Source organism: Pigmentiphaga litoralis (assembly GCF_013408655.1).
GTDB classification, from domain to species: domain Bacteria; phylum Pseudomonadota; class Gammaproteobacteria; order Burkholderiales; family Burkholderiaceae_B; genus Pigmentiphaga; species Pigmentiphaga litoralis_A.
Genome location: NZ_JACCBP010000001.1, coordinates 1429242 through 1486695, shown reverse-complemented (window position 1 = coordinate 1486695; position 57454 = coordinate 1429242). Strand labels below are relative to the sequence as shown.

General features: G+C 66.8%; 47 protein-coding genes (2 of these 47 only partly in view). 20 read left to right on the top strand and 27 right to left on the bottom strand.

The features are described 5' to 3' along the window. From HD883_RS06560 to HD883_RS06540, 5 genes are all read left to right on the top strand, one after another. Positions 1–698 carry the 3' portion of a branched-chain amino acid ABC transporter permease gene (locus tag HD883_RS06560; RefSeq protein WP_179587146.1) on the top strand. 196 nt of this gene lie to the left of the window's left edge, so the window shows 698 of its 894 coding nt (coding positions 197–894); its start codon lies off the left edge, out of view; its stop codon occupies positions 696–698. Then, positions 691–1653, top strand: a complete 963-nt coding sequence (locus HD883_RS06555) for a branched-chain amino acid ABC transporter permease (RefSeq protein WP_179587148.1) — start codon at positions 691–693, stop codon at positions 1651–1653. The genes HD883_RS06560 and HD883_RS06555 overlap by 8 nt, the downstream gene beginning before the upstream one ends. Further along, positions 1650–2450, top strand: a complete 801-nt coding sequence (locus HD883_RS06550; RefSeq protein ID WP_179587150.1) for an ABC transporter ATP-binding protein — start codon at positions 1650–1652, stop codon at positions 2448–2450. Before HD883_RS06555 ends, HD883_RS06550 begins: the two co-directional genes overlap by 4 nt. Further along, positions 2443–3150 carry an ABC transporter ATP-binding protein gene (locus HD883_RS06545; protein ID WP_179587152.1) on the top strand — a complete coding sequence of 236 codons (708 nt, stop codon included), beginning with the start codon at positions 2443–2445 and terminating at the stop codon, positions 3148–3150. Before HD883_RS06550 ends, HD883_RS06545 begins: the two co-directional genes overlap by 8 nt. Before the next feature lie 184 nt (positions 3151–3334). Next, a complete protein-coding gene (locus tag HD883_RS06540; protein ID WP_179587154.1) occupies positions 3335–4891 on the top strand; it encodes a sensor histidine kinase in 1557 nt (518 codons plus the stop codon). Between the two features lie 13 nt (positions 4892–4904). Here the strand turns inward: HD883_RS06540 and paaG are convergent, their stop codons facing one another. Genes paaG through HD883_RS06525 form a run of 3 tightly spaced genes read right to left on the bottom strand, consistent with a single transcriptional unit; the run spans position 4905 to position 8072 of the window. Further along, a complete protein-coding gene (gene paaG / locus HD883_RS06535; RefSeq protein ID WP_179587156.1) occupies positions 4905–5711 on the bottom strand; it encodes a 2-(1,2-epoxy-1,2-dihydrophenyl)acetyl-CoA isomerase PaaG in 807 nt (268 codons plus the stop codon). Then, positions 5708–6853, bottom strand: coding sequence for an acyl-CoA dehydrogenase family protein (locus HD883_RS06530; RefSeq protein WP_179587158.1), 1146 nt, complete (start codon positions 6851–6853; stop codon positions 5708–5710). The genes paaG and HD883_RS06530 overlap by 4 nt, the downstream gene beginning before the upstream one ends. Before the next feature lie 28 nt (positions 6854–6881). Then, the gene (locus HD883_RS06525) at positions 6882–8072 is read right to left on the bottom strand and encodes an acyl-CoA dehydrogenase family protein (protein WP_179587160.1); all 1191 of its coding nucleotides are present in this window, start codon (positions 8070–8072) and stop codon (positions 6882–6884) included. A gap of 184 nt (positions 8073–8256) precedes the next feature. Here HD883_RS06525 and HD883_RS06520 point away from each other — a divergent pair, with 184 nt between their 5' ends. The 5 genes from HD883_RS06520 (at position 8257) to HD883_RS06500 (ending at position 13672) form a co-directional block, all read left to right on the top strand. After that, entirely contained in the window at positions 8257–8706 is a 450-nt protein-coding gene (locus HD883_RS06520) for a Zn-ribbon domain-containing OB-fold protein (protein WP_179587162.1), read from the top strand. A 17-nt stretch (positions 8707–8723) separates the two neighbouring features. Then, positions 8724–9896 (top strand): thiolase, encoded by a 1173-nt coding sequence (locus HD883_RS06515; protein ID WP_179588701.1) that lies wholly within the window; start codon positions 8724–8726, stop codon positions 9894–9896. A gap of 124 nt (positions 9897–10020) precedes the next feature. After that, entirely contained in the window at positions 10021–11598 is a 1578-nt protein-coding gene (locus HD883_RS06510) for a class I adenylate-forming enzyme family protein (RefSeq protein WP_179587164.1), read from the top strand. Between the two features lie 113 nt (positions 11599–11711). Continuing rightward, on the top strand, positions 11712–12689 hold the full coding sequence (locus HD883_RS06505) for a Bug family tripartite tricarboxylate transporter substrate binding protein (RefSeq protein WP_179587166.1): 978 nt from the start codon (positions 11712–11714) through the stop codon (positions 12687–12689). Between the two features lie 2 nt (positions 12690–12691). After that, a complete protein-coding gene (locus HD883_RS06500; protein ID WP_179587168.1) occupies positions 12692–13672 on the top strand; it encodes an NAD(P)H-dependent flavin oxidoreductase in 981 nt (326 codons plus the stop codon). A gap of 56 nt (positions 13673–13728) precedes the next feature. Here HD883_RS06500 and HD883_RS06495 read toward each other — a convergent pair whose 3' ends face one another. Both HD883_RS06495 and HD883_RS06490 read right to left on the bottom strand, forming a co-directional pair. After that, positions 13729–14730, bottom strand: a complete 1002-nt coding sequence (locus tag HD883_RS06495; RefSeq protein ID WP_179587170.1) for a Bug family tripartite tricarboxylate transporter substrate binding protein — start codon at positions 14728–14730, stop codon at positions 13729–13731. 197 nt (positions 14731–14927) lie between these two features. Further along, the gene (locus HD883_RS06490) at positions 14928–15839 is read right to left on the bottom strand and encodes a LysR family transcriptional regulator (RefSeq protein WP_179587172.1); all 912 of its coding nucleotides are present in this window, start codon (positions 15837–15839) and stop codon (positions 14928–14930) included. 102 nt (positions 15840–15941) lie between these two features. On the opposite strand from HD883_RS06490, the gene HD883_RS06485 reads away from it, so the two are divergent. Genes HD883_RS06485 through HD883_RS06475 form a run of 3 tightly spaced genes read left to right on the top strand, consistent with a single transcriptional unit; the run spans position 15942 to position 18977 of the window. Beyond that, positions 15942–16856 (top strand): SDR family NAD(P)-dependent oxidoreductase, encoded by a 915-nt coding sequence (locus HD883_RS06485; protein ID WP_179587174.1) that lies wholly within the window; start codon positions 15942–15944, stop codon positions 16854–16856. 7 nt (positions 16857–16863) lie between these two features. Further along, entirely contained in the window at positions 16864–17757 is an 894-nt protein-coding gene (locus tag HD883_RS06480; RefSeq protein ID WP_179587176.1) for a MaoC family dehydratase, read from the top strand. Next, positions 17754–18977 carry a CaiB/BaiF CoA transferase family protein gene (locus HD883_RS06475; RefSeq protein WP_179587178.1) on the top strand — a complete coding sequence of 408 codons (1224 nt, stop codon included), beginning with the start codon at positions 17754–17756 and terminating at the stop codon, positions 18975–18977. Before HD883_RS06480 ends, HD883_RS06475 begins: the two co-directional genes overlap by 4 nt. Before the next feature lie 68 nt (positions 18978–19045). Here HD883_RS06475 and HD883_RS06470 read toward each other — a convergent pair whose 3' ends face one another. From HD883_RS06470 to HD883_RS06455, 4 genes are read right to left on the bottom strand one after another with little or no spacing between them, the layout of a single operon-like run. Further along, positions 19046–19972, bottom strand: coding sequence for an ABC transporter permease (locus tag HD883_RS06470; RefSeq protein ID WP_179587180.1), 927 nt, complete (start codon positions 19970–19972; stop codon positions 19046–19048). Continuing rightward, positions 19972–21048: an ABC transporter permease gene (locus HD883_RS06465; protein ID WP_179587181.1), complete on the bottom strand. Its 1077-nt coding sequence runs from the start codon at positions 21046–21048 to the stop codon at positions 19972–19974. The genes HD883_RS06470 and HD883_RS06465 overlap by 1 nt, the downstream gene beginning before the upstream one ends. After that, on the bottom strand, positions 21045–22562 hold the full coding sequence (locus HD883_RS06460; RefSeq protein ID WP_179587182.1) for an ABC transporter ATP-binding protein: 1518 nt from the start codon (positions 22560–22562) through the stop codon (positions 21045–21047). Before HD883_RS06460 ends, HD883_RS06465 begins: the two co-directional genes overlap by 4 nt. A 49-nt stretch (positions 22563–22611) precedes the next feature. Next, positions 22612–23685: a BMP family protein gene (locus HD883_RS06455; RefSeq protein WP_179587183.1), complete on the bottom strand. Its 1074-nt coding sequence runs from the start codon at positions 23683–23685 to the stop codon at positions 22612–22614. 459 nt (positions 23686–24144) lie between these two features. Between HD883_RS06455 and HD883_RS06450 the strand changes: the two genes are divergently transcribed. Next, positions 24145–24780, top strand: a complete 636-nt coding sequence (locus tag HD883_RS06450) for a TetR/AcrR family transcriptional regulator (RefSeq protein ID WP_179587184.1) — start codon at positions 24145–24147, stop codon at positions 24778–24780. Positions 24781–24816: 36 nt separating this feature from the next. Here the strand turns inward: HD883_RS06450 and HD883_RS06445 are convergent, their stop codons facing one another. From HD883_RS06445 to HD883_RS06400, 10 genes are all read right to left on the bottom strand, one after another. After that, positions 24817–25932, bottom strand: a complete 1116-nt coding sequence (locus tag HD883_RS06445) for an alginate O-acetyltransferase AlgX-related protein (RefSeq protein WP_179587186.1) — start codon at positions 25930–25932, stop codon at positions 24817–24819. A 13-nt stretch (positions 25933–25945) separates the two neighbouring features. Continuing rightward, positions 25946–27352: an MBOAT family O-acyltransferase gene (locus HD883_RS06440; RefSeq protein ID WP_179587188.1), complete on the bottom strand. Its 1407-nt coding sequence runs from the start codon at positions 27350–27352 to the stop codon at positions 25946–25948. Positions 27353–27377: 25 nt separating this feature from the next. Further along, a complete protein-coding gene (locus HD883_RS06435; protein ID WP_179587190.1) occupies positions 27378–28133 on the bottom strand; it encodes a cell division protein FtsQ in 756 nt (251 codons plus the stop codon). Next, positions 28133–28777, bottom strand: a complete 645-nt coding sequence (locus HD883_RS06430) for an SGNH/GDSL hydrolase family protein (protein ID WP_179587192.1) — start codon at positions 28775–28777, stop codon at positions 28133–28135. Before HD883_RS06430 ends, HD883_RS06435 begins: the two co-directional genes overlap by 1 nt. Positions 28778–28816: 39 nt before the next feature. Further along, the gene (locus HD883_RS06425; protein WP_179587194.1) at positions 28817–32893 is read right to left on the bottom strand and encodes a cellulose biosynthesis protein BcsC; all 4077 of its coding nucleotides are present in this window, start codon (positions 32891–32893) and stop codon (positions 28817–28819) included. Position 32894: 1 nt separating this feature from the next. Further along, positions 32895–35129 carry a cellulose biosynthesis cyclic di-GMP-binding regulatory protein BcsB gene (bcsB, locus tag HD883_RS06420; protein ID WP_179587196.1) on the bottom strand — a complete coding sequence of 745 codons (2235 nt, stop codon included), beginning with the start codon at positions 35127–35129 and terminating at the stop codon, positions 32895–32897. 109 nt (positions 35130–35238) lie between these two features. Beyond that, on the bottom strand, positions 35239–37458 hold the full coding sequence (gene bcsA / locus HD883_RS06415; RefSeq protein ID WP_179587198.1) for a UDP-forming cellulose synthase catalytic subunit: 2220 nt from the start codon (positions 37456–37458) through the stop codon (positions 35239–35241). Then, a complete protein-coding gene (gene bcsR, locus HD883_RS06410; protein WP_179587200.1) occupies positions 37455–37841 on the bottom strand; it encodes a BcsR/BcsP family cellulose biosynthesis protein in 387 nt (128 codons plus the stop codon). Before bcsR ends, bcsA begins: the two co-directional genes overlap by 4 nt. 537 nt (positions 37842–38378) lie before the next feature. Beyond that, positions 38379–40715, bottom strand: coding sequence for a bifunctional diguanylate cyclase/phosphodiesterase (locus tag HD883_RS06405; RefSeq protein WP_179587202.1), 2337 nt, complete (start codon positions 40713–40715; stop codon positions 38379–38381). Between the two features lie 118 nt (positions 40716–40833). After that, positions 40834–43377, bottom strand: a complete 2544-nt coding sequence (locus tag HD883_RS06400; protein ID WP_179587204.1) for a response regulator — start codon at positions 43375–43377, stop codon at positions 40834–40836. A 300-nt stretch (positions 43378–43677) separates the two neighbouring features. On the opposite strand from HD883_RS06400, the gene HD883_RS06395 reads away from it, so the two are divergent. Then, positions 43678–44604 (top strand): NUDIX hydrolase, encoded by a 927-nt coding sequence (locus HD883_RS06395; protein WP_179588702.1) that lies wholly within the window; start codon positions 43678–43680, stop codon positions 44602–44604. Positions 44605–44811: 207 nt separating this feature from the next. Continuing rightward, positions 44812–45708: a carboxylating nicotinate-nucleotide diphosphorylase gene (nadC, locus tag HD883_RS06390; protein WP_179587206.1), complete on the top strand. Its 897-nt coding sequence runs from the start codon at positions 44812–44814 to the stop codon at positions 45706–45708. A 57-nt stretch (positions 45709–45765) separates the two neighbouring features. Here nadC and HD883_RS06385 read toward each other — a convergent pair whose 3' ends face one another. After that, positions 45766–45969 (bottom strand): hypothetical protein, encoded by a 204-nt coding sequence (locus tag HD883_RS06385; RefSeq protein WP_179587208.1) that lies wholly within the window; start codon positions 45967–45969, stop codon positions 45766–45768. 95 nt (positions 45970–46064) lie between these two features. Here HD883_RS06385 and HD883_RS06380 point away from each other — a divergent pair, with 95 nt between their 5' ends. Next, positions 46065–46988 carry a bestrophin family protein gene (locus HD883_RS06380; protein WP_179587210.1) on the top strand — a complete coding sequence of 308 codons (924 nt, stop codon included), beginning with the start codon at positions 46065–46067 and terminating at the stop codon, positions 46986–46988. 19 nt (positions 46989–47007) lie between these two features. Here HD883_RS06380 and HD883_RS06375 read toward each other — a convergent pair whose 3' ends face one another. Beyond that, positions 47008–48204 (bottom strand): esterase-like activity of phytase family protein, encoded by a 1197-nt coding sequence (locus HD883_RS06375; RefSeq protein WP_179587213.1) that lies wholly within the window; start codon positions 48202–48204, stop codon positions 47008–47010. A gap of 246 nt (positions 48205–48450) precedes the next feature. Between HD883_RS06375 and HD883_RS06370 the strand changes: the two genes are divergently transcribed. Next, entirely contained in the window at positions 48451–49968 is a 1518-nt protein-coding gene (locus tag HD883_RS06370; protein WP_179588703.1) for an MFS transporter, read from the top strand. Positions 49969–50074: 106 nt separating this feature from the next. Here HD883_RS06370 and HD883_RS06365 read toward each other — a convergent pair whose 3' ends face one another. Then, positions 50075–51229 (bottom strand): MFS transporter, encoded by a 1155-nt coding sequence (locus HD883_RS06365; protein ID WP_179587215.1) that lies wholly within the window; start codon positions 51227–51229, stop codon positions 50075–50077. A gap of 76 nt (positions 51230–51305) precedes the next feature. Between HD883_RS06365 and HD883_RS06360 the strand changes: the two genes are divergently transcribed. Next, entirely contained in the window at positions 51306–52202 is an 897-nt protein-coding gene (locus HD883_RS06360; protein WP_179587217.1) for a LysR substrate-binding domain-containing protein, read from the top strand. A gap of 132 nt (positions 52203–52334) precedes the next feature. Further along, positions 52335–53579, top strand: a complete 1245-nt coding sequence (locus tag HD883_RS06355) for a hypothetical protein (protein WP_179587219.1) — start codon at positions 52335–52337, stop codon at positions 53577–53579. Positions 53580–53648: 69 nt separating this feature from the next. On the opposite strand, the gene HD883_RS06350 is transcribed toward HD883_RS06355, so the two are convergent. From HD883_RS06350 to HD883_RS06330, 5 genes are all read right to left on the bottom strand, one after another. After that, positions 53649–54815, bottom strand: a complete 1167-nt coding sequence (locus HD883_RS06350; protein WP_179587222.1) for an alpha-hydroxy acid oxidase — start codon at positions 54813–54815, stop codon at positions 53649–53651. Positions 54816–54876: 61 nt separating this feature from the next. Then, a complete protein-coding gene (locus HD883_RS06345; RefSeq protein ID WP_179588704.1) occupies positions 54877–55995 on the bottom strand; it encodes a Fic family protein in 1119 nt (372 codons plus the stop codon). Between the two features lie 69 nt (positions 55996–56064). Continuing rightward, the gene (locus HD883_RS06340; RefSeq protein WP_179587224.1) at positions 56065–56478 is read right to left on the bottom strand and encodes a type II toxin-antitoxin system VapC family toxin; all 414 of its coding nucleotides are present in this window, start codon (positions 56476–56478) and stop codon (positions 56065–56067) included. Then, positions 56475–56726, bottom strand: coding sequence for a type II toxin-antitoxin system Phd/YefM family antitoxin (locus HD883_RS06335; protein ID WP_179587227.1), 252 nt, complete (start codon positions 56724–56726; stop codon positions 56475–56477). The genes HD883_RS06340 and HD883_RS06335 overlap by 4 nt, the downstream gene beginning before the upstream one ends. 132 nt (positions 56727–56858) lie before the next feature. After that, positions 56859–57454, bottom strand: the 3' portion of a protein-coding gene (locus HD883_RS06330; RefSeq protein WP_179587230.1) for a YicC/YloC family endoribonuclease. It continues 322 nt past the right edge of the window; the window shows 596 of its 918 coding nt (coding positions 323–918); the start codon falls outside the window, past its right edge; it ends in the stop codon at positions 56859–56861.

The following is a 57454-nucleotide window of genomic DNA, read 5'->3' as shown; positions in this document are numbered from 1 at the left end:
TGAGCTTCTGGATCGTGCTGGTCCTGGTGCCGCTGGTGATGCTGCCGGTGGGATACGCGACCGAACGCCTGCTGATCCAGCGGGTGTTCCATCACAAGGATCGGCACATCCTGACCTTGCTGCTGACCTTCGGCATGGCGATCGTGCTGGAAGACGTGTTCAAGCTGATCTACGGCCCGAACCCGCTCAAGCCTGAATCGCCCATCCAGGGCGCCACCGAACTGCTGGGCATGATGTTCCCGACCTACCGCCTGTTCCTGATGGCGGTGGGCCTGGTGATCGTGGCCGGCGTGTGGTGGGTGGTGTATCGGACCCGGCTGGGCGCCATCGTGCGCGCCGCGGCGTATGACCGGCACATGTCGGCGTCGCTGGGCGTTCCGGTGCTGCGGGTGTATGCCGGCACGTTTGCGTTCGGCGTGGCCCTGGCCGGCTTGGCCGGGGTGCTGCTGGCGCCGGTGTATTCGGTGTTTCCGACCATGGGCAAGGACTTCATCCTGATGGCGTTTTCGGTGGTGATCGTGGGGGGCCTGGGCAGCATCAAGGGCGCCATCGTGGCGGGCCTGCTGCTGACGCAGGTGCAGGCCTTGTCCAGCCTGTATATCTCGCCGGTGTGGTCCGACCCGCTGGTGTTCGGGATCATGGTGCTGGTGCTGATGTTCCGTCCGCAAGGCTTGTTCGGGAGGCTCGGTCATGGTTGATCCAACGATTCCTGCGCCGCGACGGCGCGCGGGGCTGGCCACCGCCTTTGTCGTGCTCGCGCTGCTGGCGGCATTGGCCGCCTGGTGGACGGGTGACACCTTCTATCTGCGCCTGGCGACCGAAGCCCTGATCTTTGGCGGGCTGGCCATGGCGGTGGACCTGCTGCTGGGCATTGCCGGTCTGTTGTCGCTGGGCCAGGCCTTGTTCTTCGGTTTCGGTGCGTACCTGTCGGGCTTGTTGCTGCGCGATGCGGGGCTGTCGTTCTGGAGCGTGCTTGCCATTGCCACGGTGGCGGGCGCCGCCGTGGGGCTGGTATCGGGCGTGATCGCCATCCGGGCCCGCGGCGTGTACTTTGCGCTGATCATGTTCGGGCTGGCGCAGATCGCCGCCAAGGCGGTCTACAACGTGCAGGCACTGGGCGCGTCCGACGGCTTGATGGGTGTGCCGGTGGTGCGCATCGGCGTGGGGCCGTATTCGGTGTCGGCGTCCGATCCGCTCAGCTTCTTTCTGGTGGTGCTGGTCGTGATCATGCTGATGTACGCCTTGCTGGCCTACCTGCTCGACACCCCCTTCGGACGCAACATGCAGGCGCTGCGGGCGAACCCCTTGCGCCTGTCCTTCCTCGGCTTCGACCCCTGGCGCTACAAGCTGGCGGCCTTCGTGCTGGCGGCGACCATTGCGTCAGTCGCCGGTGCGCTGTACCCCATGCTGCGCGGCTTTGCGTCGCCCGAACTGCTGTACTTCCAGACCTCGGGCAATGCCGTCATTACCGTGGTGCTGGGTGGCGTCGGCACACTGATCGGCGCCCTGTATGGCAGCGTGATCCTGTTTGGCCTCAAGTCGGTGGTGGGCACGTATACCGAACATCATTTGATTGTGATCGGTCTGCTGTTCATGGCCGCCGTCATCTTTTTCCCATCGGGGCTGGTGGGCGCGTTAAGGAAGAAAAAATGACCCTGAGCCCAACGGCGGCGTCGTCCCAACCTCTGCTGGATGTGCGCGGACTGAGCGTCCGGTTTGGCGCATTGCGGGCGGTGGACGACGTCAGCATGCAGGTGGTCCGCGGCGGCATCACATCGCTTATCGGACCCAACGGCGCCGGCAAGAGCACGCTGTTCAACCTGATCAGCGGCGCCTTGCGTCCCACTGCGGGCACGGTGCTGTTCGATGGTGTCGACGTGACCGGCTGGAGTCCGCACAAGCTGCTGCGCGCGGGCCTGGCGCGGTCCTTCCAGATCACCAATCTGTTCGTGGATCTGACCGTGCGTGAAAACTTGCGGCTGGCGGCGCAGGTGCTGGAAAGCGGCTGGCTGGCCTTGCGTCCGCTGGCGGCGTCCCATCTCGCCCTGGCCCGGGCCGATGAACTGCTGGAAGAATTCGCATTGCAGGCCAGGGCCAATGACCTGGCCGGGGCCCTGTCCCACGGCGAGCAGCGGCGGCTTGAAATCGCGGTCGCGCTGGCCTGCCGGCCGCGCCTGTTGCTGCTGGACGAGCCCACGCAGGGCATGTCGCATGCCGATACGGCCGACACCGCGGCCCTGATCAAGCGGCTGGCCGGCGGCGTGTCCATCGTGCTGGTCGAGCACGACGTGGGGCTGGTCATGGACGTGTCCGACCATGTGGTAGTGCTGACCCAGGGCCGGAAACTGGCCGAGGGCCCGCCGCGCACGGTGCGCGCCGACCCCCGCGTGCAGGCCGCGTATTTTGGCGAAGCCGCCACGACCCCAACTGCGGAGGCGACCCATGCTTGAATTGAACGACGTGCACGTGCATTACGGCCTGGGTCATGTGCTGCAAGGCCTGAGCATCCGGGTGGGGCCGGGCGAAGTGGTCGGCCTGTTCGGCCGCAACGGGGTGGGCAAGACAACCACCATCAAGGCGGTGGCCGGATGGCTGCCACTGACCGGGGGCGATATCCAGTTCGACGGCCAGCGCCTGTCCGGCCTGTCGGCCGACAAGGTGTGCCGGCTAGGCGTCGGCCTGGTGCCCGAAGACCGGCGGATCTTTCCCGGCCTCAGCACCCAGGAAAACCTGGAGATGGGCTTCATGCAGGGCCCCCGGCTCAAGCGCGCCGAGGAACAGTCGCGTCTGAACGACATCTACGCCCGTTTTCCCAGGCTGGCCGAACGGCGGGCGCAGGCCGGCACCACGCTGTCGGGGGGCGAACAGCAAATGCTGGCGGTGGCCCGCGTGCTGCTGGGCAAGCCGCGCCTGCTGCTGATCGACGAACCCACCGAAGGCCTGGCGCCCATGGTGGTCGACGAGCTGTTTTCGGTCATGCGCCAAGTCAAGGAACAGGGCCAGTCGATTCTGCTGGTCGAACAGAACGTGTCGCGTGCGCTGACCCTGTGCGACCGCTTCTACGCCCTGGAACGGGGCAGGGTGGTGGCCGAAGGACGCACGTCCGTCCCGGGCGATGTGGACGCCCTGATGCGGGCGATCGCGGTGTAGCGGGCGGTTCAGAAAGCCGGAACAGGGGATTCAGCCTGGTGTCAGCAGGCCGTGCGTCGCGCAAATCCGTGTCGATTTCGCCGCAACGCACGGCCTGCTGCGCTTAAGCGGGCGTCCTCGCGGTTATGATTCCGAACTGTTCCGGATGCCCCTACCTCTAGCGGCGACGGTATCGAGGTAGTGAATGTCCCAGCAGCCCCCCCAGGAAGTCGCCGCCGCGGCCCTCAGCAACTCCAGCGTACGGTTGAAGCGGCAGCACGAACTCGCCGTCGACTTCGCGATCGGGGCGCTGAAAACCCGGGACATCCGGCGGGTGATCGACGAGGCCTGCCGCGTCGTCGCCCTGGGCCTGAACGCGCGCTTCGTCAAGGTGCTGCGCTACCGCCACGACACTGGCACCTTGCTGCTGGAAGCGGGCACCGGCTGGGCCCAGGATGAAATCGGCACGGCAGTGCTGTCCGCCGACGACGCCAGTCCCGCCGGGCACGCGTATGTCAGCGGCCGCCCCGTCATTTCGAACCATCTGGGCGGCGAACACCGCTTCCGCACCCCCGAATTGCTGGCCCGCTACGGCATCAAACGCGCCGTCAACGTGCCGATCCGCGGCGTGCCCGAATCGTACGGCGTGCTGGAAGCCGACAGTCCCGACGACGAGGATTTCTCGGAAACCGATCTGGTTTTCCTGGAAGCCGTGGCGAACGTCATCTCCATGACACGCGAGCGTGTCGTGGCCGAAGCGGACGAAAAACACCGCTACGACCATTTTTCCGAGACGGTCCTGAACGCCAGCACGGACTGCATCATGGTGGCGACCGCCGACGGTGCCCTGGAATTCATGAACCGGTACGGCGTGACGCAGCTTGAAATCGCCGATTTCGAGGCGGTCAAGGGCCGTTCCTACCTGTCGTTCTGGGACGCCGACGACGTAGAAAAGGCGCAGGCCGCCTTCCACCAGGCACTGGAAGGCGTCGCCAGCCGCTTCGAGGGCATGTGCCCGACCGAAACCGGGGTGGCCAAGTGGTGGGATGTGTCCATTTCGCCCATTCGCGATGACCATGACGCCATTGCGCGGGTCGTGTCGGTGGCGCGGGACGTGACGGAACGGCATGCGCACGAAGAACAGCTGAACGCGCTGGTCTCGATGCAGGAAAACAAGCTGTACAGCTCTGAACTGATGATGAAGGAAGTGCATCATCGGGTGCGCAACAGCCTGCAGCTGGTGCAGACCCTGCTGGCGCTGCAGGGTGACCTGAGCGGTGACGCGACCGTGTCGGCCCACTTGCAGGTGGCGGCGACCCGGGTCATGACCGTGGGGTCGGTGCACCAGCGGCTGTACGAAGAAAGCGGTGTGGAGGCGACCAACGCGGGCGCCTACCTGAGCGGGCTGATCGGCGATCTGCAGGTGCTGTCGTCCGACCGTCAGATCGTGTTCGCCTCGCCCACCATTACCGTGCCGGCGCGGCGGCTGGCGCCGCTGGGGCTGGTCACCGCCGAACTCGTCACCAACGCCCTGAAATACGGCAAGGGCGAAGTGCGGGTCTTCCTGGAAGAAAGCGGCGACGGCCTGAAGCTGACGGTGGAAGACGACGGCGCGGGATTCCCGGACGCCTTCCCCAAGCCACAGGGTACGGGGCTGGGAATGCGGCTGGTCAACACCTATGCGGGCCGCGGCAAGAACGCGATCACGGTGGACCGGACGGTGCCGTTCAGCCGGATCGTGGTGCTGTTCAAGACGACCTGAGCCGTCTTGACGCTCAGTTGCCCGCGAAGACCGGCTTGCGTTTCTGCGCGAACGCCGTAATCCCCTCCAGATAGTCCGCGGAATACCCCAGTTCCCGTTGCAGGTCGCGTTCCAGGTCGAATTGCTGGCCGAGCGTCTGGTCGGACGAGGCCAGCAAGGCGCGTTTGGCTGCGGCATGGGCGCGGGTCGGGCCGGCGGCTAGCCGCGCGGCGGTGGATGCCAGTGTGTCTTCCAGCAGCGCATCGGGAATGCACTGCCAGATCAGCCCCCAGTGTTCGGCTTTCTGCGCAGACAGCGCCTCGCCCGATAGCGTCCACCCCATGGCCCGGCCCTGGCCAATCAAGCGGGGCAGGAACCAGGTGGCGCCTGCATCGGGCATCAGGCCGATCTTCTCGAAGGCCTGGATGAAGCGGGCCGATTCGACGGCGATCACCACATCGCAAGCCAGGGCCAGGCTGAGCCCGGCGCCCGCCGCGACACCGTTGACCACACACACCACCGGCACGGGCAGCGCGCGCAGCCGCAGGATCAACGGCCGGTAATTCTGGTCCAGGCCGATGCCCAGGTCGCGGCGCTGGCCATCGGGCAAGGGCGGGCGTTCCTGCTGGTCCTGGCCGGCGCAAAAGCCCCGGCCCGCCCCGGTCAGTACGACGCCGCGCAGGTCGGATCGGGCTTCCAGGTAGGTGAGGACCGCAGCCAGGTCCGCAAACATCTGCGTGGTCAGGCTGTTGAGGCGGTCGGGCCGGTTCAAGGTGATGCGGGCGACGCCTGCGGTGTAGGTGACCTGCAAGGTGTCGACGGAGGGCAATGTCGTCGTCATGCCGCGCGCTCCAGGTCCGACACATTCAGGGGCAGGGCGGCCATCTGCGCATAGTGGTAGGCGGTATCGCCCAGCACCACGTCCACGGCCGTCAGCCGCTTGAAATAGTCGCCCACCTCCAGTTCGTCTGTCATGCCCATGCCGCCATGCAGTTGCACGGCCAGTTGCCCGACCAGCCTGCCTGCGCGGGCGGCCTCGATCTTGGCGGGGGAAATGCGGCGGCGGCGCTCGGCGGCGTCGGGCTCGGTCAGGGCGGCCACGGCCACATAGGCCATCGACAGGGCCAATTCCTTGGCGATCGCCATGTCGGCCAGCTTGTGCTGCAGGGCCTGGAAGGCGGCCAGTGGCTGGTTGAACTGCTTGCGGGTGCGAAGGTAGTCCACCGTCATGGCCAGCAATTGCTCCATGGCGCCGGCGGCCTGGGCGCACAGGGCCGCGATGCCCCAGTGCAGGCCGGCTTCGATCGCCGCATCGGCGGCGTCACCCCGGGCAAGCACGGCGCTGTCGTCCAGCTGTACGCCGGTGAACGTCAGGCGGGCTGCGCGGGTGGCGTCCAGGGTAGGCGTATCCAGTACCGTCACCCCGGCGGCGTCGCGCGGGACCATCAGCAGCAGGGTAGCGCCCGCTTCATCGGCCGCCGACACGATCCAGGCCGTGGCCGCGCCGCCATGCCAGACCGCCGATTTTTCGCCGTCGAGCACCCAGCCCGAGGCACCTCGGGTGGCCTGCGTGCTGGCCGGCCGCACGGCGTAGCGGCGGCCGGGCTCCAGGTAGGCCAGGGTCAGGATGGCTTCCCCGCTGGCAATCGCGGGCAGCCACTGCGCCTGCGCATCCTCGTTGCCCGACCGGGCCAGCACCGTGGCGGCGATGACCGCGCTTGGGATGACGGGTTCGGCCACCAGGCCGCGGCCCAGTTCCACATGCACCGGCAACAGGCTGGCGGGGTCTTCGCCAAAGCCGTCGTGATCCGGGGAAATCGTCAGGCCCAGCACGCCCAGGTCCGCCAGCGCGGACCAGGCGCTGGCGTCCAGGGCGGCGTCGGTGCGGGCACGCCGGCGACGCGACAGCGTCCAGAATTCGCCCACGCGGCGGCGCAGGCTGTCGGCCAGCATGCGTTGTTCTTCGCTCAGTACAAAGTCCATGATTGTTCTGTCCGGTTCGTGAAGGGGATCAGCCGCCCAGCAGCATGCGGGCGATGATGTTCTTCTGCACCTCGGTCGTGCCGCCGTAGATGGACGTCTTGCGCATGTCCACATAGGCCGCGCTGGTCCGGGCGGCGCCATCGGGTCCGGGCACATCGGCATCGGTGTCCGCTTCGAGCCACGACGGGTCGTAGGGCCAGGCGTCGGGGCCTGCCAGTTCCATCCGCAGCATGGCCAGATCCTGCTGGATCTCCGATCCGCGGATCTTGAGCATGGACGTTTCCGGACCGGGCATGCCCTCGTTTTCAGCCGCCACGCGCAGCAACAGCATCTCCAGCGCCAGGATATCGATCTCCAGACGCGACACGCGATCGCGCCAGCGCGGATCCTGGGCCAGGGGCGCGCCGTCGTCCGTGCCGCCCGCCAGCAGCGCCTTGATCGCGTCGAGCTCGCGGCGGCAGTGGCCCAGGCCTGCAATGCCGGTGCGTTCGTGGCCCAGCAGATACTTGGCGTAGGTCCAGCCCGCGTTCTCTTCGCCGACCAGGTTGCCGACCGGCACCCGCACGTTGTCCAGCCAGACCTCGTTCACATCATGCCCGCCATCCAGCGTGCGGATCGGGCGCACCGTCACGCCGGGGGATCGCATGTCGATCAACAGCACCGAAATGCCGCGCTGCGGTTTGGCCTCGGGATCCGTGCGGACCAGGCAGAAGATCCAGTCGGCATAGTGGGCCAGGGTGGTCCAGGTCTTCTGCCCATTGACGACATAGTGGTCGCCGTCCCGGACGGCCTTGGTGCTGAGCGACGCCAGGTCCGACCCCGATCCCGGTTCGGAATATCCCTGGCACCACCAGTCGTCGAGCCGGACGATGCGGGGCAGCAAACGGGCCTGCTGCTCGGCGCTGCCAAATTTCATCAGCACGGGGCCGAGCATGGTCAGGCCGAAGGGCAGCAGGCGCGGCGCGCCGGCCCGGAATGATTCCACCTCGAAGATCAGGCGTTGCAGCGGGTTCCAGCCGGTGCCGCCGTGTTCCTTGGGCCAGGTGGGGGCGCCCCAGCCGTGGTCGTTCAGGATGTGATGCCAGCGCAGGTAATCGTCTTTCTCGAGCCGCTGCTGGCGCAGCGACTTGTCGCGAATGTCGGTGGGCAGGTGGGTCTGTACGAAGGTGCGCACCTCGTCACGGAAGCGCCTTTCGTCGTCGGTCCAGGTCAGGTTCATGGTCGTGTCTCCTCACCGATAACCATACCGCGCCTTGGCCTGCGTGCGCGCTTCATGGCATTGGAACCCCTTGTTCGGGAATGAAGAATGGTCAGCCGTACGGGCGCGCGGCCACACTGCATCCCAACGTAAGCCACACAGAACGATAAGCGACACACAACGCTACACGACACAAGGAGACAGCATGGCGCCCCCTTTGCCTGACGAGTCCGGCACGCCGTCCGCCGACGCGGTCGGTGCGGACCTGCACTATCGCCGTGCGCTGGACCAGGGACAGTTCCTGATCCAGCGCTGCGGCGCCTGCGACCGATCGGTGTTCTACCCGCGCATGGTCTGCCCGCATTGCGGCAGCGACCGGCTGGACTGGTTTGCGCCGTCAGGGGCGGCCACGGTCTATTCCACGACAGTGGTGCGCGGCCGCCCGCAAGACGGCGGCGACCGCAACGTGGCCTTGCTGGACCTGGCCGAAGGCGTGCGCATGATGTCGCGGGTCGATGGCATCGCGCCAGCCGACGTCAAGATAGGCATGGCGGTGCAGGCCAGGGTGCTGATGGCGGAAGACGGCGGTAAGGTGGTATTCGTGCCGGCGGACGTGGCGCAGGCCATCCCGTCCGGCGATGGGGTGGCGGCATGACGACGCAGGGAACGACGATGAGCCTGGAGGCCTTGCGCGGCGCGGTGGCGGTAGTGGGCGTGGGCCACGCCGGCCTGGGCCAGGCCACCGGCTTTACCGAAATGGAAATCCTGATGCAGGCGGCGCACCGCGCGGTCAGCGATGCAGGGCTGACGCTGCAGGACATCGACGGTATCTGCACCGCGAGCGTGACCGCGCCGATGTGGGTCATGCCGGTGATCGAACACCTGGGCATCCGGCCCACGTTCATCGACAGCACCATGCTGGGCGGGTCGAGCTTCGTCGCCCATCTGCTGCCGGCCATGCATGCCTTGGCCACGGGCCAGTGCAATGCGGTGCTGGTGTGCTATGGCAGCACGCAGCGCACGTCCAGCCTCAACCGCGCCGAGATCGCGCGGGTGCGCAAGTCCTTCGATCCGCAGCCCTACGAGGCGCCGTACGAGCCGCTCAATCCGCTCAGTTCCTACGCCCTGGCGGCCGCGCGGCACATGCATCAGTACGGCACCCGGCGCGAGGACCTGGCCGAGGTGGCCCTGGCCGCCAATAAGTGGGCGCAGCTCAACCCCGAAGCGCAGCAACGCACGCCGACCACGCTGGACGAGATCCTGTCGGCGCGCATGATTTCCGATCCGCTTAGCGTGCGCGATTGCTGCCTGGTGACCGATGGCGCGGGCGCGTTTGTTCTGACGCGCGCCGACCGCGCAAGGGATCTGGCCCGACCGCCGGTCTATGTGCTTGGCAACGCCACGGCCGTGTGGAACCGCCAGATCTCGTCCATGGAAGACCTGACGGTGACGGCCGCCACGCAGTCCGGCGCCGCGGCATTCCGGATGGCGGGCATGTCCGCCGCCGATGTGGACGTGGCCGAAATGTACGACGCCTTCACGATCAACACGCTGCTGTTCCTGGAAGACCTGGGATTCTGCAAGAAGGGCGAGGCCGGCGAGTTCGTTCGCGGCGGCGCCATCGGGCCGGGCGGACGCCTGCCCGTCAACACCAACGGCGGGGGCCTGTGCTGCATCCACCCGGGCATGTATGGCGTCTTCATCATGATCGAGGCGGTGCGCCAGCTGCGCGGCGAGTGCGGTGCGCGGCAGGTCGACGGCGCCGAGGTGGCGCTGGTGCACGGCAACGGCGGAACGCTGTCCAGCCAGTCCACCGCGATTCTTGGGACAGCGGCCGCGCTGTAGCAGCTGGCAGCCAGCCTCGTGACGGCGTGTCGCGATGCATGCGCTGCGCTCCCCTTGCTCATTTTTGACGACGCTCGATTTTGAACGACGCGCACGTCTCATCTTTTTTTTCGGTTGTCTGCCCATGTCTTCTGCGTTGACCTTTCACTGCATTCACGACGTGCTGTCGCACCAGGCCCATGAACGCCCCGAGGCGATCGCGCTATATGAGGAGGGGGGCGGTGCACTGACCTATGGCGGGCTGTGGCAGCGCGCGCAGGCAGCGGCGACGTGGCTGCAAGCGCAGGGTGTCGGCGCGGGCGATCGCGTCATGGTGGTGGGTGAAAACTGCAGCGACATGGTGGTCGCGTTGTTTGCGTGCAGTGTCATCCATGCCTGGCCCGTCAGTGTGAATGCACGACTGAGCCCGCGCGAACTGGGCGCGATACGTGAGCACGCCAGTCCGGTGCTGGTGCTGTACACCACGCAGGTGTCCGCAGCGGCGGCGGGGCACGCGGATGCGGACGAGGCAAGGGCGGCGGATCCGGCGGTGTGGTCCGCGGGATGCCGCGTCGGTGTGACCGGCGCAGAAGCGGCGGCGCACGGGCAGGCGGTTGCGGCTCCCCCCGCTGGCACGAGCCAGGCAGGCGGCGACATTCCCGCCGACCGTGTCGCCTGCATCATCTACACGTCCGGCACCACCGGCGCGCCCAAGGGCGTGATGGTGCCGCATGAAGGGCTGATCCACTTCGGCCGCATCTCCAGTGCGTCGCGCCGGCTGACGCCCGACGACATCGGTTACGCGGCGCTGCCGTTCTCGCACATCTTCGGCATCGCCACCGTGTTGATGGCGTCGGTCTATGCCGGCGCGAGCCTGGTCGTGCGCAGCCGCTTCGACGCGGCGGACGTCTTTGCGGCATTGGTCCACCCTGGCATCTCCATCTTGCAGGGCGTGCCCACGATGTTCTCGCGCCTGATGGCCGTGGCGCCGCCGGGCAAGATCGAAGCGCCCAAGCTGCGCTACCTGTACACGGGCGGCGCCGCACTGGACCCGACCCTGAAGGTCAGGGTGCAGGACGCCTTTGGCCTGCCCATGCATCACGGCTATGGCATCACCGAATACGCCGGGTCGATGTGCATCACCGATATCGACGCACCGCGCGATGACGCGTCAGCCGGCCACCCGGTCGAAGGCGTGACCGTGCACATCGGCCCGCTGGACGAGCCGTCGCGCAAGGGTGGCGTGACCGGCGACATCTTCATCCACGGGCCCGGCGTCATGCTGGGCTACTACCGCAATCCCGGACTGACCGCGGCCACCTTGCACCCGGGCGGCTGGCTCGACACCGGCGACGTCGGCTACATCGACGACAGTGGCGCGCTGTTCATCGCAGGCCGGACCAAGGACCTGATCATCCGGTCGGGCTTCAATGTCTATCCGCTGGAAGTGGAAAGCGTCATCAACGCCTTTCCGGGCGTGCGGGCGTCGGCCGTGATCGGCGTCGAAGAGGCTGACCGCAACGAAGAAGTGGTGGCCTTTATCGAAGCCTTGCCAGGTGCGGAGGTCGACCTGCCCAGCCTGCGCGACTTCTTGCGCGACCGGCTGGCGCCCTACAAACGGCCCGCGCGCCTGATCGCCATCGACACACTGCCCACCACGGTCAGCGGCAAGATCCTGAAGCAGCCGCTGCGCGAACGTGTTCCGGCGCGAACGCCGGCGTGACCTGCCTGACTGCTTCAGTTGTCGCTTCTCTTGTCCGCTTCTGTTTTCCGCATTGATTTCCCGCGCGACCACAACGTCATCACGACGACCATAACAACGACGGAGACTCCCTAATGACCCCACTTTTCCGGACCCGGTTCGGCCTGGCCGCAGCCGTGCTGCTGGCGACCGTACCTGCCGCGCATGCCAACACCTACCCCGATCGCCCGATCCGTCTGCTGGTGGGCTACGCCCCGGGCGGCCCCGTGGATACGACCGCGCGCGTGTTCGCCAAGTACCTGGGCGACCGGCTGGGCCAGACGGTGGTGGTGGAAAACCGCGCGGGCGCCAGCGGCATGATCGCGTCCGACGCCACGGCCAAGACCGCCCCCGATGGCTATGTGCTGGGCTTTGCCGCCAGCCCGACGCTGACGATCTCGCCTCAGGTCCAGCGCAGCAAGCTGTTCGATCCCCGCACCGATTTTTCCTTGATCGGACTGGTGGTCGATTACACCAACGTGTTGATGGTGGGGCCGGATGTGCCGGTCAAAAGCGTGCAGGAACTGGTCGCCTATTCCAAGCAGTACCCCGACAAGGTTTCCTTCGGGTCGGCGGGGGTGGGCGCGTCCAATCACCTGTCGGCGGAACTGCTGAAGAAAGAAACGCGCGCGCCGATGCTGCACGTCCCGTATCGCGGCAATGCCCCGGCCATGCTGGACATGGTGGGCGGCAAGATCACCTTCATGTTCGACATCACCAGCACCGCCATTCCGTACATTCAGAGCGGCAAGGCGCGGCCCCTGGCGGTCACGTCACGCACTCGAAACGCGGGCATGCCGGACATGCCCACCATGATCGAAGCGGGCGTGCCCGACTACGAGGTGACAGGCTGGTACGCACTGGTCGGCCCCACGAAGTTGCCGGCCGCGGTGGAAGACCGGCTCAAGACGGCGCTGAAGGAAGTCGGCCAGGACCCGGCGTTTCGCAAGTCGATGATCGACGGCGGGTACACCTTGAACGTCGGGGATTCGGCGGAGCTCAAACGCCGCATCGATCGCGAATACGCCTTGTGGGGTGACGTGATCAAGGCGGCAAACATTCAGGCGGAATGACGATGACGGCATCCACGTTTGGCACGGGGGCGTCGTCCCCCTTCCCGGGCATCCTGCGGCTGCCGGTGATCGCTGCGCCCATGTTCCTCGTATCGGGACCCGACCTGGTCATTGCTCAGTGCACTGCGGGTATCGTCGGGACCTTCCCGTCATTGAACGCCCGCCCGCAGCCCGTGCTGGAAGACTGGCTGACCCGGATCGAAGCGGGCCTGGCCGCGTATCGCGACGCGCATCCCGGGGCGGTGGTCGCGCCCTATGGCGTGAACCTGATCGTGCATCCATCCAATCCGCGATGGGAAGGTGACCTGGAGATCCTGGCGCGCCGCCAGGTGCCGCTGGTGATCACGTCCCTGCATGCCCCCGATGCCGTGGTCAGGGCGGTGCATGCCTACGGCGGCAAGGTCTTTCACGACGTCACGCAGGTGCGCCATGCGCGCCGCGCGCTGGCGGCCGGGGCCGATGGATTGATCCTGGTGGCGGCCGGCGCGGGCGGCCATGCGGGGCGGCTGAATCCGGTTGCGTTCGTCAACGAAGTGCGGGCCTTCCATGACGGGCCGATCGCGTTGTCGGGGTGCTTGAGCCACGGCAAGGACGTGCTGGCCGCGCAGGTGCTGGGCTGCGACTATGCCTATGTCGGCACACCCTTCATCGCGACGAATGAGTCGCTGGCGTCCGATGCGTATCGCGACATGGTGCTGGGCGCGCAGGCGGCCGACGTGGTCAATACCGCCTACTTTTCGGGTGTGCCGGCCAACTACCTGCTGCCCAGCATCGTCGCGGCGGGCATCGACCCGGCGGCGCTGGAAGCCGGTGCCGCCGCGCCCGTCAATCTCGACAAGGACGCCCGGCCCAAGGCCTGGCGCGATGTGTGGAGCGCGGGGCAGGGCGTGGGCGCGGCGCAGGAAGTGTTGCCGGTGGAAGCGCTGGTCGCGCAGTGGTGTCGCGAATATGACGAGGCAAGGGCGCGCGTGCGCGACAGGTAGAAGGGGCGGGCACCCGCTCGCGCGCGGTGTGCGCAGCTGCGGGGCCGCCCGCGTTGTCAGTCCAGCGTGATGTTGGCTTCGCGGATCACCTTCTGCCACTTGGTGATCTCGGTCTGAATGAAGGTCCTGAACGCTTCCGGCGATCCGGGCTTGGGTTCCGCGCCCGCCGCCAGCATGGCTTTGGCGGTGGCCGGATCCGTCAGCACACTGACCAGATCGGCGTTGACCCGCGCCACGATCGCGGCCGGCGTGCGCGCGGGCGCGACCAGGCCACTCCAGGAATACGCTTCGTAGCCGGGCAAGCCGGATTCGGCAATGGTCGGCACGTCGGGCGCCAGCGCCGAACGTTCCGGATTGCCCACGCCCAGCGCGCGGATCTTGCCCGCCTTGATGTGCGGCACGGCCGACGGGCCATCGGCAAACATGATCTGCACCTGTCCACCCAGCAAGTCCTGCATGGCCGGCGCACTGCCGCGGTAGGGAATGTGCTGCAGCTTGGCGCCCGTCATGCTGTTGAACAATTCCCCGGCCAGATGCGTGCCGCCGCCATTGCCCGACGACCCATACGACAGCTTGCCGGGATTGGCCTTGGCATAGGCAATCAGTTCGGCCACCGACTTGATTGGCAGTGACGGATGCACGACCAGCACGATGGGGAACACCGCCGCCATGCCGACGGGTACGAAATCCTTGACGTAGTCGTAGCCGGGCGTGTTGGCCGACGTGGGCCGGACGGCATGGTGAATGGACGAAAAGAAGAAGGTGTGACCATCGGGTTCTGCCCGGGCCGCCAATTGCGCGCCAACGATCCCGCCCGCGCCAGCGCGGTTGTCCACGATGGCCGGCACGCCCCATTTGACCCCCAGCGGCTGCGCGGTAAAACGCGCGGTGACGTCGACCGGACCGCCTGGCGGGAAGGGCACGATGAAGGTGACCGGGCGTCCGGGCCAGGCGTCGCTGGCCGCGTGGGCCATGCCTGGCAGCATGCCGCCTCCCATCGCTGCGCCAAGTGTGGCGCCCAAGCCTGCGACGAAACGGCGCCGTTCCCGATGGACCATGTGGTGTCTCCTGATGTCGTTGTTATGGTGGCTGCGGCGCACGATCCCGTGCGTCGGCCTGGGCCATTATTTACGAATCAGGCGCGGGGGGCGGATTCACATCTGCCGAAGCCCCTCGTCGTTTGCGGCCAACCCCGCGTCATCCCGCAGCGGGAAGACCCTAGGTGCACCGAGCGATTTTTCGCGCGGCTGGCGGCTCAGAGTGGCGACGGATCGTCCTGGGTCGCCCGCATGATGTGCTGGATGAAATCTTCGGCAAAGCGGGGCAGGTCGCGGCCGCGCTGGCGGCACAGCAGGCGGTCGCGCAGGGCCCATTCGTCGGCAAGCGGCACCACCTTCAGGGCCTGCGGGCGGCTGTAGCGCGCGGCGCACGCGCGGGGCACGATGGCAATGCCAGCGCCGGCTTCGACCATGCGGCATACGGCTTCGAAGCTGCCCACGTGCACCCGCTGATTCACGCGTTTGCCCAGCCCCGACGCAATGTCTTCCAGGAAGGTCTGGATGGCGCTGTCCGGATGGATGCCGACGAACTGATAGTGATCGAGCAGATCCGCAAACTGCACGCGGGGTTCCGATGCCAAGGGATGCGTGAGTGAGGTCACCACGGCCAGTTCATCGCGGAACAGCGGGTACACATCCAGCCCGTCGCTGCTGATGGTGCCCGACACGATGCCCAGGTCCCCGGCGCCCGCGCGCAATGCCAGCACGATGTCGACCGACGATTTTTCGGTCAGCTCGATATCGACATCCGGGTGTTCCGGCAGGAAGGTGGACAGCGCGTCGGCCAGGAAGGAATTGGTCGCGGTGGTGTTGGCCAGCAGGCGCAGCCGGCCCTTCACGCCCCGCGTGTAGGGCTGCAGGTCGGCGTTCAGGCATTCCAGCTGGCTGAAAATGGCGCGGGCGTGGTGCAGCAGCACTTCGCCGGCGGGCGTCAGCGACACCCCCGTGGCAAGCCGCACCAGCAAGCGCGCCTTGAAGCCTTCTTCCATGTTCTTGATCCGGGCGCTGGCGGCGGGCAGCGACAGGAAGGTGCGCTCGGCGGCGCGCGTCAGATTCCGGGTTTCGCCGACGTTCACAAACAGCCGCAGGTCGGTCAGGTCATGTCTCATGTTCCACCACGCAAAAGGGGGGCATTCTTATTCTTGAATGCTTGAATGTCTGCCGTTGAATCTACCATGCGTCAAAACGTGGTCAGACAGGAGACGCAGTCCATGAGCGATATCGTTGCAGGAAAAGTGGTGGTGGTGACGGGGGCGGGCGGTGGCATCGGCCGCAGTGTGGCGCTGGCGATGGCGGCATCGGGTGCGCGGGTCATCGTCAACGACATCGGCGTATCGCTGGCAGGAGAAGGCGGCGGTGACGGCCCCGCGCAACAGGTGGTGGCCGAGATCCGCGCGTCCGGCGGCGAGGCGGTCGCCAACACCGACAGCGTGGCCTCGTCGCAAGGCGCCAACCAGATCGTGCAGACCGCCATCGACCACTTCGGGCGGATCGATGCGATCGTCAACAATGCGGGCAACCTGCGGGACCGCGTCTTCCACAAGATGAATGAAGAAGAATGGCGTCAGGTGATCGACGTGCACCTGCATGGCGCCTTCTTTGTCAGCCGGGCCGCCGCACCGTTCTTTCGCGAGCAGGAGTCGGGCGCCTTCGTGCACATGACGTCCACGTCGGGGCTGATCGGCAACCTTGGCCAGGCCAATTACGCGGCCGCCAAGCTGGGCGTGGTCGCGCTGTCCAAATCGATCGCGCTGGACATGTCCCGCTACAACGTGCGGTCCAACTGCATTGCGCCGTTTGCGTGGAGCCGCATGACCAGCTCGATCCCGTCGGATACGCCCGAAGCCCAGGCGCGGGTGGAAAAGCTCAAGAAGATGGAGCCGGGCAAGGTCGCACCGCTGGCCGTGTACCTGGCCAGTGATGCCGCGAAAGACGTGACCGCGCAGCTGTTCGCGGTGCGCGCCAACGAGATCATGCTGTTCAGCCAGCCGCGCCCGATCCGGTCGGTGCACCTGAGCGAAGGCTGGACGCCCGAATCGATCGCCGATGTCGCGATCCCGTCCATGCGCAAACAGTTTTATGCCCTTGAACGATCGCCCGACGTCATCGACTGGGACCCCATCTGAGCCCATCATGCCCCTGGATTACGCGACCCTGAAACACTGGGAATTTCCCGACGTGCCGCAGCGGTATGCGGCAAAAGACACGATGTTGTATGCCCTGGGCATCGGCCTGGGCGAAGATCCGTCCGACACCCGCCAACTGCACTATGTGTACGAAGACGGCCTGGCCGCATTCCCGACCATGAGCGTGGTGCTGGGCTATCCTGGCTTCTGGATGCGTGATCCGCGTGCCGGTATCGACTGGGTGCGGCTGGTACATGGCGAACAGCGCCTGCGCATCCATGCGCCCCTTCCACCCGAAGGCGAGGTGGTGGGCCGAAGCCGCATCACCCATGTCATCGACAAGGGTGCCGACAAGGGAGCCATTGTGGTTGTCGAACGCAACGTGTTGAACACCGACGGCGTCTGCCTGGCGACGCTGACGCAATCCACCTTCTGCCGCGGGGACGGCGGCTTTGGCGAGGGCGATGCCCCGCCGCCGCCGCTTGCCGCCACGCCGGACCGCCCGGCCGATGCATCGGCCAGCCTGCCGGTATCGCCGCGCGCCGCGCTGATCTACCGCCTGAGCGCCGACCCCAATCCCTTGCACGTGGACCCGGCGGTTGCGCAGGCCGCGGGCTATCCGCGTCCCATCCTGCATGGCCTGGCGTCGTTCGGCATGGCCGCGCACGCCGTTGTGCGGGAACGCTGCGATTACGACGCCAGCCGGCTGCGCCAGCTGGACGCCCGCTTTTCGTCGCCGGTCTATCCCGGCGAAACGCTGGTGTTCGACCTGTGGGACGACGGGCCGGGCGTGGTGCGCTTCCGGGCGCGCGTGGCCGAACGCGACGTGGTCGCGCTCAGTCATGGGACGGCGGCGTTCGACCTGACCGCCACCGGATCCGCCGCGCAGGAGGCCGCATGACCGCCCGCCGCGCGCCGCTCGATGGCATTCGTGTCCTGGACCTGAGCCGCATCCTGGCCGGCCCCTGGTGCACGCAGAACCTGGCTGACCTGGGCGCCGACGTGATCAAGGTGGAACGGCCTGGCGCGGGGGACGACACCCGCGGCTGGGGCCCGCCGTACATGAAGGATGCCGACGGGGAAGACACCACCGAGGCCGCCTACTACCTGAGCACCAACCGCAACAAACGGTCGATCGAGATCGACATGGCCACGCCAGAAGGCGCGCAGGTGCTGCGCGAACTGGCCTGCCATTGCGATGTGGTGGTCGAAAACTTCAAGGTGGGCGGACTGGCCCGCTATGGCCTCGACTATGCAAGTTTGAACGCGCTCAATCCTGCACTGGTGTATTGCTCCATCACCGGCTTCGGGCAGGACGGCCCCTACGCCACGCGCCCCGGATACGACTTCATGATCCAGGGCATGGGCGGCCTCATGAGCATCACTGGCGAGCGCGATGGCCTGCCGGGCGCCGGCCCGCAAAAGGCCGGCGTGGCCGTAACCGACATCGTCACCGGCATGTATGCCAGCGTGGCGATCCTGGCGGCCCTGACCGAACGCGGCCGCAGCGGCTTGGGCCAGCACCTGGACATCTCGCTGCTCGATTGCCATGTGGCTTTGCTGGCCAATCAGAACTCGAACTTCTTTACCAGCGGCGTGGCGCCGCAGCGGGCAGGCAATGCGCACCAGAACGTGGTGCCGTACCAGGTCTTTGCCGCGTCCGACGGGCACCTGATCGTTGCGACTGGCAACGATAGTCAGTACCGCGCCTATTGCCGCGCGATCGGTGCGCCGGAGCTGGCGGAAGACGAACGTTTCATCGACAACCGGCGGCGCGTGATCAATCGCGATGTGCTGGTCGGGCTGCTGACCGACATCATGAAGCAGGGCAGGCGGGACGATTGGCTGGCCCGGCTCGAAGCGGTGGGCGTGCCATGCGGACCGATCAACGACATCAGCCAGGTGTTCGACGATCCGCAGGTCAAGGCGCGGGGGCTGCGTGTGGACATGCCGCACCCGGCGGGCACCACCGCACCGGTCACAGCGAGCCCGTTGCGCTTTTCAGAGACGCCAGTGGAATACCGCCATGCACCGCCCCGGCTGGGCGAGCACACGGCGCAGGTGCTGGCAGAAGTGCTGGGCATGGATGATGCGGAGCGGCGCCGAAGGTTAGGCAGCTGATCTCGTCGGCAGCAGGCCCATCCGGCGGCCGGCCCGGTGTCGAGGGCGCACCCTCTGCGCGGCCGCCATCACCCCTGCCGGAACGGCTTGCCGATCGCCGCGGGCAGCCGGGCCGACCGCCCCAGGCCGGCCAGCACGGCCAGGGCCGCCAGGTAAGGCAGCATCTGGATCACATACGACGACACCGGCAGACTGAACGCCTGCACACGCAGCGACAGCGCCTCGGCCGCGCCGAACACCAGGCAGGCGGCCAGGGTGCCCAGCGGCATCCACCGGCCGACGATGATCGCGGCCAGCACCAGGTACCCGCGGCCACTGGTCATGCCGTCGGTAAAGGTGCCCACCTGCTGCAAGGACAGGACGGCGCCCGCCAGTCCGGCAAAGGCGCCGCCCGCCACAATGGCCGCCATCCTCACCCGGTCGGGCCGCGCGCCCGCTGCAAACGCGGCTTGCGGGTTTTCGCCCACCGCGCGCAGGGTCAGACCGGCACGCGTGCGGAACAGGAACAGCGACACCGGCACGATGGCCAGCACCGTGAAGTAGGTCAGCGGCGGCTGCGTGAACAGCAAGGGGCCAACCACCGGCAGGTCCGACAGATAGGGCACGGACCACGCTTCCAGCGTCGGGATGCGGATCACCGGCGCCTGTCCCTGGCCGACCAGGGCGCGCAGCATGAAGCTGGTCAGCCCCAGCGCCAGGATGTTCGACGCAATGCCGGTCACCATGTGTTCGGTATGAAAGCGCACGGTCGCGGTGGCCACCAGCAGGGCCAGGCCCATGCCGCCCAGCGCCGCGGCCACCAGGCCCCAGCCAATATGCCCGAGCAGGAAGGTGCCGATCACACCAAAAAAGGCGCCGGTCAGCATCTGGCCTTCCAGCCCCACGGCAAACGTGCCGCTGCGTTCCGACAGGATGCCGCCCAGGGCAGCCAACGCAAGCGGCGTGGCGATGCGGATGCTGGCCGCCAGAAAGTCGGTCATGAACAGCGCGTCCATCAGATCTTCTCCGCGTCGGACCGGCCAATGGCGCACAGCACGAACACCATGGTCAGGCCCTGGATCACCAGCACCAGGGACGATGGCACGCCGATCTGGCGTTGCATGGCCAAGGCCCCCGTTTCAAGAAAGCCGAAGAACAGCGCGGCCGGCAGCACGTACAAGGGATTGAGCGCCCCCATCAAGGCGATGGCCACGGCGTTGAACCCGAAGCCCGCCGAAAACCCTTCGATCAGGCGGTAGTGCACCCCCAGGCATTCGATCGCGCCTGCAAGTCCGGCGAGGGCACCAGCCGAGGCCATGAGTCCGAACACCGCGCGGCCGGCCGACACGCCGGCGTACCGCGCCGCCGACGGACTGGCGCCCACCAGCCGCCAGCGAAAACCGAGCGTGGTTCGCCAAAGCAGGAAGCTGGCCGCCAGTGCCGCCAGCACCGCCAGCAAAATGCCGATGTGCAGGTCGGTGCCGGATATCAGCTTGGGCAGCCATGCCGCGCTTTCGAACAGCGGCGTCTGGGGAAAGCCCGCGCCGACTTCGCCCATTTCGCCATGCAGCACTTCGGCCACGATCAGCAAGGCAACAAAATTCATCAGCAGCGTGACCAGCACTTCATGCACACCACGTGAAATGCGGATGGTGGCCGCGATGCCTGCCCAGCCCGCGCCGCCCAGCGCGCCCGCCGCCAGGCACAGGGGAATCAAGGCCCAGGCCGGGAGCGTGCCCCAGGTCAGCGCCACTACGGCGGCGCCAATGCCGCCGATCGCCAGTTGCCCTTCGGCGCCAATGTTGATGACCTGTCCGCGAAAGCACAGGGCGATGCCCACGGCGCACAACAGATAGGGCGTGGTCTTGTTGAGACCGACAATGATCCGGTCCCACGATCCGAAGGCGCCCATGACCATATGGCCATAGGCTTCGATCGGATTCTTGCCGGCCATCAGGATCAGCATGGACGTGATGACGAGCGCCAGCACGATGGACGCTACCGCGCGCAGCAGGGGCTGGGCGCGGCGCGCGGCGCCCAGGAAACGGGCCGCGCCCAATGGGCGGGGCGAGGGAGAAACGAGTGTGCTCATGCCACCTTCTTGCTGGCGCTGCCGGCAAGCGCCAGGCCAAGTCGTTCGATATCCGCGTCCTTGCGGTCCAGCATGTCCACCAGGCTGCCTTCGGACAGCACCGCAATGCGGTCGCCCACGGCCAGCACTTCTTCAAGCTCGGACGAAATGTAGATGACGGCCCCGCCGGCATCGCGCAGCGCCAGCACGCGCTGGATCACGAAGCGCGTCGAATCCGGGTCCAGTCCCCAGGTGGGCTGGAACGCGATCAGGATGTCCGGGGCGCGGCCGATTTCGCGGGCCAGTGCGACCTTCTGCTGATTGCCGCCCGACAACGTGCGGGCCGCCACGATCGACGACGCCGCGCGCACATTGAATTGCGCAAGCCGTTCCTTGGCGATGCGCCGCGCCGTGCGTCGATCGATCACGCCGGCGCGCGAGTAGGGCGCCTGGTCGGCATCACGCAGCATCAGGTTGTCTTCCAGGCTCATGGCCTGGACCAGGCTGGTGCCCGACCGGTCGGCCGGCAGATAGGCAATGCCGGCGGCCAGCCGCGAACGCGCGTTTCCACGCGTAATGTCCACGCCGTCCAGGAACACGGCGCCGCCGCTGGCGCGGGTGATGCCGGCCAGCGTGTCGGCCAGTTCGCCCTGGCCGTTGCCGTCGATGCCTGCAATGGCCAGCACTTCGCCCGCCCGCAGCGTGAAGCTCACGTCCTTGAGCCGTTGCACGCCACTGGCGTCGCGCGCGCCCAAGCCTTCCACCCGCAGGCGTTCGCGCCCCGGTGGCGTATCGACCCGCGCCGCAGCCGGCGCAGGGTCGCGGCCCACCATCAGGCGCGCCAGGGATTGCCGTGTCGCGCCTTGTGTGGACTGCGCGCCGACCACCTGGCCGTCCCGCAGCACCACCACCTGATCGGCCACTTCCAGCACCTCGCCCAGCTTGTGGGTAATGAAAATGACGGCTCGCCCTTCGGCGCGAAACCGCTTGAGAAAGTCCAGCAGTTGCGCGATTTCGGGCGGCGACAGGATGGACGTCGGCTCGTCCAGAATGAGCAGATCCGCGCCGCGCAAGATCGCCTTCAGGATCTCGACGCGCTGCTTTTCGCCCAGGGCCAGTGATTCGACCCGTGCGTCGGGATCGATGGCCAGGCCGTAGCGCTGGCCGGCTTCACGGATGCGTTGCGCCATGGCGGCCGGGGCCAGCCACGCACCCCCGCCTTGCATGCCGAGCATCAGGTTGTCGGTCACCGTCATGGCTTCCACCAGTGTGAAATGCTGGTGGATCATGGCGATGCCCGCTTCGAGCGCGCCCTTGGGCGAGCCCACGGCCAGTTCGCGACCCTGGTACACGATGCCGCCCGCATCGGGCCGCACCATGCCGAACAGGATCTTCATCAGCGTGCTTTTGCCCGATCCGTTCTCGCCCAGCAGCCCGACGATCTCGCCCCGCTGGACGGTCAGGTCGATGTCGCGATTGGCGCGCACCGCGCCGTAGGTCTTGGAGATGCCGCGCATCTCCAGCATGGTCGACATGGTTTGCGTGCTCGCGAAATGAAAAAAATGAGAGGACCGGGCCGGCGGATCAGACGCCGCCGCGCGCGTCTTCCTTCTTCACGTCGAGCTTGAGCGCGCCCGATGCGAACTTCTTCTTGATGGCTTCCAGTTCGGCCACGACGTCCTTGGGCACGCCCTTGCCGTATGGGGTGTCCTTGGCAAACATCAGCTCGGCGCCCGGGCCGCCCGCGGCTTCATAGCCGTACATGGTCAGGCCGGGCTTGAGCTTGCCAGCGGATGCGTCGCGCGTGGCGGCCAGGTACATGTCGGGCCACTTTTCGACGATGGTGGTGACGACCTGGTCGGGCGCCATTTCCGCATGCGCGAACGAGCGGCCGCTGGTGTAGACCTTCTTTTCCTTGGCGGCCTGCACGATGCCGTTCTGGCCCGCATTCAATTTGCCAAACACGAAGTCGGCGCCGCCCGAAATCAGGGCCAGCGCGGCTTCTTTCGCCATCGCGGCGTCTTCCATGTCCTTGATGTAGATGACCTTGACTTCGGCCGTGGGCTTGACGCTTTTGACGCCCTGGCGGAAGCCGCCCACCTGCTGGACCACGTTGGGCAGACCTTCCAGCCCGTTGACCGAGCCCACCTTGTTGCTCTTGGACAGACGCGCCGCCAGCACGCCCATCATGTAGCCCATCTGCGCGTTGTCGTAGTCGACCGAGACCACGTTCTTGCCCGCGCCCGCACCGCCCGACCCGATGATGAACGTGACCTTTTCAAATTCCGGACCGACGCGTTGCGCGGCCGACAGGAAGCTGCCCGAGTGTCCGATGATGGACGTGTACCCCCGGCGCGCGTAGTCCTTCATGGCTTCGATACGGTCGGCGGGCGCCACGTTTTCCGAAAACGCCACATCGTCGCCCGCCGCCTTGAGCTTGCCCACCGCACCGAATCCGGCGGCGTTCCAGCTCTGATCATTGATCGATCCGGGCAACAGCATGGCGACCTTGTCGGCGGCGCGCGCTTGCGGCGCGAAGGCGGTGGCCGCGGCGGCTGCAACGATCACGGCGGCGAACAGGCGCTGCGCGGTGAAGACGGAAGGAAGGGTCTGGGCAACAGGGCGGGCCACGGGACGGGAAGCAGGCGAACGGGACATGGTGGTTCCTTGAAGGGACAGAGGGAGTGCCTGGAGTCGATGCGGTCAGTGTCGCTGGTGGTTGACGTTGTCAACGATCGGCGACCTAATTCGCGTGAATTAGCCAAAGCAGATTCCATGCCACTCGCGCCGCCAGTACGCGCTTTGGCGGCGTGCCTGAAAACGGGCGCTCGTGGCGCACCGCCATGGCGCAGCCGGACGGGCTCATGCACCACGAACGCCCGGTTTTCCTGGGTTGGCGGGCCGATGTGAGCGCTGCAAGGCGGGTGGCTGCTGGCCCTGTTTTTGCTCCACGAACGTGTCGCGGATCGTGTGCCCGCGATGCCGTCACGTTAAGACGCGTGAATTAGGAAGGCCGCGTGCGTGGCCTGCATGCCGTCCGGCTGGCGGCGCAGTGTCGTGCTGCACGGGTCCTTGATGCGCGTCTTTGATTCCCTCCGTTCTGGAACCCTTTGCTCCTTGATCCCTGATTCCGCTCCGGATACCCCCACCTTGCTGATGGACGCGGCCGAAGCCCTGTTCGCCGAGCGCGGTATCGATCATGTGTCGATGCGGGAGATCGTGCGGGCCAGCGGCCAGAAGAACCTGTCGGCGGCGCATTACCACTTCGGGTCGCGGGAAAGCCTGGTGGTGGCGGTGCTGGAACGGCGTCTGCGTGACATCGACCGCGGCCGGCATGCCCGGCTGGACCGACTGGAAGCGTCGGGGCTGGCGCATGACCTGCACGAATTGACGCACGCCTGCATCGCCGAGTTATGCGACACGGTGGCCGATGCCCCGTGGGGCGCGCAGCATGTGCTGGTGGCCAGCCAGGCGATGCTCAATCCCAAATGGACATATGAGGCGGTGGTGGACCCGGCCTGCTTTTCGGCCATGATCCGCCTGGAGCAGATGGCGCGATCGCTTGCGCCCAACATGCCTGACAGTTGCTACCTGCTGCGGATGCGCATGTTGCAGGACCAGATCCTGCACGTGGTGGCGCGGTGGGTGCATCAGCACGGCGCCGTCACCGACACCAACGCGGTGCAGTACCGGTACATGGTCAAGCACCTGACGGCGTTCGTGACGGCCGGGTTGGGTGCGCAGTTCGGGTAGGGAGGGGACGGGGGGCGGGCGGTGTGCCGATCGCCGCTAGTCCAATACCGGATCGTCCGCCAGCGGCCGCTGCAAGGACCGCTCCGGAATTTCCCACACCACCAGTTTCGGTGGCGTCTGCCTGAAGGCCGGACTGGTGAAGTAGGCCGCCGCCGCACCGGCGAACTCGCCGCCATCCCGCGCGGCGTTGGCCACCCGGGCCTGCAGCCCCATCTGCAGGAAGCCCACGAAATTCGACGTGCGCGAGAACGACGTGCCGATCAGCGCCACGGATGGCAGCGCGTCATCGCCGAACAGGGCGGCTTCGTCGGTCGTGGCCGTATCGGCTGCCACCACAAACGTGGATTGCGCCACGGTGTCCTGCGGGGGCTGCCAGGCCAACGGCAGGCCGTCGATGCCGGCCAGGCGCACCAGGTCGCCCGGGCGCGGCTCGGGGCTGGACACGGTGCGCGTGACCTGCACACGCGGTCCCAGCCGGGCCGGCGCGTCGTGCCAGGCCAGCAGGCGCGCCGTCAGTGCGGCGGCTGCGGCATGGGCGCCGGTTTCGTTCCAATGCGTGTCGGTGCGCAGAAAAGTGTCGGTATGCGGCAGGTCCATCGCGTCGGTCAGATCCATGGCGGGCACCCCGGCCGCGTTGAGCCGGTCGACCCACTGGCGGGCGCGCCCTTCGAACTCGGGCGCGCGCGCCTGCCCGCACAGATGGCGTTCGGCGATCCGGCTCTTGTCCGGCACCACCACGACCATCAGGTCGATGCCCTGCGCCCGCAACCGCTGCGCGACCCGGGCGACCGTCTGCAAGCGCGCCGCGGCATGGGCCCCGCCATCCGCATGCACGGCCATTTCATCCGACAGGAACAGCCAGCCCGGGCAGCCCTGGCGCACGCGGGGGCCCAGGTCTCCGATCGCCACCCAGCTGGCCGCGCGCTCGATCCGGGCTGCCATCGACGGCAAGGGCGTCTCGGCCATCTGCCGGGCCATGTCCTGGCTGACGCGGCCGTCCAGCAACGCGGGCAGGGTGATCGGCTGCCGCGTGACCGGCACATCGTTGACGATGACACCGATCGCGTTCGACAAGGCGGCGCCTGCCAGGAACACGACGAAGCCGACGCCGGCCCATGCGGACCCACCACGGCGGGAAGAAGAAGCGCGCATCAACGGAACGACATCAGAATTGAAAGTAGAGGAAGGGAACCGCGCCGCGGCTGGTGATCAGGCCAAAAGACAGCACGAAGCCTGCAACAGGCCAGGCGGCGTCAACCCTGGCAAGGACACGCGGCGGCACGCGGACCCGGGCCTGCGCCAGGGCGGGCGCCATCACCCCTGCGATGCCAAGCAGGATCGCCAGCCCATGCGCGGGCCGCATTGCGAACGCCAGCGCGCTGGTCAGCGCAAGGCCATTCATGCCGAACTGTCCGCGATACATGGCCAGTGCCGCAGCAAAGTCGTGCGCGCGGAAAAGGGTCCAGGCCAGCATCACGAAAGCCAGGGTCAACACCCTCGACAGCAAGGCCGGCACGGCGGGCAGGTGCGCGTCGGCCCAGAGCCGCGCACCCGTCAGCGCCAGGCCGTGCGCCATGCCCCACAGCAGGAAATTCCAGTTGTCGCCGCCGTGCCAGAGGCCCGCGATCGACATGGTCAGCAGCAGGTTGACGTAGGTGCGCAAGGCGCCGAGCCGATTGCCGCCCAGCGGGATGTACAGATAGTCGCGCAGCCAGGTCGACAACGACAGATGCCACCGCCGCCAGAAGTCCTGGATGCTGCGCGCCAGGTAGGGATGGTTGAAGTTTTCGGGAAAGTGAAAGCCCAGCATTTGCCCCAGGCCGATGGCCATCGCGCTGTAGCCGGCAAAGTCGAAAAACAATTGCAGGCTGTATGCCAGGCATCCCAGCCACGCGTCGGCCAGCGACGGTGCGGGCAACGCAAAGGCCAGGTCCACCAGCGGCGCCAGGGTGTCGGCGACCAGCACCTTCATGCTCATGCCGATCATGAAGCGGCGCGCGCCCGACGCAAATTGCGCCCAGTCCACCTTGCGTGCACGCAGTTCGTGGCGCACCCATTCGTAGCGGATGATGGGCCCGGCGATCAGGTGCACGAACATGGCCTGGTAGGCGCCGAACTGGATGAGGCTGCGATCGGCGTCCACATCGCGTCGCTGCACATCGATCAGGTACGAGATGGACTGCAGCACGATGAAGGACAGCCCGATGGGCAGCACGACACGTTCCCATTCGAGGGGCAGGGCGCCGGTCCAGCCGCGGACCGAGTCGATCGTCTCGACCACGATGTTGGCGTACTTGTACCAGCACAGGATGCCCAGGTTGACCCCGATAAATACGATAAGCGTACGCATGCGCTGCCGGTCCGTGCCGCTGCGGTCAATGGCGAGGCCACCGACCCATCCCACCAGGGTCAGGCAGATGAACAGCACCAGCAGGATGGGGCTCCACCAGCCATAGAAAATCCAGCTGGCCACCAGCAGCACGGCGTTGCGCCACCGCGCCGGCGATAGCGTATGGACGATCAGAAACGCCGGCAGGAACAGCGTCAGGAATTCAAGCGAGGCAAAGACCATGCGGGTGACCGGTAGGGACTGAGGGCTAGCGCGCGACGACGTCGGTGGCCGCAATCAGCCGCGCGCCGCCGTCGGCGGGCGCGGCCGGCACCGCGAACACGCTGTACCGCTGGCCGGCGGCGAGGGTGCCCAGGGACAACACCGCGCCGGTCGGCTTGCCGTGGCAGACCAGCTGCACCGACAACGCGACCGGGTTGATCAGACGGCGTGCGATCGAGGCTGGCGCAACGTCGCGGAACAGGTCGACGCCTTTGCCGGCGACCTGCAGGCCGGCCTTGGCGCATGCGGGCGCGGCGCTGTAGAAAGCCAGGGCGGACTTCAGGGCATTGAAGTCGTCGGGGGAGTCGCGCAGGATCTGGAGGGTGAGGGGTGCGGAGACGGGGCCCGGGCCTTTGCTTGCGGCCGAAGTCGACGTCCTGCCCGACGCCGCCAGCAACGCCGACGCGGTGCTTGCCGGCACGCCGATCACGGTCACGAACTCCCCCGGCGCAACCTTCAGGTCGATGGCTGCGGATGTCGCGCCAGTCGTCATCGCCCCCTTGATCGCGCTCCCGCCGCGCACCGGCAGATAGTCCGACGCGGGCCTGGTATCGGTCAGTGCCAGCCTGGCCTTGCTGCCGGATGCGGCCACCTCTACCGGCATGGAACCCGCATTCACGAAGCGCACAAAGGCCGCGTCTTCTGCCGGGCCGGTGTCATACAGCGCAATCTCTGCCGCGTGGGCGGAAGCCATGGCGCCGATCAGCAGGGCCGTCACGACCGGCAAGCAGCGGCCGTGCATCATTTCGCCGCCGGCAGGGTGGAGATGGCCTTGCCGATCGCGGCGCCCCATTGCTGGTAGCCGGTCGTGGTCAGGTGCTGCCCATCGATCGTCGCCCATTGCCCCTTGGTGGACAGCTTGAGCGAATCCACATAGCTGCACGGCGCGGCATTGGCCGCCAGGAAGGCCGACATCAGTTCGGCACGCGCATAGGTCTTGCCGTACTTGCCGCCTTCGCTGCCCCAGGCCGGGCCGACCCACACGCACCGGGTGCCGGTCGCCGCAATGGCGCCGGTCAGGCCCGTCACCTGCTGCCATGCCCACGTCTTCGGAAAATTGGGCTTGTCATAGGCGGCCATGGTGTCGCCCATCACGACCACCACCAGCCCGGGTTTTTCCTGCTCGATCAGTTGCGCCACCGGGCGGGTGGCCGCCTTGCTGCCCAGCAGCGTCACCTTGCCCGCGCCGATCCGTTCCGCGCCGCCGCAGGTGCCGGGCGTGACTTTGAGCCAGTCGCCTGCATTCGTGCCGCAGATGCCAAGGGTGTGCACCACCGCGCCGCGCCTGGACAAATCGTCGTGCAGGGTGCTGATCAGATAGTTGGGGGTCGCAAGGTGGCTGTCACCGATGATGAGAACGGACAGTCCGGCAAGAAGTAGACCCATGATGGCTCCTGGTGCAAATACAAAGACGTCTAAGGAAAATCAATCGCCGTACGGCGAACGGAAGGGGGCAACAGGCAGCGGCAGCGGACGCGCCAACCCTTGCATGCGATAGCGCAGATAGACCTTGCCGACGAAGTGCCGGTAGTCCGCTGCGTTGTCCAGCCCCAGGTTGCCGCCGGCTACCAGCTGCGGGGTCAAGCGGTATTCCATGGCGGCGGCCAGCGTGTAGCCCAGGCCGGTCTTGCTCTGGCCTGCGTAGGTGGCGTTGCCGGATCCCGCGGTCGTGGCAGCGGCAGCGGCCGCCGATTGTGCGGCGGCGTCGCCGGGGAAGTAGTCGGCGCCGTCTTCGCGAAAGTGCTGGATGCCCAGGGATCCGCCCAGCTGGTAGCTGAGGCGGTCCTGGGTCTGCGCCCAGGTCAGCGGCACGCTCAACGATACGAATTGCTGCGGGCTGAAGTAGCCGCCATGGCCATAGGTGAAATGGCGCAGGTTCTTGTCGAAGGCCAGCGCGGTCAGGTTCAGGCCGGTGGTCAGGCGCTGCCCGGGCGTGTTGATGACATGGGTGTAGACGCCCACGCCGCCTTCCAGCCGCGAGTTGGATTTCACATTCGTGCCGTTCAGGCTGGCATAGCCGATGTTGCCGTACACGCCCGTGCCGCCGCTGTCCGCGCCGATCAGGTAGCGCGCGCCCGTGGCGGTGACGCCGCCCCAGCTCTGGCCGGTACGGTCGTCGCGTGTGCCCGCAAACGACAGCACGCTGTCGGTGACGGCGCGGCGCGACACGTCCAGCTGCTGGGACACGCGGTCCGACACGGCGCCCCGCAGCGACACGCCGCCGACCAGCCGGCTGTGTTCGAAACCGAGTGGCGTCGTGCCGACGTCGGCGTCAACCATCCCTTTGGCATAGCCCACGGCAAGACCGGTGCCGGTCTGGCGTTGCGAGCCGGCCGTGCCCACGGTGCCGGCAACCTGCGCGGCGGCGGCGACCGGTCCGCCACCAAAGCGGCTGGCCGAGGCGTAGTCGGTGCCGAGCGACCCGGCGGATACGCTGACCGGCGTGACGCGGATCGAGGCCTTGCCGTCACCGACCGGAAAGGAGATCTCCACGGGTGCCTTCACGTCCGACAGCCGGCTCATGCCGTCTTCGCCCTTGCGGGTGCGCGCACCGATGCCCACGTTGGCTCCCGGACTGCGGATTTGCTGGATCTCGGCCAGCTCGTCCTGCAGGCTGCGGCTGCCCGCCCGCGCGTCAATCGGCAGGGGCGCAATGGGCGCGACGATGCGGTCTTGCGGCACGCTGCCAACGAGCGGGCCGGCGGGTGGCGCGGCGGGTGGCGCGGCCGTGTCGGCCAACAAGGGACGGGACATGACTGTCCCCACACTGTCGGCAGCGGCCCGCGATGGCAGGCGACCCGCAACGGCAGCATCGGTGGACAGCCGGATGGCAGGCAGGGGCAGGGCGGCAACACCGGACATGGCATGTGTCGACCCGCCATCGTTGCCGGCCGCAGCCGGGTAGGCAGGCGCGGCCCCGGCGTGCGGCCGCAGGGTGCCCGGCTTGATGAAGGGGTTGTCGTCGATCAACGCGGCAGGGGCGGCAAGGTCGGCAACGGCAGGCTGCCCTTGCACCCCTTGCCCTTGCACCCCCTGCGGCGCCTGCAAGGCGATCGCCGCCTTCAACATCTGTTCGGCCTTGGCCGTGCGTCCCTGCGACGTGTAGATCCGGGCAGCCGTGGCCAGGACGTCCTGACTGGCAGGCGCAACCTTCAGCGCACGATCTAGCATCGTGTCGGCCAGGGCCGTGTCCTTGGCCACTGCTGCTGCGGATGCGGACCCCAGCAACGCTTCGATGCTGTCAGGCGTATCGCGCAGCAGGCGGGTGTACAGGTCTTGCGCCCTGGCCGCATCGCCCGAATCGGCATACATGCGCGCCAGCGCGGCCAGCGCCGCGGCATCATCGGGCCGCGCGGCCAGCACCGGCTTGATCACGTCATAGGCGCCGACCAGATCGCCGCGTCCGCGCAACAGGTCGGCCTGCCGGATCGTGTAGACGTTGCGGATGTCCTGAAAGGACTGCAACTGGCTGCGGGTCATTTTCTGCGTCTGCAACTGCCGCAGAATGCCGGCCAGCTCGACATCCTGCCGGGTCCGCAGCAGCAAACCGGCGTAGTTCAACTGCAGGTTGATGTCGCGATTCACGCTGCGTGCCATCCACTGCCGCATGACGCTCACGGCGCGCCCGGCGTCGCCCAGGTCGGCATAGGACGATGCCACGGCGCCCATCAATTCGTTGTCGTTGCCTGCCATCGATTCCGCCTGCGCCAGCTGGGCATACGCCTCCTGCAGGCGGCGTTGCTGCCCGAGCGCCGACGCGTCGCCGGTCAGCAGATACACGTTCACGCGACGCTGCAGGGCCGTCATCGCGGCGTTGCGGCTGGCCGGGGGAATCCGTTCCAGAGTGGCCGATGCGCGCCGCCATTCACGGGTGTCGGCATCGACCAGGGCACTGGCATACAGCGCATCGGGCAGGTCGGGATGCGAGACCAGCAGGCCGTCGACCAGCCCGCGCGCTTCGTCGGTCGCACCCTGCTTCAGGTACAGGCGCGCCAGGGTCAGGCGCAGCCAGGGGTCGCTCGGGTCGAACAGCAGCGCTTCCTGCAACGCCGTGCGCGCGGCATCGTCGTCGCCCCGTTCACCGGCAGCCTTGGCCACCTCCAGCGCCTTGCGCGCGCGCAGCTTGCCCAGGCTGCCCAGCTGGTTCTGTTGCTCGGGCGGCAGACGTTCGGCCAGGCGCAAGGCGTCGTCGGTCTTGCCGTTCTGGCTCAGGACGTTGATGAGGCCTCGCGTGGCGTCGGGGTCGCTCGCGCGGCGGGCCAGCACCGACCGGAAGGTCGCTTCGGCCGCCGCCCACAATCCTTGCTGCGCCTGCACGTTGCCCAGCAGGGTGTCGGCTGTCGTCTCTTTTGCATCCAGCTTGATGGCCTGGGTCAGCAGGCGGGACGCTTCCGTGGTGTCGCCGGCTTGATTGGCGGCCGCGCCTTGCTGCACCAGGGCCCAATAGGTGGCCGTGTCCAGTACCTGCCCCCACCGCGCGCCAGGCGCCTGTCGCTTGGCTTTCTGCAGCAGGTCGCGTGCTTCCACGAAATGTTCCTGGCGCAGTCGGATCACGCCCATGCCACCCAGGGCATCGGCGTCATTGGGTTGTGTGGCAAGCACGGCTTGCAGATGGCTTTCGGCCAGCACCAGGTCATTGCTCTCGATCGCCTGCAAGCCGGCGGTGACGCGGTCCCGTGCCGCGTGGGTGGCGACCCGCGGCGCGGTCGAAGTGGGGCGGGTGCGGGTCGAGACACCGGCCCGGGGCGGCGTGCCCGCCCAGCTCAAGGCCTGGCGCAAGCTTTCGGTCGCCACGCCGCCCACATCGGGCCGCGTCGATAACTGCTGCAACTGACGGATGCCTGCCGCGCGAGTGGATTCACGGTTGATCAGCAACTGGGCCAGCGCGAGCTTGACCGGGTAATCGTCGGGGGACTGTCTGGCGAGCTGATCCAGGCCGCGGCGCGCGTCGTCCCAGCCTTGCTCGGTGTAGCCCAGCGTCTGGTAGTACTCGAGCGCCATCGGACCGTGCGGCGCCTTGCCCGCCAGGGCGGACCGGTACTGCGCCACCGCGCCGTCCGCGTCGCCGGCCTGCGCCAGTTCACGGGCCTTGTCGATCTGCCGGGGCGCATCGCCGCCGCGCAGCGTGATTTCCTGTTCCAGGCGGGCGGCCAGCGGGCTGTCGGGATGCATGCGTTTGAGCTGACCCAACAGCGCCTGGCCCTCGGTCATCCGCTTGTTGCCCAGCTCGATCATCGCCAGGCCATACAGGGCGTCGGGCTGATCCGGGTCGCTGCGCAGCGCGCGTCCCCACGCCTCGGCCGCGCGCTGATCATCGCCCCGCGACGCCCAGTATTGCCCCTGCTCGATCAACTGGCGGATCGCCTGGGATTGGATCTGGGTCTGGGCTTGGGCCTGGGTCTGGGCCTGAGCCTGAGCCTGGGCCTGCGCCCGCGCCGTGCCTGGCGGCTGCGCCAGGGCAGCCAGCAGGCCGACAACCACGGTGGTGTGGCGAGCGCGCATCTCAGTTTCCGTCAAGGCGGCGGCGGGCCACCGAACGCAGGGCCAGGTAGGCCAGGCAAGCCAGCAGGCCTATCCCCGCCAGCACGAACAGCCCCAGCGTCAGCGGGTTCTGGCTCAGGTACCACTGCAGTCCCATCACTGGCGGCAGTCGGCCCACGTGATAGGTCGTCTGATCGACCAGGCTGTCCACCTTGGCGCCGCGCACCACGGCCAGGCTGCCGCGAACCTGGTTCTGCGGATCCGCATCCGGCGTGATCAGGGCATTGACGGCATCGAACAGACCGTCGGGCCGATTGCTCGATACCATCACGACGCTGCGGCCGCTGGTGATCGGGGATTCGAAGCCGGCAAACACGGCATCGGTGCTGTCGCTGGCTACGGCCATGTCGATCCGCGCATCGCGCTCGCCCGCGCGCAAGCTGCTGCCGAACCAGCCCATTACGCGGTAGACCAGATCGGACACGGTGTAGCGCTTGCTGCCATCCAGGCCAAAAGGCAAAGAGGACGCCCAGGTCTTGAGCAAGGCCTGGTCACGCCCCGCGCCGATCACCAGCAGGTCCTTGTTCGACACGCTGTCGACCTGATCGGCGCGCACCACCGTGACGTCGGTGGCGGGGTAGCCGGTCGATGCGCCCATGCTGCCAAGCAAGGTCAGGTAGGCGCTGATCTCGGATTGGCCGGCATTGCCTGCCAGTACCACGCCCGTTTCCGACAGATCGGCCAGCCGCGTGAACGGAAAGCCGCTGTTGCGGAACACGTTCAGGTTGGGCATGGCAATGAAGTGCGGAAAGCCGGTCAGGTCGATGGTCGAATCTTCGGCAATCGCGCCGCGCATGTTGTCGATAAGAACGTCTTCGCACTCGTTCTTTTTTGTGTAGTCGTAAAAGTAATTCAGCTGCAGTTGCGATTGCGGGGTGATCATGGCCAGCGGCACATGCACCTTGCCCGTGGCGGCCAGGGTGCCATCGGTCACGGCCGTGCCGGTCGCGGCGTTCTCGATCACGTCGGTGGCCAGGATAGGCAGTGCACTGACGAACGCGTTGTCCACCGCCACATTCAAGGTGGACTTGTCGCGCGCCGGACGTGGCGTGTAACGGTAGTTCAGCTGCACGGGCACGCCGCGCTCGCGCCACGCAAACAGGTCGGGCGGTGCGGCCAGTGGAATGCGGATGGCATCGGGCGTATAGCCGCTCACGTTCAGCGCCTGGGCGCTGGCCAGCTCGCCCAGCTTGATGGGGCGATCGGTGCGCAGCCAGCGCGGTGCGTCATAGGGTTCGCGCGGCGCCAGCGCCTTCAGATCGGTAATCGTCGCCAACGCGCCCGACAAGGCCTGGTTGCCGATCGCAACGGCTTTGGCGGCGGTCTTGAGCTGGGTGCTGTCGCGGCCCATGACCAGCAGCAGCTTGCTGGCCGGATCGTTGGGATTGGCAACGATCGCCACGGTCGGGCCGGCCAGGGGCGGCAGGTCGATGCCGGGCAGGCTGCCGCCGTTCAACAGCACGACCGCGTGGCCCCGCTGCGGAATCTGTCCCAGGCTGGCCGGGAACACCGCGCCCCGATATCCCGCCATTGCGCCAAACCACGACGCCAGCGTGCCCGCGGCTTCCAGGCTGGCGTTGTCGGGCGACGCGGGCAGCACGATGGGCAGCGTCAGCCGGCGTGCATCGCGCCGGTCAAACAAGGGAACCGGCAGCAGGGCCAGATCATTCTTCAACTGCAGCGGCGCCACCGTCAATTCCAGTGTGCTGTCATTGCTGATGTTGGCCCACAGGCTGGAATGCAGCGGGTTTTCGCACTGCATCGTGTAGTGGCCGATCAACTGCAGACTGAGCCGATTGAATTCCGTAATCAGCCGCGTGGGAATGTCGATGACGCGTTCCTGGCGCGTGCCGGCCGCGTCCTTCGGCACGGGCAGGCTGGCCGCTACCTCGCCATTGACCAGCACATTGATGTGCGACAGGTCCGCCAGCAGCGCCGGCGAGTAGGCATAGTTCAGGCGCAGCCGCGCGGCCGACACGACCTCGTCGGTGCGCACGCTGAAGGGCACCGTATTGCTGCCTTCCACGCCGCGCAGCGTCAGGGTGCCGGCGGCGCCCAACTGCTTCAGGCTGAGCTGATAGCGGCGCGATCCATCGGGCAGGCGGTCATCGCTGGCCGCGAACGCCGGCGCCATCGCGCCGGCCACCAGCACGCCGCAAACTACGCCGCGGATCACGCCGGACCACGCGCCGCGCATCGGGCGACTCAACCTGCCGCGCATCGTGCGACTCAATACGCTGGACCCTGCTGCCATCACCGGCCGCGCAGTCAGAACCAGGGCGTGGCGCTGCCCGAAAAAGTGCCGGTCAATCATCGGTGCCTCGAGGGGTAATCGTGAAATGGGGGACCGCAGGCGCGGGGCGCAGGCGGTGACGGATCACGCCGGCCGCATCGCGCAGCAATTGGGAAATGCCGACCATGCCGATACGCGTCACGGACTTGAAGGCGGACCAGGGCGTATCCGGCGTGGCCTGGCCCCACACGCGCGCCCAGGTATCGGCGCGGGCAAACGTCATCTCGGCCAGTTCGATCTGTTCCTGGATCGTCAGGTCGTCAAAACGGATGCCAAGCCGGTTGCCTTGCGAGAAGACGGCGGTCGCCGGAAAGTCGCGTTCTTCCTGCCCGCGAAACAGCGAGATACGCAGCGCCGTGCCATGCGCGACCGGCGGAAAATGCTCGGGCATCGTCATGCCCAGGCCATTGGCGGAATAGTCGCTGGTGCGGCACGCGATGGTCTTGCCGCTCGGAAAACGGATCATTGCGGGCAGCTGCGCGGCCACGCGCGGCTGTGTGCGGATCTGCTTCGTTTCCTTCGCGACCGCCACGCTCGCGCTGGTGATGATGATGTTGTAGAGCGTCCAGAGCAGGTTGATGCAGATCGTGAAGATGCCGTCCACATCGTTGCTGCCGAAGATCAGCAGGCCGACGCCGACCACCATGCCGGTCACGTTCAGGCACAGCAGCACGATGTAGGGCCGCGCCATATCCCAGTCGAAATACGTGCCTGCGATGGTGCCGCCCTTGGCCGTCACGTTGAACGCGCCCAGCTTGGGATTGAGCACGGCCAGCATTGCCGGGCGGAAGATGTACCAGGCCAGCACCGACTCATAGACCTCGTTCCAGAACGAGTGGCGAAATCGCCCTTGCATGCGTGAATTGGTGATGTTGGCGTGGAACAGGTGCGGCAAGCCGTAGGCCGAGATCATCAGCGCGGTCGCCTGGAACACCTGCGCGTCAAAGAACAGGAACGCCAGCGGCGCGGTCAGGAACACCAGCCGCGGCAGGCCATAGAAAAAATGCAGCATGGCGTTCAGGTAGCAGAAGCGCTGCACCAGCGTCAGCCCCTTGCCGCGCAGCGGGTTGTCGACCCGGCAGATCTGCGCCATGCCGCGCGCCCAGCGGATGCGCTGGCCGATATGCCGCGACAGGCTTTCCGTGGCCAGCCCCGCTGCCTGCGGCACGGCCAGATACGCCGTGTTGTAGCCGCGGCGGTTCAGCTTGAGCGCGGTGTGCGCGTCTTCGGTCACGGTTTCGGTTGCGATCCCGCCCACTTCCATCAACGGCCCGCGCCGCAGGATCGCGCACGATCCGCAAAAGAATGCCGCGTTCCACAGATCGTTGCCGTCCTGCACCAGGCCGTAGAACAGCTCACCCTCGTTGGGCACCGTGCGGAAGGTATTCAGGTTCTTTTCGAAGGGGTCGGGCGAAAAAAAGAAGTGGGGCGTCTGCAGCATCGCCAGCTTGGGGTCCTTCAGGAACCAGCCCATGCAGATCTGCAGGAAGGACCGCGTCGGGATGTGATCGCAGTCGAAGATCGCCACGTATTCGCCGGTGGTATGGGCAAGTGCGTGGTTCAGGTTGCCGGCCTTGGCATGGCGGTTGTTGTCGCGGGTCAGGTAGCCCACGCCCACCTGTTCGCAGAAGTCACGGAATTCCACGCGGCGGCCGTCATCGAGCACAACGATCCGGATGCGGTCGCGTGGCCAGTCGATCGACAGCGAAGTCAGGACCGATTGTTTGACCACCTCCAGCGGTTCATTGAAGGTCGGGATCAGCACGTCGATGCTGGGCCAGGTCGACGCATCGGGAGGCAGGGCCACCGGTTCGCGATGCAGCGGCCAGATGGTCTGCATATAGCCCAGCACCAGCACGGCCAGCGCATAACTTTCGGCCAGCAGCAAGCCGTAGCCGAACAGCATGTCGAGTGTCTCGGTAAAGCCGATGGTGGCGGTCAGGCGCCAGTACAGGTAACGCAGCGACACGGTCATCGACAGCAGCACCATCGCAATCGTGACGCCGCGTCCCGGCACATGACGCAGCAACAGGGCCACGACGATGGCAAAGCCGGAAAACACCAATTGCGACTTCAGGTCCAGCGGCGTGATGACGGCGAGGGTGAACATGGCCAGGCCAAGCAGGGCGAGCGCCGTGCGCACCGGCCGCAGCCGCCACAGGCGCTCGATCAGCGCAGCGTCAACGATTCTGCCGGCGCGTGCCGCGCCACGGGACAGGCGGGACGGGGTCATGAACGGCCTTCGTTCCTGAACGTGCGCCATGCCGCGGCCAGCCGGGACCGCAGCGGTACCCGCCGCGATGGCTGGGCGGGGCAGCGCAGGGTGGGTGTGGCGCCTGCGCTGCTGAGGCGGGCGCAGGGTGCCGCGACGGCATGCTTCGCCATGCTGTGCATTGACGCTTTGTGCTCCGCCGCCAGGCCCCCGTTCTGCAGCGTTTGGTGCTTGGGCACATCGTCGCGGCACACGCTGGGCGGCATGACGACCGGGGCCGCCGCCACTGCCGCCACCAGCGGCCAGCGTTGCTGCGCGTCGGCCGCCAGGTCGCCGCGGCGCAGTTCCTGGTAGTCGCCTGCATTGCCGTCGAAGCGTTTGTACAGTTCGGGGATGTCGTTCATGGGGCTCATCGGGCGCGTGGTTCCAGTGCCGGGGGAGGCGTCATGCGATCAGGCACCCGCAGCCTTGGGCAGCAGGGGTCGGACAGCGGCGGAAGGAATCAGCAGTGCAGGCGCGGGACGGCGGGCCACGGCCACGCCGTCGGCGGGACGCGCGGGGTCACGGCCGGACGGGGGCCAGGGCGATCGGGCAGCAACGGAAAGACGTGCGGAGGCGGGGCGAACGGCGCAACGGGCAGCGCGTTGGGTAGAGCGGAAGAGACGACCATCTGACAGGGTTACCGTCTGGCAAAGGCGGAGCTACGTGTTTCCGGCACGTATTCTTGGAGCATGACCTTGCGTCTGAATGTGCCCGCTGTAGGGTGGGTGAGTCGGGCACCGACGAAATGTATCTGAACCGCTCAACCGTAGCAACATCTTGTTGCATGGATAGTCGAAATGTCTCGGGCAATTGCGCTTCGCCTGTCAGTCCTGACAGGCAGTTGGCGCATGGCAGCTGCACTCGGGATTCGGCCCCCGGCATTCGGCACTTGGGATGGGTTAGTGCGCGACCGGCTCGAAGTGCGCGTAGGTCGACGCAAGCGGCCCTGGCCTCCCGACGTAGAAGCCCTGGATCTCGTCGCAGCCCGCCGCCTTGAGCCGATTCCACTGTGCCAGCGTTTCGACGCCCTCGGCCGTGGTGGACATGCCCAAGCTGCGCGCGAGGTCGACCACGGCGCGCACGATGCGCGCGGACTCTTCGTTTTCGCAAATGTCGGTCACGAACGAGATATCGATCTTGATGCGGTCCGCCGGAAAGCGCCGCAGGTAGCTGAGCGACGAATAGCCGGTGCCGAAGTCGTCAAGCGCGATGCTGACCCCGAGCAGATGCAGCTGATCCAGCGTCGTGCGCACCTGCACATCTTCGCGCAACAGCACGGTTTCGGTCATTTCCAGTTCCAGCCGGTGCGCGGGCAGCCGGGCAGCCGTCAGGGCATCGCGCACATGACTGACCAGGTCACCGCTCAGGAATTGGCAGGCCGACACATTGACGGCGACGCGGATGGGCTCGGGCCAGGTGGCCGCGGCACGGCAGGCCTGTTCCAGCACCCAGCGGCCCATGGGCACGATCAGTCCCGTTTCTTCGGCGATCGGAATGAATTCGGATGGGGGCGGGGCGCCCGTGCCCGGATGCTTCCATCGCAGCAAGGCTTCGAAGCCGCACAGCGCCCCGCTCTGGTTGGCCAGCACGGGCTGGTAGAAGACTTCAAAGCCTTCGGACGACAACGCATCCCGCAGCGCCATTTCGACATTGCGGCGGGCCTGCACGGCCTGCTGCATGGACCATTCGAATACCCGCCAGCTGCCACGGCCGTCGGCCTTGGCGCGGTACAGGGCCAGGTCGGCGTTCTTGAGCAGCTGATCGGCGTCGGTGCCATGTTCGGGCGCCAGCGTGATGCCGACGCTGGCCTTGGTCACGACCTGGTTGCCATCGAGCTTGCACGGTTCGGCAATCGCATCGACAACGGCCTGTGCCTTGCGTTCGGCCGCCCCGGGCGCGCTGGCGTCCATCAGGATGATCGCGAATTCATCGCCGCCCAGGCGGGTGACCAGATCGTGCGGTCCGGCGCAGCCGACCAGGCGGGCCGCGATCACGCGAAGCAGGGCGTCGCCGGCCGGATGGCCCAGGGTGTCATTCACCGATTTGAAATAATCCAGATCGATCAGCAGCAACGCGACCGGCCTGGGCAGCGGCGCACCCACCAGTCCGCGCAGCTTTTCGGTAAACAGCACCCGGTTGGGCAGGCCGGTCAGCGCGTCATGCCGGGCAATATGGTTGGCGGCGCTGGTCAGTTCATGGTGGGCGTCCAATTGCCGCCGCCCGAGCATGACGCAGGCGGCCAGGATCAGGCACAGCAAAACGGCGGCAATCCCGATGACCAGGGCTTCGGGCCGCCACGCCGCATCGACCGACGCCAGGGTGGTGCTGACGGCAACCGTGACCGGATAACGTTCCAGGGCGCGGATCGCCGTGAGCCGCTGCTCGCCGTCGATCGGGCTGGGAAGGGTGGCGGCGGGGGCGCTCGCTGCGGCAGCGGTCGGGCTGACCGATCCGCCGGCTGACAGCGCAAGCGCCTGGCCGCTGGCCGTGGGACCGGTGCTGGTGCCGACGGTACCGGGAATGGCGGGTTGGCGAACCAGCAACGTGCCGTCCGATCGGAACAGGCTGATCGCGCCGCCCTTGCCGACGTTGATGGTGCTGTAGAAGCGAGCGAAGTAGTCCAGCCGCATGGCGCCCAGTATCAGTCCCAAGGCTTCGCCGTCGCGGGACGAGAACTTGCGAGCAAGGTAGATCGTCCAGGTGCCGCTGCCGCGGTTTTCAACCGGCGCGCTCAAGTAGCTTTCCATGTCCGGATCGGCCATGAGCGTCTTGTAGTAGTCGCGGTCCGCCACGTTCACGGGCGGTGTAGGCTGGTAGCGGCTGAAGTTGCCCAGATCGCCTTGCTGGTTGATCAGCGTCAGGGCTTCGACATACGGCAGGTTATCGAGCCGGTCGCGCAGCAGTCCGTAGACGTCCTGTTCGCGAATCCGGAAATCGAAGGCTTCGGGGGTGTTGATGCCTTCGTTGCGCAGCCGTTCCACCAGGCTGGTCTGGACGGTTTCCAGTGCCTGGAAGGCCCGTTCGGTTTCCTGCGCCAGCACCAGCGCCAGGTTGGCCAGTTCCTGCGACTTGCCGGCGATGACCCGGTGCTGCAGGTTCACCACCAAAGACAGCGCGGCAATCAGAATGGCGGCGATCAGCGCGCCGCCCGCGATGGTCAGCCACCTGCCAGGATGCGCGCGCCGGGCGGCCGAACCCGTCAAGGCGCGTTCAACGTGGGGCGGAGTGGCGCTCATGCAGGGGGCTTGGTCGAATCCGGATCATCTATTGTGTCCTGATTCGACCATCCTGCGTTTGGCCTGTGTAAATAAAACTATGCGGAGAACCCCGGGGTTGTCGGCAGGGTGCCCGAGGCTACCGAGGCACGGCCGACAGGCGGATCAGCAGCGCCGACATATCGTCGATGGTGAACGGCTTCTGCAGCCACGGCGCGTCGGCAATCGGCGTTTCGCGCGCCGGATAGCCGCTGGCGAACACCACCTGCAAGTCGTACTGCTGCCTCACGCGGACGGCCAGGTCGACGCCTGACGTCCCTGCCAGTTCCACATCGGCCAGCAGCACGTCGAAGCGTTGCGCGGCCAGCAGGTCCATGGCGGCATCCGCCGTGGCGGCGCCTTCGGCCGGATAGCCCAGGTAATCCAGGATTTCCAGGGTGGCCGCCAGTGCGTCGGCATTGTCTTCCACCACCAGCACGCGCGCCGGCGTGCCGGGCAGGCGCTGCACGGCGGGCATGTTGTTCAACGCCACCTGAGCCTGCTCGACGTGCTCACGACCGGCCAGCACATGTCGCAGCTTGCGCGCCAGGTCATCGCGGCGATAGGGCTTGCCCAGCAACGCCACGCCAGGGTCCAGACGGCCGCCGTGGACGATGGCGTTTTCGGTGTAGCCGGACGTGAACAGCACTTCGATACGCGGCTGCATCTGCTTGGCGCGCCGCGCCAGTTCCGGGCTGCGGATCGGCCCGGGCATGACCACGTCGGTGAACAGCACGTCGATCGGCACGCCACTGTCGATGACCGCCAGCGCGCTTTGCGCATCGTGCGCCTTCAGGACGTGATAGCCCAGTTCGACCAGCAGGTCGACGGCGGTCGCGCGTACGGCCGGATCGTCTTCCACGACCAGCACGGTTTCGGTGCCGCCCGTCGCGGCGCCTTCGAACGCGGGCCGCGACACTTCTTCCACGGCGTGCACGCGAGGCAGGTACATCTTGATCGTGGACCCGTGACCGATCTCGGAATAGATCTTGAGATGCCCGCCGCTCTGCTTGACGAACCCATAGACCATGCTCAGGCCCAGGCCCGAGCCCTTGCCATCGGGCTTGGTCGTGAAGAAGGGTTCGAAGGCGCGCGCCATGACGTCTTCGGTCATGCCGCTGCCGGTGTCTGATACCGCGATCATCACGTATTGCCCGGGGGTCACTTCTTCGTGCACGGCCGCGTAGGCGTCGTCGAGGCTCGCGTTGTTGGTCTCAAGCGTGATGCGGCCATCGCCATCCATGGCGTCGCGCGCATTGATCGCCAGGTTCAGCAGCGCGTTTTCCAACTGGTTGCGATCGACATGCACATTCCACAGCCCGCCGGCGATCACGGTTTCCAGCTCGATCGTCTCGCCCAGCGCGCGCCGCAGGATGTCGTCCATGCTGTTCAACAGCACGCCGGCATTGAGCACGACCGGTTCCAGCGGCTGCTTGCGCGCGAACGACAGCAGTTGCGACGCCAGCTTGGCCCCGCGTTCGACGCCGCTCATGGCCGACGCCAGCCGGCGCGACGCGCGATCGTCGGTGTCCACGAACTGGCGCAGCAACTGCAGGTTCCCGCCGATCACCTGCAGCACGTTATTGAAGTCATGCGCGATGCCGCCCGTCAACCGGCCAACCGCTTCCATCTTCAGGGCCTGGCGGCGCTGGGCTTCACTGGCTTCCAGTTCCGCGGTGCGCTCTTCCACCAGCAGTTCCAGATGCTCGCGATGCCGCACCAGTTCTTCTTGCGCCAGCTTGCGCTGCGTCACGTCGCTGCCCTGGATGAAGATACCCGACACGCTGCCGTCCGGTTCGATCACGGGCTGGCACACCACGTCCACGTAGCGCTGCGTCAGATGGTCGTCGCCGGTGCGGTTGAACTGCACGGGCAGGTCGATGCCGACGAATGCCTTGCCATCGGCAAAGGCCTTGTCCAGCATTTCGAACATGCCCTGGCCAGCCAGGTCGGGCAGCGCCATGCGGATCGGCTTGCCCAGCACATCGTGGCGTCCGATCAGCTTGAAGTAGGCGGCGTTGGCAATCTGGTAGACATGGTTGGGGCCCTGCAGGAAGCACATGAAACCCGGTGCTTCTTCAAACAGCCGGCGCAGGTGCGACGCTTCGGCCTGCAGGACCTGATTGGCTTCCTGCACGACCATGGCGCGGCGAAGCACCCGGCTTTCCACCGAGCCCGGCGTCGTGGTGTCCGCGTCTTCCTGGTCCATGCGCGTCGCGCGCAGTTCCTTGCGCATCACCTGGATCTCGGTAATGTCTTCAGTGTGCTGCAACAGGTATTCGACTTCGCCTTCGGTGTCGAAAAGCGGCGTGTGCGTGGCGCTCCAGTACCGGTCCTCGATCACATCTCCGGCATCGGTGCTGCGTGCGATCGCGTAATGGATATAGGGCAGTTCATCACGCTTGCGCAGATCGACGGCGCGGCGCAGCGAATCCTGCAGCGCCAGCCCATTGGCATCGAGCTGGCCCGCGGCGTCCCGGCTGGGAAAGGCGTCAAAGATCCGCAGGCCGACCAGACCCTCCAGCGTCCTGCCGGTGACGCGCAGGTAAGTCTGATTGGCGCCGACAATGACGAACTGGCGGTTCATCAAGAGGTAGGCGTTGGGCGACGCATTGAAAAGCGCTTGGAAATTGACGCCGTGCATAAAAAGTAGGGGACCTCGAGCAGATGCCAGGACGGGAACGCGGCCGCGCAATTCTAAAGGCAAACGTGAGATTGTCGCGCGGGTGATGTAACCGCCAAAGCCAGACGTAGCGCGGCACAGACCGAGAGATTTTGGTGAGAAGTTCAGTAAACGCTTCATGAGCGCGTCCTATAATCAGGCGGTGCCGCGGCCCGCGGTCATTTCCGATGGAGCTTGCCCGCCGTGACTTCGACGCCCGACCTTCCTGCCGACGCCGCCGCCCCTGGCGGCGCCTGTCTGAGCGCCGAGCTGGTGGCCGTGATGGTCGCGGTCACCGATGGCCAGCCGCGGGTGCTGACGACCCGTGATGGCGGCGCCTTGCCATCCGGACCGTTCCAGATGATGCATCGGTCCTTGCAGGCCGGCCTGCGCGCCTGGGTCGAGGCGCAAACGCATCATCCGCTGGGGTATGTCGAGCAGCTCTATACCTTTGCGGACCGCGACCGGACCGAGGCCGCGGAGTCAGGCGACGCGGGCGCGGCGGGCGACGCCTTCACGCAAGCGGCCGTGATTTCCATCAGCTACCTGGGACTCACGCGCGAAGCCGATGGCGACCGTATCGATCAGGTCGGCTGGCACGACTGGTACCGCTACTTTCCCTGGGAAGACCGGCGCACTGGCGAGCCGGCCGTGGTGGCGGACTCGATCGTGCCGGGCCTGAACGCGTGGGCCGCGCGCGGTGGCGGTCGGGCCACGACGGAACGCCGGACCTCGCGTGCGGCGCTGGCGTTCGGCCTGGACGGGCAGCCCTGGAATGAAGAAGGGGTGCTGCAGCGGTACGAATTGCTGTTCGAAGCGGGCCTGGTGCCCGAAGCCGTGCGGCGCGGCGTGCCGCATGCGACCGGCAAGGTGCCGGGCGATTGCCTGCTGCACGACCACCGCCGCATCCTGGCGACCGGAGTGGCCCGCTTGCGAGCCAAGATCAAGTACCGGCCCGTCGTGTTCGAACTGATGCCGCCGGAATTTACGCTGCTGCACTTGCAGCAGACGGTCGAGGCCCTGGCAGGGCGTGCGCTGCACAAGCAGAATTTCCGCCGGTTGATCGAACAGCAGGACCTGGTGGAAGAGACGGGTCACCTGGCGGTGGGCACGGCCGGCCGGCCAGCCAAGCTGTTCCGGTTTCGCGGGAATGTGGTGATGGAACGGGTGGTGACGGCAAGCAAGCTGCCGCTGACGCGCGGGGGGTGAGGGCAGCGGTCTGGTGCTCAGCGGCGGGGGGGACGACTCGAAGTCGGACGACGCCCGAAAACGCCTGGAAACACGCGAAAACGGCTGGCGACGCCCGAAAACGCCTGGGAACGCCTGGGAACGCCTGGCACGCCGATGTTGACGCGTCGATATGCTCACGATTAGCATAAAAGCACCTCTCCTTTTTTTGTCCGGTAAATACTCGCCATGAGCATAAAACCTGCTTTTGCTGTTACCTCCGAGCTTCATTCCGCTGGCCGCGGGGTGCCGACGCTGCCGTCCATTCTGTTGGAGCCTGCCGTCCGCGCAGCGCTGCTGGAAGACCTGGGCCGCGCCGGCGACCTGACGACGGATGCGATCGTGCCGTCCGACGCACGGGCGCAGACGCGACTGGTCGCCCGGCAGGAGGGCGTGCTGGCCGGACTGGATCTGGCTCGCCTGGCCTTCCAGTTGATCGACCCGGACGTGCAGTTTGATGCGCAGCTGCACGACGGCGCGCGGCTGGCGCCCGGGGCGACGATTGCCACCGTGCACGGGTCGGCGCGCGCCATGCTGACGGCGGAGCGCACGGCACTCAACTTCCTGTGTCACCTGAGCGGGGTCGCCACCGCCACGGCATCGATTGCCGACTCCATTCGCGACACGCGCGCACGCGTCACCTGCACCCGCAAGACGCTGCCCGGTTTGCGTGCTTTGCAAAAGTACGCGGTGCGGGTAGGAGGCGGCAGCAACCATCGTTTCGGGCTGGACGACGCCGTGCTGATCAAGGACAACCACGTGGCGATCGCAGGCAGCGTGCGCGAGGCCGTCACCCGCGCGCGCGCCGGCATCGGTCACATGGTCAAGATCGAGCTGGAAGTCGATACGCTGGCGCAGCTGGAAGATGCCCTGGCCCTGGGCGTCGATGTCGTGCTGCTGGACAACATGTCGCTTGAGGACCTGCGTACGGCGGTGGCGATGACGAATGGCCGGGCGATCCTTGAAGCGTCCGGACGGGTGACGCCGGACACCGCGCCTTCCGTTGCCGAAACAGGTGTCGACCTGATCGCGATCGGGTGGATCACCCACAGCGCCCGCACCCTGGATATCGGGCTGGACGCCTGAGGGCGTGAAGCGGGCTCGACGCCTTGGGGGCCTTGCGGCCGGCTCACCGTTTCCCTGTCAGGGATTCTTGCCCCGATCATCGACCACCGACTGGCCTTCGGGCTTGTCGTGTTGGTCGCGGTCGGGTGAGATCGCAATCGGGTCGCTGGCCGGAAAGGTTTCTTCCAGTGCTTCGTCCAGCGCGTCCTCCTCATGCAAGTCAGGCGGCGTGGGATCTGAAGGGGAGGACGGAGCGTGCGTCGAGTCGGATTCGCGGGGCATGGTGATCTCCTGCGGCGGCGTCATCGGGACAAGGGAAGACATTACACCGCCGATTGCCGGATAATCGCGTTACAAAGCATGTCTTCGAGAAGCGCGTGATCGTCCGTCCCAAACTCAACTGGTTCAAGATGCTGTTCGTATGGAACGGCTCCGTGCTCAAGGCTGTGCTGCTGCCGTTGAGCGTCATCCTCGCAATATCCCTGGCAGTGCTCTGGGCCCACTCGTCTGGCGGCACGTCCTGGCTGCACCTGAATCCCACCCCGTTCAGCCTGATCGGTGTTGCCTTGGCCATCTTTGTCAGCTTCCGCAACAACGCCAGTTATGACCGCTATTGGGAAGCGCGCAAGCTGTGGGGCGAACTGCTGATCCGCACGCGCAACCTGACCCGACAAGCCGTGGGAGTACTCGACTCTGCCCCGGGCGACCCCGATGCGCAGCGGCTGGTGGCGCTGCTTTGCGCGTTCACCTACTCGCTCAAACATCAGCTGCGCAGCACGGATCCGGCCGATGTCCTGCATCGCCTGCTGCCTGCGGGCGATGCCGAGCGCGCGCTGGCGCGGCAGTATCGGCCCGTGCATCTGCTGGATGACGTGTCGCGGCTGCTTGCGGCATGGCGCCGCGATGGGCGGCTCAGCGACATCCTGTTCGATGGTTGTCAACGTCAACTGGATGGGCTGAGTGCGGTGGTGGGCGGATGCGAGCGCATCGCGACCACGCCGCTGCCATATGCCTACAACGTGCTGTTGCACCGGACGGTCTATTTCTTTTGCGCCTTGTTGCCACTGGGGCTGGTCGACAGCATCGGCGCGGCCACGCCGGTCATCAGCGTCTTTATCGCGTATGCCTTCATGGCGCTCGACGCCATCGCCAGCGAGCTGGAAAACCCGTTTGGCGAAGAGCCCAATGACCTGCCGCTGACGGCGTTGGCCGTCAACATCGAACGCACCCTGCGCGAGATGATCGGCGAGACGGTGCTGCCCGATGCGCCGCTGCCCGACGCGTTCTACCGGCTGCGGTAAGCGGCTGGGTTCGGCATGTTCAGTTCGGCACCACTTCGAACGCCAGGAACTGCGTGACCTGCGTGGCCGAAAAGTTGTCGTCCGAAACGATGACCAGGCTCTCGCGGCCATTGGGCAGGCGTGGACCCCAGGTCATGCCTTCCAGGTTGTCAATCCTGGGCAGTCCAAGACGGTTGAAGTCGACAACCAATGTCTTGCGCACCGGTGTGTACTGCGCGTTCCTGAGCGTGCTCAAGGATTGCACGTCGGTCGCGCCCGTCACGTCGATGCGATACAGACGCAAGTACATGCTGTAGACGCCATCCGCGCCTTCAATGCCGGCGCGTTCCAGCACCAGGAATTGCGTGTCGTTGATCGCCAGGATTTCCGAGACACCGTTGTCCGCATTCTTGCCCGCAGCCGGGGCGGCGGGGAAGGCGTCGAGCGGATACGCGAACTGCGACAGCACCTTGCCCGTCCGGTCCTGGCGGGTGATGCGTGACACGGCGCCGGCGGTGGCCGACGGCAACGGGCCATCCTGATAGACCGGACCTTCCATGGCGACCCACAGGGATTGCCCGTCGGGGGCAAAGGTCAGCCCTTCATAGGTGGCGTTGTTGCGGCTGCCCAGCTCCTGCGAGGGCGACATTTTGAACAGGGGCGGCGTGGTCAGCTGACCGATGGCCGCACCGGAATTCGACACATGCAGCACCAGTGGGTCCAGGCCCAGCGACCGGTTGCCTTCGCTGGTCACCCACAGGCTGGAATCGCTGGGGTCGAATCGAATGGCTTCCGGATCCGGCACCGTGCCGCCGCGTTGCGCAAACTGCGTGGCGCTTGGATAGACGCTGCCGTCCGGCTGCTTGAGCGTGACGGCGCTGGTCAGCGCGACGCGCGTGAAAGCCTTGTCGTCATAGCTCAGCTGCGCCTCATACAGGCGTGCCGGGGCCAGGTCGGACCGGTCATCGCTGACGACCATCCAGCGTTGGATGCGTGGGTCGTAATCGATGCCCGACAGGCCGCCCGCAGGCGTGTCCTGCACAGTCTGCTTGAAGGCAATGCGCTGTTCCCCGATCAGGCGCAGCGACGCCACCGAGCGCGGCGATGCCGCCGGGGTGTCGTCGTCATCGCTCCCGCCGCAGGCAGCAAGCGCCGCCACCAGGGCGACAGACAAGGTGGCGCGCAGCAGCGCGGCAGGCAGGAAGCGTGCGGGGGCGTGGGAGGGGGCAGGGCGCATGGCAGGCAGGTCCGGAATCGGGGAGGGTGGCGCGCAGTATGGACCGGACACATGACAGCGGCGTGGCGATAGGGGCGTCAGGGGGGCGGTGGTGCCGCCAGCGCGCCTAAGCCGGGTCAATGTCCTATCATTGGTACAAACCCTGTCTTCCACCGCTACTGTCATCGCCCTCCCATGTCCGGCTCTCCGCCCGCAGCACCGTCTTCCGTTCCCGCCCCCCGCAGCTTCCGGCATTCCCTGTTCGCGATGATCGGCATCGGCCTGGTCAACATGTTGATCGCGCTGGACCAGACCATCGTCAGCACCGCCTTGCCGTCGATCGTGTCCGAACTGAACGGCTTCGACTACTACGCCTGGATCGCGGTCGCCTATCTGCTGGGGTCGGTAGTATCCGTGCCGGTGTTCGGCCGCCTGGGCGACTTCTTCGGCCGCAAGCCCTTTGTGGTCACGGCCATTGCGCTGTTCATTCTGGCGTCGATCGCGTGCGGCCTGGCGCCGACGATCCTGACGCTGGTCGTGGCGCGCGCCTTCCAGGGCATCGCGGGCGGCATGATGGTGGGGACCGCCTTCGCGTCGCTGGCTGACCTGTTCCCCAATCCCAAAGAGCGATTGAAGTGGCAGGTCGTGCTGGCCGGCTCCTACGGCATTGCAACCGCGGCAGGGCCTTCTTTGGGCGGCTTCCTGAGCGAGGCATGGGGCTGGCGATCCACCTTTTTGATCAACCTGCCGATCGGGCTGGCCGGTCTGTATTGCGTGGCGCGTTTCCTGCCGCGATTCCCGCGCGCATCGACGGGCCCAGTCAAGCTGGACTGGCTGGGTGTCGTGCTGCTCGGTATCAGCCTCTGCTGTCTGCAGGTGTTCGTGGAAAGCGTGCCGAATGCGGGACTGAGCCGCAACAACCTGCTGCTGATCGCGGGCACCGTACTGGCCGGCGCCGCGTTGGTCCTTGTCGAACGGCGCGCCGCCCATCCCATCCTGCCGCTCGAACTGTTTGCCGAACGCAAGTATCTGGTCATGTTCCTGCTGTCGGTGATCTGCGGCGCAGCCATGTTTTCGTTGATCTTTTACGTCCCCCTGTTATTGCAAGGCGGCTTCTTTCTGTCGCCGCGCGAAGCCGGGCTGACGGTCACGCCCTTGCCGGTGTCGATCGCCATCGGCAGCATCATCAACAGCAAGATCATCGTGAATCTGAAAAAGCCGGTCTCCATCCTGACGGCGGGCTACCTGCTGCTGTTGACGTGCAGCGCGGGCCTCGTCTTTGCGGATCGGGACACGCCGTCGATCGTGCTGTCGGCCTTGCTCGCCAGTGGTGGCCTGGGCCTCGGCTTTCTGCTGAACAACCTGAATGTCTTCGGTCAGCAGATCGTGGGCCGCGCGCGGGTGGGCATCTTCACGGCCTTGCTGCAGTCCACGCGGATGATCGGCGGGATGTTGGGAACGGCCGCGCTGGGCGCGCTGATTACCCACGGTTATGCGGCCAAGATGGGCGCGCTGATGGCAGGCATCACAAGCGTCACGGCAACCGAAAAAGCGTGGCTGACCCGCCTTGCCGATCCGCAGATCCTGGTCGATGTGCCGGGGCGCGCCGCCGCGCAAGCCGCACTGGCGCACGCGCCGCTGGCCGGCGACTTCCTGATTGAAACGGCCCGGCAGACCCTGGTGGGATCGGTGCATCAGGGCCTGATGGTGCTGGCCGTATTGATCGTAGTGGCCTTGGCGCTGGTGCGCCTGGTGCCCGATATCACGCTGAATCAGAAGCTGTAGAGGCAATGTTGCAGCACGCGATGCCAAGGCAGACGATACGCGCGACTCGCGACGTCGCGGTATCCCACGCTTAGGGGTTGCTACGTCAGGCGATGCCGCCGTCCGCTCAGCCTGAGCCAGCACCCGTCGCTGCCGGCCGCGACGCCCCCGTGCGGCAGGCCAGCGCCGCCACCGCCAGCGCGACGGCGGCCGCGCCATATAACGCAAGGGCAGGTACCCGGGCCAGCAGCAGGCCCGCGATCAGCGGCCCGGCGCCCGCGCCGATGTCGCGCCAGATCGCCTGCGAGGCCAGGGCGGGCACGCGGGCCGGCCCCGGATAGCGCGCCAGGACCAGCGGCGCCACCAGCGGCAGTTGCAAGGCGCGCAGCACCACGATCACCGCCGCCGCGCTCCACAGCCATCCGGCGCCAAAGGCAAGCAGCGCGCCCGACGTGGCCAGCGACATGGCCACCAGCAAACGCAGCGCGCCATGCCGGTCCGCCAGGCGTCCGCCAACCGGGCCCAGCAGCATTTCCGACAGATACCGCAGCGCCAGCAGCAACCCCGCCACCAGCACCGCCTGGCCGGGCAGCAGATCCTTGCCCAGGAAGCCCAGGCCCAGAATGAACAGGCCATCCAGCGTCAGGCCTTCCACAAAACTCCAGAGGTTCAGCCGGTCTGGCCAGCGGATGCGCCGGCGGGCAGGGTGCAGTGTCGCGTGGGCGCCCGAGGGTAGCGCGCGGGTCGCCAGCAGGCCCAGCAGCGCCACCCCCGCCAGGATCACGAAGATCAGGCGCGGCCCGTGATGCAGCGTCATCAAGGCCCCGGCCGGCAACGCGATGACCGGACCCAGCGCGATCCATGCCCGGGACGCGCCCGTGCGCCGGGCGGCGTTGTGTACATCGGCCGTCGCCAGGGCCTGGGTCGACAGATTCAACGCCGCATAGCACAGCCCCCATCCCAGCCGCACCACCAGCAACGGCCAAAAACCGGACAGGACACTATTGCCTAGCGCGCAAAAAGCCGCCACGACGACCGCGATCGAGCACGTGACCCGGTCGCCATGCCTGGCGTAGAAGCGCGCCACCGCGCCGTACCCCGCAATGCGCACCAGGCGGTTCGCCGCCAGCAGGCCGCCGGCTTCCGCCAGCGAAATGCCGAAGTCGTCGGCGTACATGGGAAGCAGCAGGTACAGCAGCACGTCGGCGGGCAGGGCAAGCGCCAGCGCCACGGCGGCATAGCGTGAATGGCGGTCGGCGGGAAGGGGGGACAGGCGAATCATCGGAAAGATGGTGCGCGCGCGACAGTGGTGCTGACAAACGACATTGCCGCGCCCGACCCGTGAGAATATTGCACACATGCCCGCGCGCCTGCCCCCTCTCAACGCCATACGCGCCTTCGTCGTCGCGGCCCGTCACCTCAGCTTCACGCGCGCGGCCGACGAATTGTGCGTCACTCACAGCGCGGTCAGCCGGCAGGTCAAGACGCTGGAAGACTACCTGGGAGTCTCGCTGTTCGAACGCCTGACGCGGCAGGTGGTGCTGACCGCCGCCGGGCAGCGCTTCTATGCCGAGGTGGGGGGCGCGCTGGATCAGATCGGCGCCGCGGCGCAGGCCTTCACCACCCGTCCACCCGAACGCGCCGTGCGGATCAACGTGCGGCCGTCCTTCGCGGTGCGCTGGCTGATCCCGCGACTGCCGTCCTTTGTCGAGCAATGCCCGGGGATCGAGCCGCAGGTCATCACCAGCACCCTGTCACCCGACAAGGCCGCCGACACCTTCGACGTCGCCATTCGCCGGGGCCTGAAAGGCTGGCCGGCGGACCTGACCCTGCAGCCCTTTCTGGAAGACGATGTGCACGTAGTGGCCGCGCCGGCCTTGCTGCGGACCCATCCAATTGCCGACGTCCACGCCATTCGCCGCCATGTGCTGTTGTCGGCCAAGACGCGGAAAGAGGACTGGCCCGACTGGCAACGTTTTGTGGGCCTGGCCCGCATCAAGCCTGCCGGCACGCTGCAGTTCGACCATCTGCACTTCGTGTTGCAGGCGGCTGTCGATGGACTGGGCATTGCCTTGTGTCCGGCGTCTCTGGTCGGCAACGACCTGGCCACCGGTCGGCTGGTGTCACCCTTGCCCGCATTCAGGATGCCGCTGCAGCGCTACTACTACTGCGTGTCGCCGACCGCGGGTCCCGAAGCGCGGCAGTTCGTGGCGTGGCTGGAAAGCGAGCTGGCGGCGCAGGGCGGAGCGGCATGACCTTGCGGCCGACAGTCCGCGCGCTGCCCGGCACGCCGCATGGCGCGCCGCCCACGATCGCCCCCTGCCTCCGTACGTTTATACGATTTTCCGATTAATGCCCACCACGTTCCCTCGCCATAAGGCTCAAGCATGTCCTGGATAACTGCTCTGCTCGTCGCCCTGATTCTTGGCATGTGTCTGATCAAGGCTGCGAATGCCATCGCATGGGCCATTGCGGATCGATCGCGGGGCTCGTCGGAAGCCCATGACGCCGCGCGCTCCGAAACCGTCGGGGTGCACGCCGCCGATCCGTCGTCAGTTGGCGATGCCAGGTCTGGCGGCGCCACGGCCGGGATCCCGGTTGCGGCGGGCGCCTACCTTGCGCCCAGCATCGACCCTGCTACCGGCTTGCCAAGGTCTGCATCCTCTACCGAGGACATGTCGCGGGCCGAACACGAACGCTGGCTGACCGCCATGAACACCGACAGCGTGCTCGGCGCCACCACACGCCGCACCCTGGACCAACTGAGCGAACTGATGCTGCAGGCACGTGGCCTGTCGGCCATGACGCAAGATGCCGTCGCCGAAGCCACCCCGCTCGACGTCGATGCCGAGCCCTTTCACCTGCTGTTCGACCGGTCCAAAGACGTGGGACAGCGCATCGGCGCCCTCAGGTTGGCGGTGTCGGCCGCGCCGTACTTTGCGGACAAGGCCCAGTCCGACGACTGCGTCACGGCGCTATTTGCGTTCAACCGCGCCTTGACGGCGTCGTTCACCGACTACGTGGGGTCGGGCGGTTCATCCCGCCTGCCCGATGACCTGCGCCCCATCCTGTTCCCGCAAGACCTGCTTGCCGTGGCGGACGAGGCGCAGCGCACGTTTGACCGATGGACCCGGGTGGGTGGCCTGCATCAGGCAGTGTGTGAGCCGACCGACCATGTGGCGGCGGGTGACTGGCTGGACCGCCAACGCGTCGTCAGCGAAGCCGCCGAAACCGGCTGGCTGACGGCCATGCTGCAGTCGCTGGACGATCCGTCGCGCAAACGCGCGCACCTGGATCAGCTCATCGAAATCATCTTGCAGCCCTACCACTTCGTGACCGCAGCGTGCCCCGACCGGCTCACCCACGCCGTCAACACCGTGGGTATCGACATGGCCGCGCAGATCGCGATTGCCCGGATGCGCGACCCGTCAATGCTGGCGTGGCGCTTTGCAGACCGGTTGGAAGAAGCGTGGAATGAAAGCCAGGTGTGCATCCGCGCGTCGCAGGACGACGAGGATTGGAGCCCGTGGGGCCATTTCGTCGAAAGCATGGAGCGGCGCAAGTCGGGGGGATTTCCGGCCGCACCGGCGTTTGCGAGCAGTGGCGCCGTGGCCGACAGGGCGCCCGTGTAAGCGGGAAGTCGGGCGCAGCCAGCGGCGGGTCTTGCGTCGGACAGGGGGTGCCTGCCGTGTGCCGCCGCCTTACATCCCCGGCAGATCGCCCTCACGCACCAGATACTTGGGCCCCAGCCCCGCCACGTCAGGACACCCCAGCAAGGCCAGATCCACATCGATCTCCTTGCGCAGTAATTCCAGCGCGCGCACGGCGCCGTCTTCGCCACCCGCCGCCAGCCCATACATGGCTGGCCGGCCGACGAACACACACGCCGCGCCCAAAGCCATTGCCTTCAGCACGTCGGTGCCGCGTCGTACCCCGCCGTCCAGCATCACCGTCAGTCCGGGCGCCGCCGCGACGATCGCAGGCAGGGCATCCAGCGTGGACACCGCGCCGTCCAACTGACGCCCGCCGTGATTCGAGACGATCACGCCATCGCACCCCAACGCCTCCGCTTGCCGCGCATCGTCCCTGCGCAGCAGCCCCTTGATCACCAGCTTCCCGGCCCATTGCTCGCGAATCCACGCAATGGTCTCCCACCGCATCGACGCCCGGCCGGCCCGATGGTCCACCGTCGGCGCATCGATAATGCGTGCCCCACGTGTCGCCGTGAAGTTTTCAAAACGCGGCACGCCGCCGCGCAGCAGCGTCTGCGCAAACGTCTGCAGCAGCCACCGCGGCCGCATCGCGCCGCCCGCCAGGAGCCGCGGCGTCAGCTTGAGTGGCAGCCGGAAGTCATTGCGCAATTCGTTCTCGCGCGTCGACGCGATCGGCACGTCCACCGTCACCACCAGCACCTCAACCTGTGCCGCCCGCAGCCGATCCAGCAGGGGCGCGATCACTTCCTGCTGCGCCGGAATATAGGCCTGATACCAGGTACCCGGCGCCGCCTGCATCACCCGTTCCAGCGGCACCGTCGACGCGCCGCTCAACACGAACGGCGCCTTCATCCGTGCCGCGGCCCGCGCCAACGCCAGATCGCCCTCGAACGCGCACAGGCCCGTCACGCCCATCGGCGCGATGCCCAGCGGCATGTCATAACGCGTGCCAAAAATCTCTACGGCCTGCGACCGCTGCGACACGTCCACCAGCGAATGCGTCACGAACCGCCACCGGTCGTACGCCAACCGGTTGGACACCAGCGACGACTGGTCTTCGCTGCCGCCACTCACGTAGCCATACAGGCTGGGCGGCAAGCGGTCGCGGGCAATGTCAGCCAGGTCGGCAATGCTGAGGGCACGGGTGTAATGCATGAGGCTACATTCCTTGGCGGGTCTTCCCCGCAGTCAACGCGCAACATAGCGCGAAACGTCGTCATTCGTCCGCAAGCTCGTACGCCGTGCTGCGCCCGCCGCCTTCGGATTTCTTCAGCACGCCCAGGGCCAGCAGCTGGCTGATGTCACGCAGCGCAGTATCCGTGGAGGTCTTGCCGACCGCCGCCCACTTGCTGCTGGTGAGCTTGCCGTCAAAGCCATCGAGCAGCCGGTTCACCAGCTTGACCTGGCGCGCATTCAGGGGCGTGCCCGCCCAGCGTTGCCAGAAGCGGGACTTGGCGAGCACGCTGTCGAGCGTCGCTTGTGCGCTGTCTATCGCGCGGCCCAGGGCGCCCAGGAACCAGGCCAGCCACTCCGTGACGTCCAGCGTGCCTTTTTGCGTGCGCTCAAGAATGTCGTAGTAGGCCTTGCGTTCCCGCTGGATCTGCGCCGACAGGCTGTAGAAGCGCTGATCCGACCCATCGGCCCGCGCCAGGAACAGGTCGCCCACCGCGCGCGCGATGCGGCCGTTGCCGTCATCGAAGGGGTGCAGTGTCACGAACCACAGATGCGCCAGACCTGCCTTGAGCAACGCCGGTTCGCCGGTCGTGTCGTTGGCCCAGGCCAGAAACCGGGACACTTCTGCTGGCAGGGCGTCTGCGGGCGGCGCTTGAAAGTGCACCACACTGCGGGTGACCGGACCGGAGACGACCTGCATCGGCCCGGTTGCATCGTCGCGCCAGCGGCCGACGGCGATGGGAGACATGCCGGAATATCCGGTCGGGAACAGGGCGGCATGCCAGCCGGACAGTCGGTCGGCAGTCAGCGTTGCTGCATTGGACGACGTCGCATCCAGCACCATTTCGACGATGCCTTCGACATGCCGGTCCACGGGCGCCACCGCGCCGATATCCAGGCCCAGCCGCCGGGCGATGGACGAACGGACGGACGCCACGCTCAGGACTTCGCCTTCGATTTCGCTGGTCTTGACGACGTCATCCGTCAGGGCAGCCAGGCTGGCTTCGTCGCGCAGCGCGATGCCGGCATCCGCCAGCCGGCCCAGCAACACCCCCTGGGCCCGGCTGACTTCGGCAAGCGGCTGCGCAAGTTCGGACAGCCGATACCGCCAGTGCGGCCAGTCGGGGGCTTGCCAGAGATAGAGGTATTCACCGCGTTCCATGCGGTGATTAAAGCCGATATTCACCGCATGAGCAATGATCGCCGCAAAACGTGCGGCGATTGGACTCGTTTACGGGTGCCAAGGGTTGATAACGTCCAACCCGGCATACTGGAAATCGCGCTCATTGCGCGTCACCATCGCCAACCCATGTGCAAGGGCGGTCGCCGCCAGCAGGCTGTCAATCGCGGGAACGGCGCGGCCGGCCTTGGCAGTCAGCCGTCCCCAAACGTCTGCTACCTCTGCGTCAACAGCCAGCACGCGGCTGCTGAAAAACCGCGGAAGGTCAACTTCAAGCCAGTCCAGGTAACTGCGTTTACGGTCTCCGTCAGGCATCAATTCGATGCCTTTTCGCAACTCCCCCAGCGTCAGTGCGGACAGGAAAAGCGTCGTAGGCGGGCGCTTCTCGATCCAGCCGATCACGTTGATGTCGGGTTGTTTGCGACGCAATTCCGACAGGACGTTCGTATCGACGAGGTAACTCACAGCCCGTCCTCGCGGGTCAGGCTGGTATCGCGATCCAGCTCGAGTTCGTCATCACCAGCAAGCGGAGATCTGCGCATGAAGGAGACTAGGGACTCTCCAGTACCGGACAACTTGTCGAAATCCGAGCGTGACAAAACCACCGCAACCGACCGTCCGTGCACCGTAATTTCTTGCGGACCCTGACTACCCGCAGCCTTGACGACTTCGGATAGCCGGGATTTCGCCTCTTGCATTTGCCAGGCTTGCATACGAATCTCCACGATTCTGACTAGACTAGTCAGAATTTTACGAGCTGCGGGTGGTTGCGGCAAGTCTTGTTGCGCGACATCGCCGTGGCGTCACCTTCGTCAACCGTCACTGCGCATCGTTACTCCAAGCCCTCACTCGATATTCTGCGCCTGCTCCCGCATCTGCTCGATCAGCAGCTTCAGGTCCATGGCGGCACGCGTCACTTCCAGGCCACCGGCCTTCGACCCTAGCGTATTCGCTTCCCGATTCATTTCCTGGAACAGGAAATCCAGCCGTTTCCCCGCGCTGCCTTTATCGGCCTTGCCACCCGCTTTGCCACCGACCAGCTGACGCAGTTCGGCCAGGTGCGAGTGCAGCCGCGACAGTTCCTCGGCCACGTCGATGCGCAATCCGAACAACGTGGCTTCGTGCGCCAGCCGTTCGGACAGCTCTGCGCCGGTGATGGCCTGGAAGCCCGCGGGGAAGGCGGTCTCGACGCTGTCGCGCAGCTTGCGGGCGAGTTTGTCGCGGTAGTCGGCAACGAGCTGCGGCATGCGCACGTCGACCTGTTTGACGATGTCTTCGACCTGCAAGGCGCGGTCGAGGATCATGCCGGCCAGGCGCTCGCCTTCACGTTCTCGGGCGGCGTGCAGCTGGGCGAGGGCCTCGCGCGCGGCGGTCATGGCGGCGTCGCGCCAGGTGTCTTCGGATTCTTCGGTGCCTTGCACACCGGGCCAGGCCAGCAGTT

What these genes read in the sequence shown, in the direction of transcription:
- HD883_RS06555 (WP_179587148.1), top strand. Translation starts at nt 691, where the DNA reads ATGGTTGATCCAACGATTCCTGCGCCGCGACGGCGCGCGGGGCTGGCC.
- HD883_RS06550 (WP_179587150.1), top strand. Translation starts at nt 1,650, where the DNA reads ATGACCCTGAGCCCAACGGCGGCGTCGTCCCAACCTCTGCTGGATGTG.
- HD883_RS06545 (WP_179587152.1), top strand. Translation starts at nt 2,443, where the DNA reads ATGCTTGAATTGAACGACGTGCACGTGCATTACGGCCTGGGTCATGTG.
- HD883_RS06540 (WP_179587154.1), top strand. Translation starts at nt 3,335, where the DNA reads ATGTCCCAGCAGCCCCCCCAGGAAGTCGCCGCCGCGGCCCTCAGCAAC.
- paaG (WP_179587156.1), bottom strand. Translation starts at nt 5,711, where the DNA reads ATGACGACGACATTGCCCTCCGTCGACACCTTGCAGGTCACCTACACC.
- HD883_RS06530 (WP_179587158.1), bottom strand. Translation starts at nt 6,853, where the DNA reads ATGGACTTTGTACTGAGCGAAGAACAACGCATGCTGGCCGACAGCCTG.
- HD883_RS06525 (WP_179587160.1), bottom strand. Translation starts at nt 8,072, where the DNA reads ATGAACCTGACCTGGACCGACGACGAAAGGCGCTTCCGTGACGAGGTG.
- HD883_RS06520 (WP_179587162.1), top strand. Translation starts at nt 8,257, where the DNA reads ATGGCGCCCCCTTTGCCTGACGAGTCCGGCACGCCGTCCGCCGACGCG.
- HD883_RS06515 (WP_179588701.1), top strand. Translation starts at nt 8,724, where the DNA reads ATGAGCCTGGAGGCCTTGCGCGGCGCGGTGGCGGTAGTGGGCGTGGGC.
- HD883_RS06510 (WP_179587164.1), top strand. Translation starts at nt 10,021, where the DNA reads ATGTCTTCTGCGTTGACCTTTCACTGCATTCACGACGTGCTGTCGCAC.
- HD883_RS06505 (WP_179587166.1), top strand. Translation starts at nt 11,712, where the DNA reads ATGACCCCACTTTTCCGGACCCGGTTCGGCCTGGCCGCAGCCGTGCTG.
- HD883_RS06500 (WP_179587168.1), top strand. Translation starts at nt 12,692, where the DNA reads ATGACGGCATCCACGTTTGGCACGGGGGCGTCGTCCCCCTTCCCGGGC.
- HD883_RS06495 (WP_179587170.1), bottom strand. Translation starts at nt 14,730, where the DNA reads ATGGTCCATCGGGAACGGCGCCGTTTCGTCGCAGGCTTGGGCGCCACA.
- HD883_RS06490 (WP_179587172.1), bottom strand. Translation starts at nt 15,839, where the DNA reads ATGAGACATGACCTGACCGACCTGCGGCTGTTTGTGAACGTCGGCGAA.
- HD883_RS06485 (WP_179587174.1), top strand. Translation starts at nt 15,942, where the DNA reads ATGAGCGATATCGTTGCAGGAAAAGTGGTGGTGGTGACGGGGGCGGGC.
- HD883_RS06480 (WP_179587176.1), top strand. Translation starts at nt 16,864, where the DNA reads ATGCCCCTGGATTACGCGACCCTGAAACACTGGGAATTTCCCGACGTG.
- HD883_RS06475 (WP_179587178.1), top strand. Translation starts at nt 17,754, where the DNA reads ATGACCGCCCGCCGCGCGCCGCTCGATGGCATTCGTGTCCTGGACCTG.
- HD883_RS06470 (WP_179587180.1), bottom strand. Translation starts at nt 19,972, where the DNA reads ATGGACGCGCTGTTCATGACCGACTTTCTGGCGGCCAGCATCCGCATC.
- HD883_RS06465 (WP_179587181.1), bottom strand. Translation starts at nt 21,048, where the DNA reads ATGAGCACACTCGTTTCTCCCTCGCCCCGCCCATTGGGCGCGGCCCGT.
- HD883_RS06460 (WP_179587182.1), bottom strand. Translation starts at nt 22,562, where the DNA reads ATGTCGACCATGCTGGAGATGCGCGGCATCTCCAAGACCTACGGCGCG.
- HD883_RS06455 (WP_179587183.1), bottom strand. Translation starts at nt 23,685, where the DNA reads ATGTCCCGTTCGCCTGCTTCCCGTCCCGTGGCCCGCCCTGTTGCCCAG.
- HD883_RS06445 (WP_179587186.1), bottom strand. Translation starts at nt 25,932, where the DNA reads ATGCGCGCTTCTTCTTCCCGCCGTGGTGGGTCCGCATGGGCCGGCGTC.
- HD883_RS06440 (WP_179587188.1), bottom strand. Translation starts at nt 27,352, where the DNA reads ATGGTCTTTGCCTCGCTTGAATTCCTGACGCTGTTCCTGCCGGCGTTT.
- HD883_RS06435 (WP_179587190.1), bottom strand. Translation starts at nt 28,133, where the DNA reads ATGCACGGCCGCTGCTTGCCGGTCGTGACGGCCCTGCTGATCGGCGCC.
- HD883_RS06430 (WP_179587192.1), bottom strand. Translation starts at nt 28,777, where the DNA reads ATGGGTCTACTTCTTGCCGGACTGTCCGTTCTCATCATCGGTGACAGC.
- HD883_RS06425 (WP_179587194.1), bottom strand. Translation starts at nt 32,893, where the DNA reads ATGCGCGCTCGCCACACCACCGTGGTTGTCGGCCTGCTGGCTGCCCTG.
- bcsB (WP_179587196.1), bottom strand. Translation starts at nt 35,129, where the DNA reads ATGCGCGGCGCGTGGTCCGGCGTGATCCGCGGCGTAGTTTGCGGCGTG.
- bcsA (WP_179587198.1), bottom strand. Translation starts at nt 37,458, where the DNA reads ATGACCCCGTCCCGCCTGTCCCGTGGCGCGGCACGCGCCGGCAGAATC.
- bcsR (WP_179587200.1), bottom strand. Translation starts at nt 37,841, where the DNA reads ATGAACGACATCCCCGAACTGTACAAACGCTTCGACGGCAATGCAGGC.
- HD883_RS06405 (WP_179587202.1), bottom strand. Translation starts at nt 40,715, where the DNA reads ATGAGCGCCACTCCGCCCCACGTTGAACGCGCCTTGACGGGTTCGGCC.
- HD883_RS06400 (WP_179587204.1), bottom strand. Translation starts at nt 43,377, where the DNA reads ATGCACGGCGTCAATTTCCAAGCGCTTTTCAATGCGTCGCCCAACGCC.
- HD883_RS06395 (WP_179588702.1), top strand. Translation starts at nt 43,678, where the DNA reads ATGGTCGCGGTCACCGATGGCCAGCCGCGGGTGCTGACGACCCGTGAT.
- nadC (WP_179587206.1), top strand. Translation starts at nt 44,812, where the DNA reads ATGAGCATAAAACCTGCTTTTGCTGTTACCTCCGAGCTTCATTCCGCT.
- HD883_RS06385 (WP_179587208.1), bottom strand. Translation starts at nt 45,969, where the DNA reads ATGCCCCGCGAATCCGACTCGACGCACGCTCCGTCCTCCCCTTCAGAT.
- HD883_RS06375 (WP_179587213.1), bottom strand. Translation starts at nt 48,204, where the DNA reads ATGCGCCCTGCCCCCTCCCACGCCCCCGCACGCTTCCTGCCTGCCGCG.
- HD883_RS06370 (WP_179588703.1), top strand. Translation starts at nt 48,451, where the DNA reads ATGATCGGCATCGGCCTGGTCAACATGTTGATCGCGCTGGACCAGACC.
- HD883_RS06365 (WP_179587215.1), bottom strand. Translation starts at nt 51,229, where the DNA reads ATGATTCGCCTGTCCCCCCTTCCCGCCGACCGCCATTCACGCTATGCC.
- HD883_RS06360 (WP_179587217.1), top strand. Translation starts at nt 51,306, where the DNA reads ATGCCCGCGCGCCTGCCCCCTCTCAACGCCATACGCGCCTTCGTCGTC.
- HD883_RS06355 (WP_179587219.1), top strand. Translation starts at nt 52,335, where the DNA reads ATGTCCTGGATAACTGCTCTGCTCGTCGCCCTGATTCTTGGCATGTGT.
- HD883_RS06350 (WP_179587222.1), bottom strand. Translation starts at nt 54,815, where the DNA reads ATGCATTACACCCGTGCCCTCAGCATTGCCGACCTGGCTGACATTGCC.
- HD883_RS06345 (WP_179588704.1), bottom strand. Translation starts at nt 55,995, where the DNA reads ATGGAACGCGGTGAATACCTCTATCTCTGGCAAGCCCCCGACTGGCCG.
- HD883_RS06335 (WP_179587227.1), bottom strand. Translation starts at nt 56,726, where the DNA reads ATGCAAGCCTGGCAAATGCAAGAGGCGAAATCCCGGCTATCCGAAGTC.